Raw genomic sequence first — 57671 nt, 5'->3', positions numbered from 1 at the left:
CCAGGCGCCCGTCACCAGCGCGGCGATCTCGCCGCTGCCCAGGCCCTGGAACCACTCGTCGGACCAGGCCGGGACGTTGGCGACGAGGTCGTCGTCGAGCAGCCCCTGCCACATCTCGGCGAACCTGGCCGAGCCCTCGTCGCCGAGGTCCACGGTCACGTCCGTGCCGTCCACCGCGAAGGGGTGGCCGCCGGCCTGCCAGATCATCGACGTCGCGAAACCGGCGTCGCCGTTGTCGGCGGTGATGTACGCGTTCGGGTCGGACTCGTTGATCTTCTTGGCGGCGTCGGCGAACTCGTCCCACGTGGCCGGCACCTCGACGCCGGCTTCCTCGAACGTCTTCGCGTTGTAGAACAGCGCCATCGGGCCGGAGTCCATGGGCAGGCCGTACACGGCCTCACCGCTGGTCACCGCGCCCCACGGGCCGGGGGAGTAGGTGCTGTCGAGCTCGCTCGCGCCGAAGGGCGCGAGGTCGGCCAGCGACTCGCCGATGGAGAACTGCGGCAGGGCGTAGTACTCCATCTGGGAGACGTCGGGCACGCCCGAGCCCGCGCTGATCGCGTTCTGCAGGGCCACGTAGTGGTCGTTGCCGGTACCGACGTTCGCCAGCTCGACGTTCACGTTCGGGTACTCGGCCTCGAAGTCCTTCACGACCTGGTCCAGCGTGGGCTCCCACGCCCAGACCAGCAGGTCGCCGCCCTCCTCGAGAGCCGCGGACACGTCCTCGGGGGAGACGGTCTCCGCGGCGTCGCCGCCGTCGGACCCCGAACCGCAAGCGGTCAGGGTGAGCGCCAGGGCGCTCGCCGCGGCGAGCGCGCCCACGGCGCGGTGGTGGCGGATGGTCATGGTGGTTCCTCTCACTTCATCGTCAGTCGGATCAGGTCTCTGGCAGTGCCGTCGTGCTGGGGGTGCTCACTCCTTGACGCTGCCGGCGGCGAGACCCGACTGCCAGTAGCGCTGCAGGAGCAGGAAAGCCACGATGAGCGGCAGGATGGTCAGGAGGGAGCCGGCGATGACGAGGTTGAAGATCGCCTCGCCGCCGGCCGTGGTCGCCTGCGCGTTCCACGCGTTCAGGCCCAGGGTCAGCGGGTACCAGTCCGGGTCGCGCAGCATGATCAGCGGCAGGAAGTAGTTGTTCCACGTCGCCACCACGGTGAACAGCAGCACCGTGACGATGCCGGGCGCCATCATCGGCAGGCACACCTGGAAGAAGGTGCGCGCCTCGCTGGCGCCGTCGATCCGGGCGGCTTCCATGATCTCGTCGGGCACGGCGTCGGCCGCGAAGGTCCACATGAGGTAGAGCCCGAACGGCGAGATGAGCGACGGGATGATCACGGACCAGGGCGTGTTGGTCAGGCCCAGGTTGGCGAACATGAGGAACGTGGGCACCGCCAGGGCGGTGCCGGGCACGGCCACGGCACCGATGACGACGGCGAACACGGCGCGCTTGCCGGGGAAGTTGAACTTCGCCAGGCCGTAGCCGCCGAGCAGGGCCAGCAGCGTGGCACCGCCCGCGCCGACCACCACGTAGAGCAGCGTGTTGAGGAACCAGCGCCCGAAGACGCCGCCGTCGTAGGTCAGGACGCCGACGATGTTGTCCCACAGGGCGAAGTCGCCGCTGAACCACAGGCCGAACGAGCTGAACAGGTCGGGCTGCGTCTTGGTCGCGTTGATCAGCAGCCACACCAGCGGGATCAGCGCGTACAGGCCGATCAGGGCCGTGAGCACCGTCAGCAGGATGCTGCGCGTGGGCCGGGCGTGCGAGGTGCGGCGGTTGCGCAGGCGCGGAGGGGACTTGCGGGGGCGCACGGTGGGCGCGGTCATCAGGACGTTCGTCATGGCTCAGGCCTCCTTGCGCATGCCGCGCAGCTGCACCACGTAGGCCACGAGCATCGTGAGCACGCCCATGATGATCGCCACCGTGGCCGAGTAGTTGTACTGCTGGCCGGAGAAGGACAGCGAGTAGGCGTACAGGTTCGGGGTGTAGTGCGTCGAGATGTAGTTGGGCGACAGCGGCTGCAGGATGCTCGGCTCGTTGAAGAGCTGGAACGAGCCGATGATCGAGAAGATGGTCGCGACCACGAGGGCGCCGCGGATGGCGGGCAGCTTGATCGCGGAGATCACCCGCCACGGGCCGGCGCCGTCGATCTCGGCGGCCTCGTACAGCGAGGTGGGCACCACGCGCAGCGCCGAGTAGAAGATCAGCATGTTGTAGCCCACGAACTCCCAGGTCACGATGTTGCCGATCGCGGGGAGTACCAGCGCGGACGCCAGCGGGTCGGGGATGCTCGTGCCGAACAGGTCGTTGACGTTGCCGACCAGGCCGAAGCGCTCGCCGTACATGAAGCCCCACATGAGCGCCGCGACCACACCGGGCACGGCGTACGGCAGGAAGATCGTCAGGCGGAAGAAGTCACGCCCGTACAGCCGGCCGCTGTCGATCGCGAGGGCGACGAGCAGCGAGATGCCGAGCATCACCGGCACCTGGACCAGCAGGAACAGCGTCACGCGGCCCGCGCCGTCCCAGAACTGGGGGTCGGTGAGCACCCGGGCGTAGTTGTCGAACCCTACGAACGAGGTGCCGCCCACGAGCTGCGTCTGGAACATGCTCAGCCAGAGCGAGTAGACGATCGGTGCGAGGAAGACCAGGGCGAACACGGCCATGAAGGGGCCGACGAAGCCCCAGCCTGTCCAGCGGGAGCGGCGTCGGGCACGCCCCAGGGTCTTGGGCACGGCCGGCGGCGATGCGAGCGTGGTCAAGGGAAGTCGCTCCTTCACGAGTGGGGTCAGCATGGCGTCGTGTTGACGTCAACATGGTGACGCGGACTAGGGTGCTCGTGAGTTGCCGGAGGTGTCAAGCGCGCACCGGTGCGAGGCACATCACGAGGAGGTGGATGCCGTGGAGGGCAGAGGTCCGTCCCTGGGGGACGTCGCGGTGCTGGCCGGTGTGTCGACCCAGACCGTTTCCCGTGTGTCGATGGGACTCGACAACGTGCGTCCCGCGACGCGGGACAAGGTGCTCGCCGCGATGGCGCAGCTCGGCTACGCGCCCAACACGGCGGCGCGCGCCCTGCGGTACGGGAGCTTCAGGACCATCGGGATGATCGCCCACGGGCTCGCCCGGACCGGCGAGTCCCGCACCATCGAGGCGGTCGTCGAGGCGGCGCGCAACGAGGGCTACACGGTCACGCTGATCGACGTCGAGAACCCGTCGTCCGACGTCGTGGCCGCCGCGGCGACCCGGCTCTCCCACCAGGCCATCGACGGGCTGGTGATCGTGCGCGCCGAGACCGTCACGCCCGACTCGCTCGCGCTGCCGCCCCACCTGCCCGTCGTGGTCTCCGACTCGCGGTTCGTGGGCCACCACCCCGCCGTCGGCGCAGACCAGGTCGACGGCGCCCGCCGCGCCACCCAGCACCTCCTGGACCTGGGGCACCGCACCGTGCACCACGTCCGGGGCCCGGCCGGCTCGGCGCCCGCGCAGCTGCGGGCCGAGTCGTGGCGGGACACGCTGGTGGCGGCCGGGCGTCCCGTCCCCGAGATCGTTCCGGGGGACTGGACGGCCGGGTCCGGGTACGACGCCGGACGGCGGCTCGCCGCGGACCCCGAGGTCACCGCCGTGTTCTGCGCCAACGACGAGATGGCCGCCGGGGTGCTGCGGGCCCTGCACGAGGCCGGGCGCGAGGTGCCCGGCGACGTGTCCGTGGTGGGGTTCGACGACATCCTGCTCGCCGAGTACCTCTGGCCGCCGCTGACCACCGTGGTGCAGGACTTCGGAGAGATCGGCCGCCGCCTCGTGGCCCGGCTGCTGCAGGAGGTCCGGGCGGGCGGGGGCCCGGCCAAGGCGGGTGCCGGGGACCTGCACGAGGTGGTCCCCGTGGAGCTCGAGGTCCGGGAGAGCACGGCGCCGCCGCGGGGCTGACCCCCCGGGCCGGCGGGTGAACATCGGGGTGATCTCGCGCACCTTCCGGGGCACCGTCGCCGGGCCTCGCGGGCCCGGCCCGGGGCCTTGTCCCAGGCGGACGGTATACGGTCGGCCCTGAGCCGGTGAGAGCGTGCCGAGATCGTTACCCGCAGCGCCTGCCGGACACATTTACGGTACCGAACATTCACCCCGGGACCCGTAGGATCGGCTCGATGGCGCAATCAGACGGCAGGGGTGGTACCCGCGTGGAGTCACAATCGACAGGGGCTCTGCTCGACCCGTCGACCCGTCCCACCTGGCGCAGCTCCGCGGTCGCCGCCGTCATCGGCGTGCTGGTCTTCGCCTTCCTCATCTGGCAGGTGATCGTCCGCGGACCGTTCATCGCGTGGGACTGGCAGTTCCACTACTACGTGGACTCGCACCACCCCGTCGGGTGGGAGAAGGCCTTCCTCGACATCGTCGCCAGCGTCACGGGCGAGCGCATGTTCACCATCCCGATGGTGGGTGGCACCGCCCTCTACGTGGCCCGCAAGCAGGGCGGCCCCGGCTCGCTCTGGGACATCTGCACGCGCCGCCCGGTGCTCGCCGTCCTGGCGGGCCTCGCGACCATCGCGCTGATCGGCTATGGCACCAAGTTCGGCCTGGGCCGTACGGGCCCGCACCACAACATGGACGTGCTGCACGCCGGTGGCCAGGCGTTCCCGTCGGGTCATGCGGCGAACACGTTCTTTACCGGCTTCTTCATCCTGTGTCTGCTGTTCACCCAGCACGGGCTGTACCCGAGCGTGTCCCGGCTGCGCACGATGATCCCCGTGGTCGCTGTCATCGTGATGATCGCGGGCGCCCTCATGTCCTGGCTGGACTACCACTGGCTGAGCGACATCCCGGGCGGCTGGCTGCTCGGGTTCATCGCCTGCATGGTGGCGCTGTCGGTGCTGCGCGCGCCGGGCCGGGAACGAGAACCCGCCCCGACGCCGCCCGCGTCGCCCGCGCCCTCTCCCGAAGCCTCCTAGAGCCGCCTCCTAGAGGCGCGCCAGGGCGGCCCCGACCAGCTCCTCGACGACGTCGCGTACCGCGGCCCGGTCCGCCGGGACCAGGCCGATGCGGGTGCGGCGGTCCAGGACGTCGTCGGCGTCGAGCGCGCCCTCGTGCGTGACCGCCCACTCGACCTCGGCCCGCGTGACGTCCAGATGTTCGGTGCCCGCGATGCCCTGCCCGACGGCGGACTCCGCACCCGGCAGGGTCGCCGCGGCCAGCACCTGTTCCGCCTCCGCGCCGTAGCGGGCGACGAGGGCGGGGGTGAGGGCCTCGGCCCGGGTCTCGACGGGCTCGACCAGCGGGTTCGCACCGACGAGCGGCAGGTTCGTCGTCCAGCACGGGCCCGCGGTGAGGCCGGCGTACTTGACGGCCAGGTCGACGGCGTCCTCCGCCATGCTCCGGTAGGTCGTCAGCTTGCCGCCCAGCACGTTGACCGCGCCCGTCGACGGCGACACCTCCACCAGGTGCCTGCGGGAGAGGTCGGCGGAACCCGGCCCCGCGCCGTCGTCCGGCCCGGCTCGGTCCACGAGGGGCCGCAGCCCCGCGAAGGCGCCCACGACGTCGTCGGGCAGCAGGGGGCGGTCCAGCACGCGCGAGACCGTGGTCAGCAGGAAGTCGATCTCGGACGGCGTGGGCACGGGCACGTCGGGGACGGGGCCGGGCGCCTCCTCGTCGGTGAGGCCGATGATGACGCGGCCGAGCTGGGCCGGCAGCGCGAACACGAACCGCGAGCCGGAGCCGGGTACCGGCACCATGAGTGCGCCCGCCGGCGAGCCCAGCCGGGCGGCGGGCACGACGACGTGGGTGCCGCGGCTCGGCCGCAGCCGCACGGACGGGTCCACCGTCCCGGCCCAGACGCCGGTCGCGTTCACGACCACGCGGGCGCGCGCCGTCAGGGTGGCGCCGGTCAGCGTGTCCTGGAGCGTGGCGCCGTCGGCGCGCAGGTCCGTCGCCCGGACGCGGGTGAGGATCTTCGCCCCGCGCCCCGCGGCGGTGCGGGCCAGGGCGACGACGAGCCGCGCGTCGTCGACGAGCTGGCCGTCGTGCGCCACCCACGCCCCGTGCAGGTGCTCGCGGGCGACCGCCGGCACGAGCCGGGCGGCCTCGCCCGGCCGGGCCAGGCGCGGTGCGGGCAGCACGTCCGACGACGTCCCGGCGTCGCGCCGCAGGAGGTCGCCGAGCCCGAACCCGATGCCCGCGGTGATGCCCTGCCGCGGCCCGACGCCCGAGGTGAGCGGCAGCACCTGCGGCAGCGCCCGGACCAGGTGCGGGGCGGTGCGCGTCATCAGCACGTGCCGCTCGCGGGCGCTCTCGCGGGCCACACCGACGTCGCCCGTGGCGAGGTACCGCAGGCCGCCGTGCGCCAGCTTGGAGCTCCACCGCGAGGTGCCCCAGGCGAGGTCGTGCGCCTCGACCAGGGCGACGGACAGGCCGCGCGCCGCGGCGTCCAGGGCCACGCCGACGCCGGTCACGCCGCCGCCGACCACCAGCAGGTCCACCGGCTCGGCGGCGAGCTCGTCGAGCTCGCGCGCGCGGCGCCGGGCGGTGAGGGCGGTGCGCTGCATCGGTCCTGCTTCCGGGTCGGGGTCCTGGTGGCGGGGGTGGCGGACGCCGGGGTGCGGCGTCCTGGTCAGGGGCGGAGGTAACCGTCCAGGGCGTGCGCGAGCTCGGCCCGCAGGGCGTCGTCGTCGATCACGGTGGTGACGGTGCGCTGGGAGAGCACCGCGGACTGGGAGATGAGCAGCACCATGACCGCGAGGTCCGTGGCGGAACCGGCGCGGACCGTGCCGCCCTGCTGGGCGGCGCCGATCGCGGCGGCGAGCCACTCCAGGATCACGCGCTGCGACCGGCCGATCCGCTCGAACGCGTACCGCGTGAAGACCTCGGGCTCGTCGGTCAGCAGGCGCCCGAACACCGGGTCGGCGCGCAGCAGGTCGCCGAACCGGACCACCTTGGCGACGATCGTCGCGCGGTCGGCGGCCCGCGGGCCCACGGCGGTGATCACGAGCTGGGCGCGGTGCGCGAGCAGGGCGCGCAGCACGTCGTCGGCGGACTCCCAGCGGCGGTAGACCGTGGGCCGCGAGACGCCGGCCGCGCGGGCCAGCTCCGTGACGGACAGGCCGCGGGTGCCGCGCGTGGCGACGAGCCGGGACGCGGCCTCCAGGAGGCGCGCCTCGGTGCGGTCGGCAGACTCGGAGGAGCCGCCGGGGGCAGTGTCGAAGGCGTCGGGGGCCGGTGTGATTCCGTCCGGGCCTGCATTACGAATTGTCATCTTGTGTAACACTGTAACGCGGCGCCGCGAAGAGGCCAACGCCGGCCTGGTCCGACGCCGACCGGACGGCCGGGCGCCCGCGACGCGACCCGCCGGACCGACGACCGCACCCGACAACCGCACCCGACGACCCGACCCGGAGGACGTGTGAGCACCCAGCCCGAGAACGAGCGCACCGACATGCGGTGGGACGGCTGGGGCGACCCGGCCCGCGCCCACGGGCTGCCGGGCGGCGTGAAGCTCCTGCTCACGGCGGTACTGGGCCGCACACCGGCGCCCCCGCCCGGGCCGGACCTCGCCGACGTCACGATCAGCACCCCGGCCCTGCCCGCCGACGACGTCGCGGCGCTCGCCGCCGTCGTCGGCCCGGAGCACGTGGCGACCGGTCACGACGCGCGGCTGCTGCACGCCGGCGGCAAGTCGACGCCGGACCTGCTGCGGCGTCGGCAGGCGGAGCAGGCGGCGCCGGGCGCCGTCGTGCTGCCCGGGTCGGAGGACGACGTCGCGGCGGTGCTGGCCGTCGCGACCGAGCGCGGGCTGGCGGTCGTGCCGTTCGGCGGCGGCACCGCCGTGACCGGCGGCCTCGCCCCCGACGCCGGGGCGCACCGGGGCGTGGTCAGCCTCGACCTGCGCCGGCTGACAGGGCTGGTCGCGCTCGACGAGGAGTCCCAGGAGGCGACGTTCCACGCCGGCACGACGGCGCCCGCCGCCGAGGCCGCGCTCGGCGCGCGCGGCTTCGAGCTGGGGCACTTCCCGCAGAGCTTCGAGTTCGCGACGCTCGGCGGGTTCGCCGCGATGCGGTCGTCGGGCCAGAACTCCGCCGGGTACGGGCGGTTCGACACGATGGTCACGGGCCTGCGGGTCGTCACCCCGACGGGCACGCTCGACCTGGGCCGCGCGCCCGGCTCGGCGGCCGGGCCCGACCTGGTGCGCTGGTTCCTCGGCTCGGAGGGCACGTTCGGCGTGATCACCGAGGTGCGCCTGCGCGTGCACCCCACGCCCGAGGCGCGCCTGTTCGACGCCTGGACCTTCCGCGACTTCACCTCCGGTGCCGACGCCCTGCGCCGCGTGGCCCAGGTCGGCACGGGGCCCACGGTGCTCCGCCTGTCCGACGAGGAGGAGACCGCCGTCTCCCTGGCCCAGGTCGGCAACATCGGCAAGGCGCTGACCCGCGGCTGCTCCGCCGTCGTGCTGCACGAGGGGCCCGCAGACCTGGCCGCCGCGCGCCGCGAGGCGACCACGCGCGTGCTGCGCGAGGCGGGCGGCAAGCCGGCCGCCGAGAAGCTCGCCGCGTCCTGGGACCACGGGCGGTTCAAGGCGCCGTACCTGCGCGACGCGCTGCTCGCCGCCGGCGTCTTCTGCGAGACGCTGGAGACCGCCACGACCTGGTCGAACCTGGCAGCGCTCAAGGCGGCCGTCACCGCGGCGCTCGCCGACGGGTTCGACCGGGAGGGCGCGAAGCACCGCATCCTGTGCCACGTCTCGCACGTGTACCCGACGGGCGCGTCCCTCTACTTCACCGTGATCGCGGGGCTCGGCGTCGAGCCCCTGGAGCCGTGGGAGCGGGTCAAGTCCCAGGTCAACGACGCGATCATGGCGGCGGGCGGCACGATCAGCCACCACCACGGCGTCGGCGTCGACCACGCGCCGTGGCTGGAGCAGGAGATCGGCGCGACGGGCCTGCGCATGCTCCGGGCCGTCCGGGCCGAGCTCGACCCGGCCGGGATCATGAACCCGGGCGCCCTCCTCGGATGACGGCTCGCGAGCTTCGCCCGGACGTGTCAGACCTACAGGTCACCCGAGGGACCTGTACGTCTGACACCTCGGGTAGGTTGCGGCCATGAGTGAGCAGGTCGGGCACATCGCGGTGCTCGTGAACCCCGCCTCGGGCCACGGCGCGGGGGCGGACGGCGCCCGCGTCGCCGTCGAACGGCTGCGGTCCCGGGGCGCGCACGTGAAGGTCTACGAGGGCGCCGACGCGGACGAGACCGTCGCGCTCGGGCGGCAGGCCGTCGACGCCCGGCCCGACGTCGTCGTCGTGGCCGGCGGGGACGGCACGGTCTCCTCGGTGCTCGGGCCGCTGCTGTCCTCGGGCATCCCGCTCGCGCTGATCCCCGGCGGCACCGGCAACGACCTGGCCCGCCAGCACGGCATCCCCCTCGACGACGCCGCGGCCGCCGCCGACCTCGCGCTCGACGGCGCCCACCGCCGCGTCGACACGGGCACCGTCACCGCCGCCGACGGCACGGTGCGGCACTTCGTCACCGTGCTCTGCGCCGGCCTCGACTCGCTGACCAATGAGCGCACCAACCGCATGACCTGGCCCCGGGGGCCGGCGCGGTACCTGGCCGCGGTCTACCTGGAGTGGCTGCGGCTGCGCCGGTTCGGGTACCGGCTGGAGCCGGTCGGTGCGGACGAGGCTGGCGTGGGTGGGCCGGGCGGTTCCGGGCCGAGAGCTGTGGAGCCGGGCGGGCCGGGTGGGGCGGCCGCCGTCGGGCCGGATGCCGCTGGGCCGACGGCGGACGGGCTGGACGCCGTCGGCCCGGGTGCTGCCGGACTGGACGCTGCCGGACTGGACACGGGTGGGCTGGACGTGGGCGGGCTGGAGCAGGACGGGTACATGCTCGCGATCGGCCTGACCCGGACCTACGGCGGCGGCGTGCCGATCTGCCCCGACGCGGACCCGACGGACGGGCTGCTCGACGTCACGCTCGTGCAGGCGATGGGCCGGTTCCGGCTGCTCGCGTTCGACTCGCTCATCAAGGCCGGCACGCACGTCGAGCGGCCGGAGGTCACGACGCTGCGCACCCCCGCCGTCCGACTCGTGGCCCCGGCGGGCCTGGTCACGTACGCCGACGGCGAGCCCATGGGCCCGGTCCCGGTGACGATCAGGGCGCACCACGAGTCGCTGACCCTCTTGTGTCCCGGCCTGACGCCGCAACGGCCGGTCCGCACCTCTCCTTCGAGACCTAAGTTTCTTCGCTTTGGGGCGCCCCAAAGCGAAGAAACTTAGGTCTCAAAGGAGATGGTCGACGTCGTCCAAGCCGCCGGCCCGGCTTCCGACGTCGTCCGAACCGCGGGCCGCCGATGTCGTCCAAGCCGACGGCCCGGCTCCCGACGTCGTCCGGACTGCGGGCCGCCGACGTCGTCCAGGCCGCCGGCCCGTCGCCCGACGTCGTCCGGACTGCGGGCTCGTCTCCCGATGTTGCAACGGCCGGTCCGCAGCTTCCCTTTGAGACCTAAGTTTCTTCGCTTTGCGAGGCGGCAAAGCGAAGAAACTTAGGTCTCAAAGAAGAGGTGCCGACGCCGACCGCAGCGCAGCGCCCCGGGCCGACCACGTCGGCCCGGGGGCGGCGACGGCGGTCAGATCCCGGTCAGGTCTCCCGCGACCAGGCTCAGCTCGCGGCGGGCGTGCGGCGGCACGACCTCGCCGGGGATGCTGAGCCCGACGGCCCACGCCGTGTCGCCGCCGCCACGCTTGGGCACGAGGTGGGCGGCGCACGCGATGTCGTTGCGGAACTCGCCGTGCTCCTCGACCACGCCGTCGAGCCGCAGGCGGGCGAGCTGCGCGTCGAGCGACGACATGTCGGCGGCGGTGCGCGGGGTGAACTTGCGCATCCCGGCCTCCACCACCAGCTCGTGCCGCTCGCGGCGGGACATGCCCAGCAGCAGCGCCTTGCCGAGCGCGGTGGCGTGCGCCGAGACGTCGAGCCCGCGCTCCAGGTCCTCGATGTACGGGGAGCCGGGCGCCTCGGCGTAGTCGACGACCACGACGCGGCCCGCGCTGATACGTCCCAGGTACGCGCTGTAGCCGCTGCTCTGCGCGAGGTGGCGCAGCACCTCGCGGGTGTTGGGTCCCCGGCCGAGCGAGCCGAGCTGCTCGTAGAACCGGTGGCTCACCTGCTCGCCGACGTCGTACGTACCGTCCTTGAGCCGGGTCACGTAACCCTCGTACGCGAGCGTGCGCACGAGGTGGTACGTGGTGGAGAGGTTGAGGCCGCTGCGACGTGCGATCGCCTTCACGGGCAGGCCCGGAAAGCGGGTCACGACCTCTAGTACGCGGAAGGCGCGGGCGACGCTCTGCACGAGGTCGTCGGGGCGCTCCCGCTCGGAGTCCAGTGTCACGTGCCCCCCTTGCTCGACGGTGCTTTAAAACGGTGTCAGATCGACGGTGATCGTGACCCGATAGGTCTCGACAGGGTGGTTCGAGGGTGCGACTCTTTGTCTGCCCTCGCAGACATGTTAGCCACGGCTGTGGCCAAGGTCACGGTACAAGGTAGCAACGCGGCTGGGTTCACCCTGCGCGATCACGGACGACTGCACAGATACGGTGAATCAATGAAAATACACGAACTAGGTCATATCCGACAAGTCTCCCACCGGTATCCGGCCTGTCGGCGCGCGCCGGTGCGGTCCCGCGGGAGGTCCTGCCACGGTGCTCGATGACAAGCGCAACACCGACCAGCGCACCACCGACGAGCGCACCACCGAGGAGCGGCCCTGGCGGGCCACCCGGCCGCTGCGGCTGGGCACCATCCCGCGGCTGAGGCCGCTGGTCCGCGCGTCGGAGCTGGCCGACCCCCGCGAGCTCTACGACGAGCTCGAGAAGGAGTGGGGCGAGGTGGCCCCGGTCGAGCTGGAGCCCGGGGTGCCGGCGTGGCTGGTCATGGGCCAGCGGCTCGTCTACGACATCATGCGCAACGAGCACGTGTTCGCCACCAACCCGCAGCTCTGGAGCGGGCACACCCGCGGCGGGCTGCCGCGCACGTCGGGCCTGCGCCCCGCGTTCACGTCGCACCAGCGGATGTCCGCCAACCACGCCGACGGCGCGCTGCGGCAGCGCCTGCGCGAACCCCTTGACGACGCGTTCGAGCAGCTCTCGGAGCCGCTGGTCGCCGCCAAGGTGCGGTCGTTCTGCAACCTGCTCATCGACCGGTTCGAGGACCGGGGCCGCGCGGACCTGATGCTGGAGTACGCGTCCGTGGTCCCGTTCCTCGTGGTCGCCGACATCATCGGCTTCGACCCGGAGGACGGGCAGCGCCTGTTCGACCTCACGCGCCGCGTCGCGGGAGGCGGCACCGACGCCGCCGACGCCGTGCACGAGGTGGACCGGATGCTCGGCGACCTGGTCGTGCTCCGCCGGGAGCACCCGCGGCGGGACCTGGCGAGCTCCCTGGTCGCGCACCCGGGCATGCGGGAGGACGTCGAGGTCACCCACACGCTGCTCACCGTGGCCTACTCGGGCAACCTGACGCTCACGGCCTGGGTGGCGCAGACCCTGCTGCTCACCCTGACCGACGCACGGTTCTCGGGGCGGCTGCACGGCGGCCGCATCGACCTGGACAGCGCCATGGACGAGGTGCTGTCGCGCTCCACGCCGACGCTCCACAGCCTGCCCCGGTTCGCCCGCCAGGACGTGGTGCTCGACGACAAGCTCGTCGCGGCGGGCGACCCCGTGATCCTCGCGATCCACGCCGCGAACACGGACCCGCGCACCACCACGGGCGACCCGTGGGACCACGTGGGCAGCCGCGCGCACGTCTCCTTCGGCACCGGCCCGCACGCGTGCCCGGCGCCCCGGACGGCCCGCGTCATCGCGCGGATCGCCGTCGAGACCCTCCTGCGCCGGCTGGAGGCGGTGCTGCGCATCCCCGCCGCCGACGTCGCCTGGGAGCGGACCCTGTGGATCCGCCAGCCGACGAGCATCCCCGTCACCTTCCCGGTGCCGGTCGAGCGCGCTCCGGCCGAGCAGGACGCGCCGGGCGACACGGCATAACACCCGCCCCCATCGCAGGTGGTAGTGCCCGCGGCGGGGGTCGCGGAGGTAGGTTGCGCGTGTGAGCAAGGAGGGTCACATGCGCATCGGCGTACCGGACGACGGCGGGCCGCTCGTGCCCGCCACCCCCGCGACCACGGGCCGCCTGGTCGGCCTGGGCTACGAGGTCCTCGTGGCGGCGGGAGCAGGGGCGGGGGCAGGCTTTCCCGACGCCGCCTACGCGGCCGCGGGAGCCGCCGTCGTGCCCGACGCCGAGGCGTGGGCCGCCGACGTCGTCGTGCTCACGCGGGCGCCGGACGACCTCGGCGCTCCCGGCCCCGCTGCGCTGCGGCCCGGGGCGGTGCTGGTCGCGCAGGTCGCGCCCGCCGCCCGGCCCGACCTGGTGCGCGCGCTCGCGGACCGCGGCGTCACCGCCCTCGCGCTCGACGCCGTGCCGCGCATCTCCCGGGCCCAGTCGCTCGACGTGCTCAGCGCGCTCTCGAACGTCGCGGGGTACCGGGCCGTGGTCGAGGCCGCCGCCGAGTTCGGCGGCATGTTCGCCGGCCAGGTCACCGCTGCGGGCACCACCCCGCCCGCGAACGTCTTCGTCATCGGCGCGGGCGTGGCCGGGCTCGCGGCCATCGGCGCCGCGGGCAGCCTCGGCGCGCAGGTGCGCGCCTTCGACGTGCGCCCCGAGGTGGCCGAGCAGATCGAGTCCATGGGCGCCACGGTCGTCCGGGCCGACGACGCCGCGCAGCAGGTCAGCGCCGACGGATACGCCGCCGCGCTCACCGCCGACCAGGAGGCCGCGGCGCTGCGCGCCTACGCCGTCGAGACCGCGGCCGCCGACATCGTGATCACGACGGCGCTCGTGCGCGGGACGGCGCCCACCACGATCACCGCCGAGATGGTCGCGCGCATGCGGCCCGGCAGCGTGATCGTGGACCTCGCCTCGCCCGGCGGCGGCAACTGCGAGCTGACCGTGCCGGGGGAGCGCGTCGTCAGCGACAACGGCGTCGTGGTGCTCGGGTACACCGACCTGCCCGACCGCATGCCCCGGCACACCTCCGAGCTGCTCGGCACCGCCGTCGCGAACCTGGTCCGGCTCGGCACGCCCGACGGCGACGGGCGGCTCGCGCTCGACCCGGACGACGTCGTCGTGCGCGGGATGACCGTGGCCGCCGGCGGCGAGGTGCTGTGGCCGCCGCCCCCGGTGGCGGTCTCGGCGCCTGCGCCTTCGCCGGTCGAGCCTGTCGAGACCACGCCGGGCGGGCCTTCGCGGGTCGAGCCTGTCGAGACCTCACCAGGGTCTCGACAAGCTCGACCAGCGGTAGGCGGGGCTCGACCAGCGGGTGGCGGCGGCCGGCCGACGGCGGGCGGCCGGGCCTCGTTCGCGCGCGTCGTCCTCGTCGCCCTCGGCGCCGTGCTCGCGGCGCTCGCGGTGGCGGTCTCCCCGCCGGACCAGGCGGCGCACTTCACCGTGCTGGCCCTGGCCGTCGTGGTCGGGTTCTACGTGATCTCGCACGTCAGCCACGCCCTGCACACCCCGCTGATGTCCCAGACCAACGCCATCTCCGGGATCATCCTGGTGGGCGGGATGCTGCAGATCGGGTCGGCGGACCCGGTCGTCACCACGCTGGCCGTGCTGGCCTCGGCGGTGGCGAGCATCAACATCTTCGGCGGGTTCCTGGTGACGCACCGCATGCTCGCGATGTTCCACCACACCCCCATCGACGTGTCAGACCCACAGGTCCCCCGAGGGACCCGTGGGTCTGACACGAAGGGCGGGGGCGGGCGATGAGCGTCGAGTCGGTGGTGCAGGCGGTCTACCTGGTCGCGGCGGTACTGTTCGTGCTGTCGCTCGCCGGGCTCTCGAAGCAGGAGACGGCGCGGCGCGGCGTGCTGCTCGGCATGACGGGCATGGCGCTCGCGCTGGTGGCGACGATCGCGCTGGCCCTGGACCGGTCCGAGCGGCCCGTCGGCGTGACGGCGGCCCTGATCCTGTTCGTCCTGCTGGTGGGGGCGGCGGTCGGCACGTGGCGCGCGCGGACCGTCGAGATGACGCAGATGCCCGAGCTCATCGCGCTGCTGCACTCGTTCGTCGGCGCGGCAGCCGTGCTGGTGGGCTTCGGTTCCTACCTGACCGATCCCGGTTCGGGCGGGTCCACCGGCGGGGCCGACGGCGCCGGCGGGACCGTCCACCTGGTCGAGGTGTTCCTCGGCGTGCTGATCGGCGCCGTCACGTTCACCGGGTCGGTGGTCGCGTTCGGCAAGCTGTCGGCCCGGCTCCGCTCGTCGCCGCTGCTGCTGCCCGGCCGCAACTGGCTCAACCTGGCCGCGCTCGTCGCGTGCGGGGCCCTGCTGTGGTGGTTCCTGACGGCGGGGGAGTCCGGCCTGGTGCCGCTGCTGCTCATGACGCTCGTCGCGCTGGCCCTCGGCTGGCACCTGGTGGCGGCGATCGGCGGCGGCGACATGCCCGTCGTCGTCTCGATGCTGAACTCCTACTCGGGGTGGGCGGCCGCCGCGGCCGGCTTCATGCTCGGCAACGACCTGCTGATCATCACGGGCGCGCTGGTCGGGTCGTCCGGTGCGATCCTCAGCTACCTCATGTGCCGCGCGATGAACCGGTCGTTCGTCAGCGTGATCCTGGGCGGGTACGGCACGGGGACCGGCGTCGTCGCGCAAGGAGCCCCCGCCGAGCAGGGCACCTATCGCGAGACGACGGCGCTGGAGGTCGCCGACCGGCTGACCGCCGCCCGGTCGGTGATCGTGGTGCCGGGCTACGGCATGGCCGTGGCGAAGGCCCAGTACCCGGTCGCGGACCTCGTCGCCCGGCTCACGGCGCGCGGCACCACCGTGCGGTTCGGCATCCACCCCGTGGCCGGCCGTCTGCCGGGCCACATGAACGTGCTGCTCGCCGAGGCGAAGGTCCCGTACGACCAGGTGCTCGGCATGGACGAGATCAACGACGACTTCGGCGACACCGACGTCGTGCTCGTGATCGGCGCCAACGACACGGTGAACCCGGCCGCCCAGGACGACCCGGCGTCGCCCATCGCGGGCATGCCGGTGCTGGAGGTGTGGCAGGCCCGGGAAGTGGTCGTCTTCAAGCGGTCGATGGCGACGGGCTACGCCGGTGTGCAGAACCCGTTGTTCTTCCGCGAGAACACCGCCATGCTGTTCGGGGACGCGAAGGACCAGGTCGAGCTGATCGTGCAGGCGCTGTGAGGGCAGCCGACGACGGCGGGCGCGGTGGCACCGGGCGCCCCCACGGCCAGCGACTTTTGCATTACGGTGGTCGTCTGTGGGTGAATTGAGGATGGCGCGCTGACACCGCGCGAAGACAAGTTGGTATAAAGGGGCGCGCCAGGAGAGTCCGGCGCAGTCCCTCAGTGCGGAGGCCGAGTGTTGACACGCTCTCTCGTGACCGGAACGGCCGCGATCGTGGGGTTCCTGGTGCTTGTGGCGACCACCGAGCTCTTCTACTTCGGGCCGCCCTCGAACGCCCAGAACGGCGGCGAGGTCTTCGCGTCCGTCGGCGGTGCGACGCTGACGCTGCTGACGTGGGCCGTCGTCGGCTGGTCCGTGGCCCGGACCGCGCGGGCCCTGCGCCTGGCGCGCTGGTCCGTGCCGGTCGGGATGCTGGCGCCGGTCGGGGCGATCGTCGCGTTCACGCTGACGGTCGACCTGGACGCGTGGTCCACCGGCTACGGCGTGCTGGCCTTCGCGGCGGCGTCGGCCGGGGTGCTGGTGACCATCCGGCGGCGCCGGTCGGCGCGGCCCACCGCGCTGCCCGAGACCAAGGGGCACCCGCCCGTGCGGATGGCCGCGTGAGCGACCGGCCCGTCGCCGTCGTCGGCCCCGGTGCGATCGGCGGACTGCTGGCCGCGCTGCTGCAGCGCGCGGGGCACGACGTGACCGTGGTCGCCCGGGAGGCGACCGCGGCGCACATCGCCGAGCACGGCCTCGACGTCGTCTCCGACATGTTCGGCTCGTGGCACGCGCCGCTGGCTGCGTCCACGACCGTGCCGCGCGGCGCCCAGGTGGTCGTCGCGGTCAAGGCGGACGGCGTCCCCGCGGCCGCCGACCTGCTGCGCGACGCCGATCCGGCCGAGGTGCTCGCCTTCCTCAACGGGGTCGAGCACATGGTGCCGCTGCGCGCGGCGGCGCCCGGCGCGACCGTGCTGGGCGCGACGATCGCCGGCCAGACGCGCCGCACCCCGGTGGGCGGCCCCGGCCCGGCGACGGTCACGCACTCGTTCGACCTGCTCAGTATCGTCGTGCCTGACGCCGCCGCCGACCTCGGCCTGACCGCCGCCCTGCGCGACACGGGCGCCGCGCTCCAGACCGGCGGCACCGAGGCCGAGGTGCTCTGGAAGAAGCTGCGGTTCCTCGCGGCCCTGTCGCTGCTGACCTCGACGTGGAAGACCGGGATCGCCGACGCGCTGGAGCGCGACCCGGCGCTCACCGCCGGCCTGCTGGACGAGATCGCCGCCGTCGCCACGGCCGAGGGCGTGCCCTCCACGGGCGCCGACCTGCGCGGACAGCTCGCCGGGATGCCGCCGCTGACGGTCGGCTCCCTGGAGGCCGACCTGTCCGCCGGACGGCCCGGCGAGCTGGACGCCATCGGCGGCGCGATCCTGCGCGCGGGCGGGCGGCACGGGTACGACCTGCCGGTGCTCCGGGCGACGGTGGACCGTCTGGCGGCGTCGGTCGCCTGACGACCGTCTTCCGAGGTCCGGCTGCTGTCGTCTTCTCCTTCGAGACCTAAGTTTCTTCGCTTTGGGGCCACCGAAAGCGAAGAAACTTAGGTCTCAAAGGGGAACGCCCGTCGGGGTACCGACAGTCAGGGGTTGCCGCTCACCAGAAGCGGACCGGCAGCCGGTGCCGCGCGTAGACCGCCTCGACCGCCGCGCGCACCTGGGCCGCGGTGCCGAGCCGATCCTCGTCCAGCCCGAGCACCGCCAGGGTCGCGATGCCGTTGTGCTCCGACCACCAGGAGTCCAGGCCGCCGCGCATCTGCCGCATCCGGCCGCGGGTGAGCCCCTGCGTCACGCCGCGCATGAGCACGCTGGACGCGGGCGTCCCGAGCGGCGCCGCGAACGCCGTTGGTAGCCGGCCCAGGTTGGAGGCCAGGCACAGCGGCGCGGTGCCGTCGCGCGCCGCCTTCTTCGCGACGGCGTCGGGCACCATCTGCATGAGCGGCTTCAGCGGGCCCAGGGTGTCCACCCGGGTGCCCGACGTCAGGGCCGCGAACTCGGCCTTGGCCCGCGCCCGGATCTGGCCCATGTCGGCGATCACGCCGGCCCGCTCGGGCGCGGGGGTCACGGTCGTGTCCACGGCGATGGACACCCCTGACGTCGCGTTGGACCGCAGGTCGCCGGGCTGCCGCAGGCTCACGGGCAGCGACACGCGCACCGGCATGCCCGCGGTCGCGGCGCCCGCGGCGAGCAGGATCTCCGTGCACACCGCGATGAGCAGGCTGTTCGCCGTCCCGCCCGCGGCGTGGGCCGCGCGGTGCCAGGTCGAGGCGTCCGTGTCGACGACGACGATCGGCGGGTGCGCGGGCTCGGCGTCGTCCGGGCGCGGGGCAGGGCGCGGCCGGTCCGCGGACTGCTGCGCCATGATCGGCGGCACCGGCCCCTGCCGCGCCATCCGGCGCAGGCCCCCGACGGCGGCGCGCGCCTGCTCGGTCGCGTCGCGCAGGTCGGCCACGAGGCCCGTGCGGATGCGTTCGCCCTCCTTGGGCAGGCGGCGGCTGTCCGACGACGGCGCCCCCTCGGCGTACCCGCCCACGAAGGCCCCGCGTGCGGCGGCGCTGGCGACGGCCGCCTCCAGGGCGCCCACGTGCATCCCGCCGTCGGCGACGACGTGCGAGGTCACGAGGCTGAGCACCGTCCCGCCGCTCGTCGTGCGCGCCGCGGCCAGGGCCCAGGTGGGACCGCGCTCCGGGTCCAGGCTGACCTGGGACTGCTCGTCCGCCCAGGCGAGCACGTAGTTCTCGGGCACCGGCGCGGACCCGATGAGCAGGTCGGGCAGCGTGGTCGACGCCGACCAGCGCGCGCGGGCCCCCGGCAGGCGCCCGGGCCGCACCACGCGCTGGAGCGGACCCTCGGCCAGACCGCGGTGCAGGGCGCGCAGCGCGTCGAGGTCCAGCGGCGCCGGCAGCCGCCAGACCGTCTGGTTGACCACGGCCACGCCGAGCACCCGGCGCGTGCGCAGGAACAGGTCGTCGTCGTAGGTGAGGCGGTTGCTCGCCGCGGGACCGGGCGGCGGAGCGGTCGTCGTGCTCGGGGCGGCGCGTGGCGCTGAACTGGTCACGGTGCTGGTCACAGGACTGGTCGCTGGGCTGGTCAAGACGTCTCCGATGCCGGGCGGGCGGGTGGTCGGCGGGCGGATAGGGTGCGCGCGTGCGTCATGTCATGGCCCTGGTGGGCAGTCGAGGAGATGTCCAGCCGGCCCTGGCGGTCGCGCTGGAGCTGCGCCGACGCGGCCACGAGGTGGTCACCGGCGTGGCGCCGAACCTCGTGCCGCTGGCCGGCCGGCTGGGCCTGGACCCGGTGCCGCTCGGCATCGACTCGGCGGCCCTCCTGGGCTCCGACCTGGTGCGGCGCGACATGCGGTCCGCGCACCCGGTGCGCCGGGTGCGGGCGCTGCGCGCCGTGGCATCGGCGGGCTGGGACGAGCTGCGTACCGGGCTGCTCGCGCTGCTCGACGACGTCGGCGGGGCCGACACCGTGGTCACCGGCCTGCTCGGCCAGGAGGTGGCCGCCGCGGTCGCCGAGCGGCGCGGCCTCGCCATGGCGGCGCTGCACTACTGCCCGGTCCGGGCCAACGGCGTGGTCTCGCCCGTCAGCGGTGTGCGCGGCCCGCGCGCGACCCGCACCGTCTGGGCGCTGGGGGAGCGGGTGCGCTGGGGCCTGACCCGCCGCGCCGAGAACGACCAGCGCGCCGCGCTCGGCCTCGGCGGCACGCGCGTGCACCTGCCCACCCGCCTGCGCGACGCCGGGGCGGTCGAGGTCCAGGCCTACGACCCGGCGCTCGCGCCCGGCCTGGTCGGCGAGTGGGGCCCGCGCCGTCCGCTCACGGGATTCCTCGCGCTGGACGACGACGCCCGGGCGCGCCTCGGGGAGACCGGCTCCGGTTCCGGGGTCGACGGCGGCGGTGACGGCGGCGCGGCAAGCCTCGACGCGTGGCTCGACGACGGCGAGCCGCCCGTCTACGTCGGCTTCGGCTCCATGCCCGTGGCCGATCCGGCCGCCCTGCTCGCCGCCGTCGACGCCGCGTGCGCCGACCTGGGGGTGCGCGCGCTGGTCAGCGCGGGCTGGAACGACTTCTCGGGGGCCGACGGCGCTCGTCGTGCCGATGGCGCGACCGGTGCTCCCGGCCCGGACGGGAAACGGGTGCGCGTGGTCGGCGCCGTCGACCACGCGGCGGTGCTGCCCCGCTGCCGCGCGGCCGTGCACCACGGCGGTGCCGGGACGACGGCGGCGGCGCTGCGCGCGGGCCTGCCCGCCGTCGTCGGCTGGTACTCCGCGGACCAGCCCATGTGGGGCGACCTGCTGCGCGGTGCGGGCGTGGGCGTGGCCCGCCGGGCGAGCACGCTCACCGAGCCCGGCGTGCTCGCCGGGGCGCTGGCCGAGGTGCTCGACGACGCCACCGCGGCCCGCGCCGCCGCGCTCGGCGGCCGCCTGGTGCCGCCGGACCATGCGGTCGCGGCGGCGGCGGACGCCGTGGTCAGCGCCTCCGCCGGAGCCTGAGCCGAAGGCGCAGCGCAGGGTGGGGGCCGAGGGACGAGGCACGCGCCCGGAGCGGAGCCGCAGGCTCGGGCGCCCGAGAACACAGCCTGAGCCTGAGCCTCGCCCTCTCACCACGGGGCCGCCGGGAGCTTCCAGGCCTCGGCCTCGGCGAGCACGAGGCGGCGCAGGGCCGCGGCGTCGGGCACGCGGTCGGGGTCGAGGGCGGCGACGCTGAGCGTCGTCGTGCGGCCGGCGGTGGTGCAGAAGGCGACCAGCCCGCCGCCCGCGGCGCGCAGCTCGGCCGACGACGCGCCCTGGTAGTGCGACAGCGTCGCGACCGCGCGCACGGGTCCGCCGGCGGCCTGGGTGTAGCCCTCGGGCGGGCGGCCCAGGTTGGAGGCCAGCGCTGCGGCGACGGGCGGTTGCGGCAGGCGGCTGACCAGGTTGTCGGGCAGCATCTGCACCAGCTCGAGCGGCACCGGGGCCACGCCGGGCTCCGTCTGCCCGACGGCGGTGTACGCCTCCTTGGCCGCCGCCCGGACCCAGCTCAGGTCGCGGTGGGCGAGCACGTCGGCCGGGATGGTGACGCGGGCGATCTTGGTCGAGTTGGCCCGGGGGTCGTCGGCGCCGCGGGTCGAGACCGGCAGCGCGACGGGCACGGGCTCGCCAGGGAACCGGCCGGTCGCGTGCACCAGGCGGGCGAGGAACGCGACGAACCAGGTGTTGGGCGTGCCGCCGTGCGCGGCGGCGGCCTGCGTCACCTGGTCGGCCGGGAGCTCGACGTGCAGCACGGGGACACGCCATGCGGGGTCGTCCGCGGGACCGGGCGCGGCCGGGGCGACGACGGCGCCCGGCTCTGCGGGGGCGCCAGACGCGACGGGCGCGCCACCAGGCGCGGTGCCGGGCCGGCCCGGCACCGCGGGCATGAGCCGCGTGGCGGGCGGTGCCCCCGCGCCCGGTCCGGCAGGACCGCCGGGACCACCGGGACCGCCCGGCCCAGCAGGCAGACCCATCTCGGGCGGCGGTGGCGGCACCGGTTCGTGCACCGTGCCTCCCGAGACCTGTGCCCGCGCCCCCTGCGGCGCGACCTCGCGCGCCGCGGCCTGCGCCGTCGCCCGCGCCTTGTCCCGGGCCCAGCGCGCGACGGCGGCGGCCTGCGCGGCGGCGTCGGCGGCGTCGGCGAGCAGCGCCCGGCTGCCGCGCTCGGGGACCGGCACGGCGAGCGGCTCGGCGTGGGTCGCGGCGCGGACGACGGCGTCGATCAGCGCGGCGCCGTCGGCCACGGCGTGCGCGCAGGTGAGCGAGACGATCGAGCCGGCCACGGGCCCGCCCGCCCCGGGACGTCCGCCCGGACGCCCCGCGACGTCCGCCGCGGAGATCCGCCAGGACAGGCCCCGCGCGGGGTCGAGCGGCACGTCGGCCTGGGCCTGCGCCCAGGCGCCGACGCCGCCCTCGGGCACGGCAGCCGTCTGCAGGTCCAGCACCGGCAGCGTGCCGGCGGGCGCCCAGCGGTGCCGCGCACCGGGCACGCGGGACCGCACCACGCGCCGGTGCAGCGCCCCGGCGGCGAGGTGTTCGGCCAGGTCACGCAGCCGGGCGGCGTCGAACGGACCGTCGAGGCGCCACAGCACCTGGTTCACGGCCGGGCTCGTGGCTCCCTCGTGGCGGCGCAGGAACATGTCGTCGGCGAACTGCAGGCGCAGTGCGGGTGGCGGTTCCGTCACGCTCGTCTCTCCGGTCGGTTCCGGTCCCCGGCGGGGACCGCGGGGTTCACGATGTCGACCATACCGGGCATTACGGAGGGACTAACTTTCACCCGGCGAATCCGGTATAAAGGTCGCCGCAAGGGGACCGCGGAACTCGTCCGACGTCGTGCTGGCCGTGCCCACAGACCGATCGAGGGGCGCGCACGCATGGAATACACCGAGCTTTCGGACTACGACCTGCCCGCCGGGGTCGTCACGTCCTGGACGCCGCGCGCCGACGCCGGACGCTGGCACCAGGACCCCCGCGACCTGTCCCCGGGGCACGAGGCGCACCTGCGCGACTCCGAGCCGGGCTCCTGGATCGGGTCGGTGCTCCGCGTGCCCGGGCCCTACGAGCCGGAGCCGCTGCGCCGGGCCATCCACGCCTGGGTGAGCCGCCACGAGGTGCTGCGCACCACCGTCACCCGCGACGCCGGCGCGGGCTGGCGCCGCGTCACCGCCCCGGCCGAGGCTGTCGCCATCCGTGACCTCGTCGTCGGCGACCTGACCGGCGACCAGGTCACGGCGCTGCTGCCCAGCCTGCTCGCCGACGTCTCGCCGACCGCCTGGCCGCACTGCGTCCTCGCCACGGTCGTGCCGGAGCCGGCCGTAGGTTCCGGCGGCGGCGAGAGCTTCGTGCTCGCGTTCGGCGCCGACCACTCCGTGATGGACGCCTACTCCCAGCTCCTCTGGTTCGAGGAGATCGTCTCCCTGTACGACGCCGCCCGTCGCGGCGTGCCCGACGCCGAGCTGCGCGCGCTGGAGGTCGGCTCCCACGTCGACTTCTCCGCCGACGACCGCAAGCTCGCCATGACGCTCGCCTCCGACGGCGAGCCTGTGCACCGCTGGCTCGACTTCCTCGGGGCGGGCGCCACGTTCCCCCGCTACGGCAGCGACGGCATCACGCACCCCGCCGCCGACGACGCCGAGGCCGCCCTGCGGCAGGCCTCGCGCTCGGAGTGGCTCGCCACGACGGACCAGACCGACGACCTCAGCGCCCGCAGCCGGGCCCGCGGCGCCTCCGCCCAGTCCGGGGTGCTGGCCCTGTTCGCGCACGCCGCGCGGCGGGTGCACGGCATCGACCGGCTCCGGTTCGTCCTGCCGATGCACACCCGGTACGCGCCGCAGCACGCGGCCGCCGTCGGCTGGTACGTGGGCCTGTGCCCCGTGGACCTGGACCTGGACGGCGTGGACCCGGTGCTGCGCGCCCTCGACGGGGGCCGCGACTCCGGCCACGTGGTCGACGGCACCGCGCTGACCGCCGCCGTCGAACGCGTGCACGCCGCGATCGCCGCCGGGAAACCCCTGGTGCGCTACTCGTTCGCCCGCATCGCGGAGCTCGGCGGCATCACCGACGGCCCGCACCTCGCCGTCTCGTACGTGGACACGCGGTTCGTGCCCGGCGCCGAGCGCTGGAGCACCTGGGACGCCCGCACCCTGCGCAGCCCCGCGTACGGCACCGACGAGCTCTACCTCTGGTTCCTGCGCACCCACGACGGCCTCAACGTCTCCGCCCGCCACCCCGACACCCCCGAGGCGCACGCCGCGATGGACGCCCTGGTCGAGGAGCTGCGCGCCTCCTTCCGCGCGTTCGGCACCGCGGGCCTGAGCGAGGCGGTCGCATGATCCTCGGCGCCCTGGGCACCTGGACCTCCGCTCCCGGGCGGGTGGTCCACCTCCGGCCGACGGCGGAGGCGCTCGCCGCCGCGCAGGACGCCCCCGTGGACCCGGGCCCGCCGTCGTTCCTGCAGGGCGACCACCTGCGGGCCTTCGCGGCGCGCCGCGCCTCCGGCGGTACGCACCGCGCCTGGACCGGCACCGCGACCTACCTCGACGGCCCGTTCGACGGCGACGCCCTGGCCCGCGCCCTGACCCGGTTCGTCCGCCGGCACGAGGGCCTGCGCACCTGGTTCGACGTCGACGCCTGCGCCGACGGCGGCGACCCGGTGCGGCACCTGGTCCCCGCGGACGCCGTCGGCTTCACGCCCGTGCCGGTCCCCGCCCTCTCGCCGGGGCCCGGACGGTCCTGGGACGAGTGGGTCACCGAGCACCTCACCGCGACCTTCGACGCCGCCTGCCGCCCCGGCTCCTGGGCCCCGTTCGCGCTCGGCGCCGTGGTCACCGAGGACGGGTTCGGCCTGTTCTGGGGCTGCGACCACGCCTTCACCGACGGCGGCTCCCAGCTCATGGTGCTCAGCGAGATCGAGGAGCTGTACGCCGCGGAGCTGGCCGAGCCGGACACCTCCGGCGATCCCCGCGGGTCGAGCCTGTCGAGACCGCCCACCACCGGCTCGTTCCTGGACCACGCCCGCGCCGAGCACGCGCTCGCTGCCGAGACCCCGCCCGACGCGCCCCAGATCCGCGCCTGGGCCGACGCCGTGACCGCCCACGGCGGCCGGCTGCCGCAGTTCGTCCTGGACCTCGGCCTGCCGCCCGGCGAGACGGCGCCCGTGAAGATCCGGTCCGCGACCCTGCTCGACGGAGCCGGCCTCGCGCGGCTCGACGCGCTGGCCGCCGCCCGCGGCGCCCGGTTCACCGGCGCGGTGTTCGCCGGGATCGCGCTCACCGACACCCGGCTGACCGGGGCTGCCGACTGGTTCGGCGTCACCGTCGTCGGCACGCGCGGGCCGGGCTTCGAGACCACGCAGGGCTGGCTGTGCAACTTCGCGCCGGTCACCTTCCCGGTGTCCGACGACGCCGGCCCGGTCTCAGGCGGCGGCCCGGCGTCGTTCGCCGCCGTGCTGCCCGCCGCCGATGCCGCGTTCCGTCAGGCCAGGAAGGCCGCCGAGGTGCCGGTGCACGCCGCGCTCGGCGTCATGCTGGCGGGCGGCGTGCTCGACCCCGCCTCGCTCGGCAGCCCGCAGCTCATCAGCTACCTCGACCTGCGGCGCTTCCCCGGCGCGGGGCGCCCGGCCTACGACAACGGCCTGCACTTCACGGGGGAGGGGTGCACCGCGAACGCCTCCCTCTGGGTCAACCGCGACCACGAGCGGCTGTACGTCGTCACGCAGACGCCGGACACGCCCGCGGCGCAGGCCGCCGTCGACCGGTACCTCGCCGAGCTGACGGCCACGTTCGCGTCGGCGGTCGCCGAGACGGCCGCAGCGGACGACGTCGCGGCCGAGCCAGGGGCCGTCGCAGTGGCAGCCGTAGCGGAACCTGCAGAGTCCGGGCCAGGGGCCGAGGCGCCTGGCGACGCGGAGGCCGACCCAGGGGCCGATGCAGTGCCCGCCGCGGGGGACGCCGCGCCGCACCTTGAGCCGGCCGGAGCGTCCGTCGGTGCGCCCGCCGGTGCACCCGCCCGCGAGACCGCCGCCCCGGACGAGCGCCGGGAGGCGACCGGTGCGGGTCCTCTCGGCTGACCTCTGGGAGCCGGCGCCCGGCCAGATCCTGACCTGGGACGTCACCCCGTCCGCGGGGTCCGCCCCGGTCCCGGCGGTGCCGACGTACAACCAGCGCAACCACCTCCTCGGCGCCGCCGCCGGTGAGCCGAGCGTGTGGATCACCGCCGCGTTCGACGTCGACGGGCCGGTCGCCCCCGGCGCGCTGGAGGCGGCCTTCCGCGACCTCGTGGCCGCCCACCCCGGCCTGCGGGTCGAGGCCGTCCGCCGTCCGGCGCCCGAGGACGTTGCGCTGGTGCGGCACGACGCCGACGGCCTGCGCTGGCGGCGCCACGACGGCCCGGTCACGCGCACGGTCGGCGACACCCGCGAGCACCTGGTGGAGCGGCTCGTCCGGCGGTGCGCGCCGTTCGGCTACCCGGCGTTCCTGCCCGCGGCGATCAGCCGGCCGGACCGGTCGACGGTCGTGCTGGGGATGGACCACCTGCACACGGACGCCTGGTCGACCACCGTCGTCGTCGACGAGCTCGCCGCCCGGTACGCGGAGCGGGCCGGGGCGCGTCTCGGGGGCGCGGCGCGACGCGGTTCCGCCGGAACAGCTGCGGGGCAGGACGGCGCCGAGGCGACCGCGATCGTGCCGGACCCGTCCGCCCTCGGCCAACCCGAGGTCGGTCCCGTCCTGCTCGACGCGTCCGACCCCGGGCCCCACGGTCCGGTGCCCGACCCCGGCCCCCACGGTCCCGCACCCGGCGACGCGCCGGGGCCCGCGTTCGTCGCCCCGGACGACCCGCGCCTCGCGGCCTGGCACGGCTTCCTGCGCGAACGCGGTTGGGCGCTGCCCACGTTCCCGCTGCCGCTCGGCGTGCCCGAGGGCGAGCGCGCGCCGCAGCGCACGGTCGTGCGCCCCCTGGCCGACGCCGCGACCGCGGACGCCGTCGCGGCGCGCGCCCGTGCGGCCGGCGCGTCGACGTCGGCGGCCGTGCTGGTCACGCTCGCCGGGGCGGTCGCGGACCTGGGCGGGCCCGGCGTGCTGCACACCCTGCTGCCGGTGCACACCCGCGCGGACGACGCCGCCCGCCGGTCCGTGGGCTGGCACACCACGACGGTGCCGCTGCGCGTCGACCCCGGCGTCGGCCCCGCGGGCGCGCCGGCCCGGGCCTGGGCCAGGCCGGCGCACACCGCCCGCCACGACGCGGACACCGCGCTGGCCGCGACCGCCAAGGCGCTCCGGGCCGCGCGGGAGCTGGCCGCGGTGCCGCTGGAGCAGGTCGTCGGCACGCTGCCGAGCCCGCTGCGGTTCCCCCGCACCGACATCTTCCAGGTGTCGTACCTGGACTACCGGCGGCTGCCCGGGCACGCGGCGTCCGCCGGGCGGGGCGCGCACCACGTGTCGGCCGCGACCCGCGCCGACGACCTGCAGGTCTGGGTGTCCCGCACGGACGACGGCATCGCCGTCCGCGCCCGCATGCCCCGCACCCCGGAGGCCGTCACGACGGTCGACGCCGTGCTGGACCGCTGGTCGGAGCGCCTGACGGGTCTGGCGGGCTGAGCCCACCCCGCGTCCGGGGCGCCGGGACGGGCGTCGGGGGCGACGACGCCGGTGGCGCCGTCCTACTCTGCCTGCATGGCTACCGACGACGTCCGCACGCTCACCGAGGCCAAGGCGGTCACGGCCCTGGCCAACCCGGCCCGCTCCCGCCTGCTCGACTCGCTGACGGCCGACGGCCCCGCGACGGCGTCGGTGCTGGCGGAGCGCACGGGGCTGGCCGTCGGGAGCATCAGCCACCACATGCGGGTGCTGGCCTCCGCCGGGCTGGTCGAGGAGGCGCCGGAACTGGCCCGTGACCGGCGCGAACGCTGGTGGCGCCGGGCGGCGCGCTCCATCACCTGGGGCCGCTCCACCTTGCCGCCCGACGCCGAGAGCCAGCGGCAGGCCGTGGCCGCCGAGGAGTTCATGCTGGCGCGTCAGGTCGAGCGCGCCCGCACCTGGCTGGAGCGCCCCGAGCAGGACGACGACTGGAGCCGGGCCGAGCTCTCCACCGACAGCTGGCTGCGCCTGACGCCCGGCGAGCTGCAGGAGCTGACCGACGAGGTCAACGAGCTGGTGGGGCGCTGGAAGGAGCGGGGGCGAGCGGCGGCGGACGACCCGAGGGCTGAGCACGTCTTCCTGTTCGCGCGGGCGTTCCCGTCCCGGCCGTAGTCCTGCTCGCTCCGTAGGCCGCGCCCGCGGAGTTTCTGCAAAGACTGTTGTACAAGAACTGTTGTAGATATAGCCTGCTCGGCATGACGACGTCGACCGCGCCCTCCGAAGTCGTAGTGCCGCTCGCACGCAACCGGGCCTTCGGCCTCCTGTGGCTGGGGGAGGGCGTGAGCGTCGTGGGCAACGCGACGACGTCGGCCCTGCTGCCGCTGCTCGCGGTGACGCAGCTCGACGCCGGGCCCGCCTGGATGGGCCTGATCACCGCGGCGGCCTGGCTGCCCTGGCTGCTCATCGGGCTGCCGGTGGGGGCCTGGGTCGACCGGCTCCCGGCCCGGCCGGTGATGATCGTCGCGAACCTGGCCGCCGCGGTCTCGCTCGCGAGCGTGCCCGTGGCGTTCGCGCTCGGCGTCCTCACCCTGGTGCAGATCGCGGTGGTCGCGATGGTGGGCGGCGTCTGCACGGTGTTCTTCCGCACCGCGTACCAGGTGTTCCTGCCCGAGGTGGTGCCCGCCGGCCAGCTCGAGGCGGCGAACGCGCGCCTCTTTGGCACCGAGTCCGCGGCGAACGTCGCCGGCCCCGGGCTCGGCGGCCTGCTGGCGCAGTGGCTGACGGCGGCGCTCGGGCTCGCGCTCGACGCGCTGACCTTCCTCTGGTCGGCGGTGTGCCTGTGGCGCATCCGGCCGGCCCGCGCCGCCGCGCCCGAGGACGGCCCGGTCGGCCCGGTCGGCCCGGCGGACGGACTCACGGCGCGCATCCGGGAGGGCGTGGAGCTGGTCCGCCGCGACCGCTACCTCCCGTGGTTCGTGGGGATGGGCGGCGCGTCGAACTTCGGGCTCACCGGGTACGGGGCGCTCCTGGTCCTGTTCCTGGTGCGCGACCTCGGGCTCACGGAGGCCGGGGTCGGCGCGGTGCTCGCGCTGGCGGGTGCCGGCGGCGTCGTCGGCGCGGTCGTGGCGCCGTTCCTGAGCGCGCGGCTCGGCAGCGGGCGGGCCTCCACCGTGCTGCTCGTGCTCTCCGGGCCGACGGCGCTGCTCGTGGGCGCGGGACTGCCGGGGTGGGGCGCGGCGATCAGCGGGGCCGGCGGGTTCCTGGTCGGCCTGTGCGTCGTCTCGGGCAACGTGATCCGCAACGCGTGGCGCCTGCGCTACGTGCCGGCCGGGCTGCGGGGGCGCGTGATGACGGTGATGCAGGTGGTCAACTTCGGCACGATGCCGGTGGCCGGGGTCGCCGCGGGCTGGCTGGGCGGGGTGCTCGGGGTCCGCGAGACCATCCTGCTCATGGCCGCGGTCCACTGCCTCGCCACGTGGAGCATCCTGGTCTCGCCGCTGGCGCGGCTCCGCGAGCTGCCGCAGGGCACGCTGGGTGGCTGACGGCGCCGTCGTGCACACAAATGAGCGCGGGGGTAGTTGCACTCTCAGAAGTGAGAGTGCAACTACCCCCGCGCTCAACTACGTCCGGGCCAGCCGGGCCGCCGGCGTCAGGCGCCCGCCGGGACCTTTTCCGCCTGGGCGAGCTGCGCGGCGTCGTCGGCCACGCCGCCACCGAGGCTCGGCATCATGGTGGTGAGCTGCGGCTCCCACTCGGCGTACTTGGCGGGGAAGCAGCGCTCCAGCAGGCCGGTCATGGCGGCGACGGCGGTCGAGGCGCCCGGGGAGGCGCCGAGCAGGCCGGCGATGGTGCCGTCCTGGGACGCGACGACCTCGGTGCCGAACTCCAGCACGCCGCCCTTGCCCTTGACCCACTTCATCACCTGGACGCGCTGGCCCGCGGTGATCTGTTCCCAGTCGCCCGGCTGCGCGGTCGGCATGAACCGCTGCAGCTCGTGGAACTTGGTCTCCGGAGCGGCGACGACCTGGCCGACCAGGTAGCCGGTGAGGTCCATGTTCTTCGCGGCGACGCCGAGCATCGTGCCGATGTTGTGCAGGCGCAGCGACGTGATCAGGCCGAGGTACTTGCCCTTCTTCAGGTAGTTCGGGCTGAACCCGGCGTAGGGGCCGAACATCAGGTAGCTCTTGCCGTCCACGATGCGCGTGTCCAGGTGCGGCACGGACATCGGCGGTGCGCCGACGTCGGCCTTGCCGTAGACCTTGGCGTTGTGCTGCGCGACGATCTCGGGGTTCGCGGTGCGCAGGAACTCGCCCGAGATCGGGAAGCCGCCGTAACCGCGGGCCTCCTTGATACCCGAGGCCTGGAGCAGGGGCAGCGCGCCGCCGCCCGCGCCCACGAAGACGAACTTCGCCCGGACGGTGCGACGGCGGGTGCCCGCGTTCCAGGAGCGGTCGTTCAGGGTCAGGCGCCAGCGCCCGTCCCGCAGCTTCTTCAGGCCCCGGACCTCGTGGTTCAGGTGCAGCTCGGTGTTGTGCGCCGTGGCGAACTCGACGAGCTTCTTGGTCAGCGACCCGAAGTCGACGTCGGTCCCCGCGGCGGCGCGCGTGGCCGCGATGGGCTCGTCGGCGTCGCGGTCCAGGGTCATCAGCGGCGTCCACTGCCCGATGACCTCGGGGTCGGAGCTGAACTCCATGTCGCCGAACAGCGGGTGCGCGCTCAGTGCGTCGAAGCGACGGCGCAGGAAGTCGACGTTCTCGGCGCCGCGCACGAACGTCATGTGCGGGGTGACGTTGATGAAGTCGGTGCCCTCCATCAGACCGGCGGTGAGCAGGTGGTTCCAGAACTCGCGGGAGGTGTGGAACTGCTCGTTGATCTTCACCGCCTTGGAGATGTCGACGGAGCCGTCCTTGCGCTCCGGGGTGTAGTTCAGCTCGCAGAGGGCGGCGTGGCCGGTGCCCGCGTTGTTCCACGGGTTCGACGACTCGAGGGCCACCTCGTCGAGGCGCTCGTAGATCCCGACACGCCAGGTCGGCTCGAGGATCGTGAGCAGCGCGCCCAGCGTGGCGCTCATGATCCCCCCGCCGATCAGCGCGACGTCGACCTCTTCGGAGGGACGCGGGGCTGTCTGGAGGTAAGAAGTCACGCCTAGAAAGATAGCGCGCTTGTGAAAAGCGGAACGAGCGCTGTGGCATGAATCACGTGATGTGTTCCGTGACGTCCCTCACGCGGCCTTTCTCACGCGTGCCTGTACGCAGCCTGTGATCGTCAGGTCCTGGATAGGTCCGCGCCGGCCGCCCAGGATCGGTGTCAACGACGACACGAAGGAGCGGGGCCCATGTCACGCACACCGATGGACATCACCGTGCCGAGCCTGGCCGGGAAGCGCGCGCTGGTCACCGGCGCGAGCGACGGGATGGGGCTGGGCATGGCGACCCGGCTGGCCGCGGCGGGCGCCGAGGTGGTCATGCCCGTCCGCAACCCCCGCAAGGGCGAGGCCGCGGTCACCACCATCCGGCGCACGGTGCCCGACGCTCGGCTCTCGCTGCGCAACCTCGACCTCTCCTCGCTGGACTCGGTGGCCGCCCTGGGCGACACCCTGCGCGAGGAGGGCCGGCCGATCCACGTGCTGATCAACAACGCGGGCGTGATGCGGCCGCCGAGCCGGCAGAGCACCGCCGACGGCTTCGAGCTGCAGCTCGGCACCAACCACCTGGGCCACTTCGCCCTGGTCGGCCACCTCCTGCCCCTGCTGCGCGACGGCGGGGCCCGGGTCACCTCCCAGGTCAGCGTCGCGGCCCGGAGCGGCGCCATCAACTGGGACGACCTGAACTGGGAGCGCTCGTACGACGTGATGCGGGCCTACGGCCAGTCGAAGATCGCGTTCGGGCTCTTCGGCCTGGAGCTGGAGCGCCGCAGCCGGGCCCAGGGCTGGGGCATCACCAGCAACCTGTCCCACCCCGGCGTCGCGCCCACCAACCTGCTGGCCGCCCGTCCCGAGATCGGGCGCAGCGAGGACACGCCGCAGATCCGGATGATCCGCTGGCTCTCCGAGCACGGTATCCTGCTCGGCACCCCGCGGACGGCGGGGCTGCCCGCGCTGATGGCCGCGACCGACCCCGCCGCCCGGCCCGGCGTGCTCTACGGGCCCAGCGGCCCCGGCAACCTGGGCGGGCGGCCCGCCGAGCAGCAGCTGTACGCGCCGCTGCGCAGCGTCGAGGAGGCCGCCCGCGTCTGGGAGATGTCCGAGCGGCTCACGGGGGTCAGCTTCGCGGCGGCCGTCGGCGACACCGCGTGAGCACCCACAACGTGTCAGACGCTCAGGTCCCTCGGGGGACCTGAGCGTCTGACACGCGGTGGGCTCAGGCGGCCGGCAGCGCCGACGGCCACGGGCCGAGCTCCGGCAGGTCGCCGGGCAGCGGGTTCGCCGGCGTCCGTCCCGCCAGCCAGGCGGTGACGTCCCGCGGGTCGCCGGCGACGTCGTCCACGGACACGCCGTCGGGCAGCCGCACCGCGAGGAAGTCGCGCAGGTGCGCGCACAGCGCGTCGTCCCACGTCTCGTACCCGACCGCCTGCGCGGTGCCGGCGAGCGCGTCGACCGAGTGGATGCGCACCTCACGCCACCAGGCGAGCACGCAGCCCGACAGCGGCCCGCCGCGGTACCCGCTCGGGGCGTCCCACTGCGGCGAGCCGGGCTCGGGCCACGCGCTGCCCAGGTCGTCCCGGAGGGCACCGAGGGCGGCGAGGTGCTCCGTCGTCGTGCGCCCGGCGCCCGCCTCGATGCCCGCGGCCCGGGCCTCCGGGCTCGCGTACACGGGCACCACCTCGCCGCGCCCGACGGCGCGCACCTGCCCGAGCATGGCCGTACCCAGGGCCGTGACGTGCGCCAGCACGTGTCCGCGGGTCCAGCCCTCCAGGGTCGACGGCCCGGCGAGGTCGTCGGCGGTCAGCCGCCCGACGGCGGACAGCAGCGCGTCCAGCCCCGCCGCGGCGTCGGTACGGGCATGCGCGATCAGGTCGGTGCTCGGGGAGGTGCTGGGTGTGCTGCTCGGTGCGGTCGTCACAGGGGGTATCCCTTCGTAGGGGCGGGGCTGGATCGAGGTGTCAGACACACAGGTCACCCGAGGGACCTGTGGGTCTGACACGGGGGTGCGTCTGGCGCGTGGCTCGGTCAGGGGCAGGCTCAGGGCCAGAGCAGGCTCGTGGACCAGCCGTCGGCCTCGGCCCGGTACAGCAGGCGGGTGTGCGGGCCGTCGTCGGGCGCCTGCCAGAACTCCACCTCCGTGGGGGCCAGCACGTAGGCGGTCCAGTCCGGGGCCGCCAGCCCGGGGTCGGCGGTCACGGTGCGCAGCGCCTCGGCGAACGCGTCCGCGTACTCCTCGTGCGAGCCCAGCGGCTCGCTCTGGTGGTTCACCAGGCCCGCGGCGCGCGACAGGTCCGACCGCGCGACGAAGTCCGCCCGGCCCGCCTCCGCCCCCGCCGACGCCGCCGTACCCGTCACCTTGACCTGCCGCCCCAGCTCGGGCCAGAAGAACGTCAGCGCCGCGTTCGGGTTCGTCGCCAGGTCACGGCCCTTCGGGCCGCTCGACTGCGAGGCGAACCACCAGCCGTCCACCGTCACGTCCTTGAGCACCAGGGTGCGGGCGTGCACCCGGCCCGCCGCGTCCGCCGTCGACAGCGTCGCGGCCTGCGGGGCCAGGAGGCCGCCGTCGATCGCCTGCTCGATCCACGTCACGAACAGCTCGTGCGGCGTGGGCGGCACGGCCGCGGTGTCGAAGACCGGCAGGCCGGGGCGGGCAAAGCTGGGCAGCGCGCGCAGGCGCTCGCGGAACGTCACGGGTTCTCCTTCGGGGTCGGCGTCGAGTGCTGGCTCGGCCGGTCCGGCTCGTTCCGGGCCTGCGGGCCCTGGTCCAGCAGCCCGACGAAGCCGCGCACCGCCGCGGCGAGCGCGCCGGGGTCCCGCGTGGCGCGGGCCAGGACGTAGCCGCCCTGGATGATCGCGAGGGCGGCGTGCGCGCGGTCGCGGGCGACGTCGTCGGGCAGGTCGGTCTCGCGGAAGATCTGGGTGAGGGCGCGCAGCAGCCGCACGAAGTAGGCGGTCACGACGTCGTGCAGGCCGTCGTCGTCCATCACGGCCTGGTCGGCGGTGAGGCGGCCGATCTTGCAGCCGGCCAGCGCCTCGCGCGGCCGTTCGAGGTAGGCGACGAGGCGTTCGACCGCGGGGGAGTCGCTGTCGAGCGTGCGCATCGCGCGGGCGAGCGCGTCGTCGACGGTGGCGCCGACGGCGGCGACGGCGAGGTCGTGCTTGGTGGGGAAGTGGTGGTAGAGGCTGCCCTGCCCGACGCCGGACGCCGCCAGCACGGCGCGCGGGCTCGTCGGCCCGACGCCCTGGGCGGCGAAGAGGTCCTGTGCGGCGTCGACCAGGCGGTCGCGGGCGGAGGTGGCGCTGCTCATGCCCGCACCATACCTACCTCCAGGTATGGCGGCAACCGTCGTCGGTCCGAGATGCCGGGGACGGCGGTTCCGGCGCTAGCCGGTCAGATGAGGGTGAGGACGCCCAGGACGCCGACCGCGAGGCCGAGGCCCAGCGAGACCGCGATCAGGACGCTGTGCACGGTGAGGAACTTCGTGGCCCGGCCGTCGGCGTCGCGCGAGCGCGGGTCCGCGACGATGCGCTGCCAGAACCGCGGCCAGATGACCAGGTTCCAGACCGCGGTGACGATGAGCACGACAGACCAGCCGACAGGAATATCCACCCGCCGATTATCCGCCGCCCCCGGGCGTCTCCGGCGCAGGGACTAGACGCAGGGGACTAGAAGTAGTCGCGGACGTGGACCTGGCGGCCCGCGAAGAGCGCGGTCAGGGCCGCGTCGTGGGCCTCGGGCCCGGTCAGGTGCCCCCCGAACCGCAGGTTCGCCGCCGACTGCGCTCCCGCGTACAGCAGGGCCAGCCCGTTCGCGTCCAGCACGGGCCGGTCGTGGTGCGCGTCCTCGACGGCGACGGCGTCCCGCGCGACGTGCGTCACGCCGTCGGCCACCGTGAGCGTCCACGCGCCCGCGATATCCTCCGCGCCGCGGACCGCGAACGGCACGCGCACCCCCTCCAGCGGCGACGCCAGGCCGCCCAGCGCGCCGGCCACGTCCAGCACCCGCAGCATGTACGGGTGCGCGGCGTGCACGCTCGTGGTCAGGTCGGGCAGCACCAGCCAGGCCGGGTCCAGGCCCGACGTCGCCACGCGCGCCGTGCCCACCACCGTCGAGAAGCTGCCGAGGGTGCGCCACAGGGCCCGGGCGGCGTCCGGCGTCAGGGCGATCAGGTCGTCGATCTCCATCACGGTGGTCGACGGCGTGTACCCCTCGCCGCGCGACCAGCTCGCGAAGCCGACCGCCTCGCCCGAGCCGGCGATCGCCAGCGTGACACCCGTGTAGTCGGCGAAGAACTTCTCCGGCGGGGTCCAGAACGGCTTCTCCGCCCGCGAGACCGGCCCGTTCTGCGCGGCGGCCCACCGGCGGTGCACCGCGACGACGGCGTCGAAGTCCGCCGTCGTCGCGCGCCTCGTCACGACCCCCGCGGGCGCCGCGACCCGGTTCAGGTTCTGCAGCGGCACGTCGACGTCGTCGAACGAGCCGACCACCTCGTAGCCCAGGCGGCGGTAGATGCCCGGCGCCGACGGGAAGAGCGCGGAGAGCACGTCGCCCTGCTCGCGGGCCTCGTCCAGCGCCGCGCGGAACAGCCGCCCGATGTGGCCGGAGCCGCGCCGCTCCGGCTCCACGGCGACCCCCGCGACGCCCGCCGTCGGGACCCGGGCGCCGTGGAACCACGACGTGAACCCGTACACCCGCAGGCGGGCGGCCAGGCCCTCGCCGTCGAACGCACCCCACTCGCGGAAGCCCGACGCCGCCCACTCCTCGCTCGTCGGCACCGAGGGACCGGTCGCGGGCACGCCGAACGCCTCGCCGCCCAGGCGGGTGTAGTCGGGCTGGTCGGCGTACTCGATCCGGCGCACGGTGAGGCTCATGCAGGCGACCCTAGGCAACGGGTGCGGGCGGGGGCGAGCCCAAAACAGAGGCGATCTAGTCGCCGAAATAAGCGACCTGGTCCTCCGCCGGGTGCGGGCGCAGCAGCGGCGTACGCGTGACCTCCAGCGGCTCCGGCGTGAGCAGGCCCTGGAGCTCGGCGTCGGCGGTGCGGTTGCCGGGTGCCAGGCCGTCGTCGGCCACGAGGTCGCGCTGGAACATGACGGCGTCACGCCACGCCCCGAGCTTCCAGCCGATCTTCTCGAACGAGCCCGCCCGCTGGAACCCGACCGCCTCGTGCAGCGCGATCGCCGGGTCGTTGGGCAGCACGATGCTCGCGACGACGCGGTGGTAGCCGCGGCGCGCCAGCCGGGTCAGGAGCGCCTCGTACAGGGCGCGGCCGCCGCCCACGCGCTGGTGCTCGGTCGCGACGTACACGTTGGTCTCGAGCGTCCAGCGGAACGTCGGGCGGTCCGCGAACGGCTTGGCGTAGGCGAAGCCCACGACCGTGCCGTGCGACTCCAGCACCAGCCAGGTCTCCCGGCCGAAGAACCGCTCGATGCGTCTGGTCATCTCCCGGGCGTCCGGCGGACGGGTCTCGAAGGTCGCCGCCGAGTCGGCGACGAAGGGGGCGTAGATGGCGGCGCAGGCTGCGGCGTCGTCGGGTGTCGCGACGCGGACGATGCTGTCCATCCCCGAATCCTTTCGTGTTCCGGACGGCCCGCCTGATCGCAACACTGAATTGACGGCGACCCGCGCAACGGGTAGGTCAGCCAGGCTCGCCGGCGGGCGGCGCGTCCCCGAGCCCGGGCGCGAGGTCCTTCTGCAGGCGCGCGACGTCGTGCCAGCGGCCGTGCTTCCAGCCGATCTGATGGAACGTGCCCACCACCTCGAAGCCGAGGGCGGCGTGCAGGCCGAGGCTGGCCTCGTTCGGCAGGGCCAGGCCGGCCACCAGCCGGCGGTAGCCGCGCTCGGTGAGCCGCTCGAAGAGGGCCTCGTACAGGGCCCGGCCCGCGCCCGTCCGGCGTCGGCCCTGCTCCAGGTACACGCTCGTCTCGGCCGACCAGCGGTACGCCTCGCGCGGCGAGTAGGGCGCGGCGTAGGCGAAGCCGACGACGGCGCCGGTGCTGGCCTCCACCGCTACGAGCCACGCGTGGCGCTCCGAGCAGCTCGCGATGCGCCGTGCCATCTCGGCGGCGTCCGGCGGGTCCGCCTCGAAGCTGACGTGGGTGTCGAGCACGTAGTGGGCGTAGATGGCGGCGCAGGCCGCGGCGTCGTCGGCGGTCGCGGGGCGGATCGTCAGGTGCGTGGGGTGATCGGGCGTGGGGTGATCGTGCATGGGGAGATGGTGCCGGATGCGGGGGCGGACGGGGGTGGGCGAAATTCTCGCGGCACCCGGGGTGATTGTCGGTGAGCGGGCATAGCGTGAGGCCCGTGACCACGCTCCAGAGACGAGTCCTCGTCGTCGCCGTCCTCGGTTCCTTCGTGTCGTTCCTCGACGGCACGGTGGTGAGCGTCGCCCTGCCCTCGATCGCCGACGAGCTGTCGGGGCCCGGCATGGAGGCGCTGTCCCTGCAGCAGTGGGTCGTGGACGCGTACCTCATCACCCTCGGTGCGCTGATGCTGGTGGCCGGCTCGGTCTCCGACGTCTACGGCCGACGGCGCGTGCTGGCGATCGGGCTGGTCGGCTTCGGGGTGGCCTCCGTGCTGTGCGCGCTCGCGCCGACCGGGCCGTTCCTCGTCCTCGCGCGCGCCCTGCAGGGGGTGGGCGGCGCCCTGCTGGTGCCGAGCTCCCTCGCGCTGATCATCGCGACGTTCAGCGGCGAGGCGCAGTCCCGCGCGATCGGCCGGTGGACCGCGCTGACCACGGGCGCCATGATCTTCGGCCCGTTCGTGGGCGGCATGCTGGTCGACTTCGCGTCGTGGCGCTGGGTGTTCTGGATCAACGTGCCCGTCATCGCCGTGACGCTCTGGCTGCTGCGCGGCGTCCCCGCCGCGGAGGGCGAGCCCGGGCGGCGCATCGACATCCCCGGGGCGGTGCTGGCGGCGTTCGGCCTCGCGGGGGTCGTGTTCGGGCTCATCGAGGGGGAGCGGCTCGGCTGGACGTCGGCGCTCATCCTGACGTCGGTCATCGGGGGTGCGGTGATGCTCGTGGCGTTCGTGCTCTACCAGCGGCGGGCGGCCGACCCGATGCTGCCGCTCGGCCTGTTCAAGGCCCGCAACTTCGCCTGGGGCAACCTGGCGACGACGGCGATCTACGGCGCGCTGTCCCTCGGCGGCTTCGTGCTCACCCTGTTCCTGCAGCAGGTCGCCGGGTACTCCGCCACCTGGTCGGGTGTGGCCCAGCTGCCGACGACGCTGGCGATGATCGGGCTGTCGGCCTGGTTCGGCACGCTCGCCGGCCGGTACGGGCCGCGGCTGTTCATGACCGTGGGCCCGATCGTGGCGGGCGTCGGCTTCCTCCTGATGCTCTCGATCGACGAGACCGCCAACTACCTCACGCAGGTCTTCCCGGGGCAGCTCGTGTTCGGGCTCGGACTCTCGATCACGGTGGCGCCGCTCACCGCCGCCATCCTCGGCGCCGTCCCCACGCACGACGCCGGCATCGGCTCCGCGGTGAACAACGCCGTCGCGCGGGTGGCGGGCCTCGTGACCGTCGCGTTCGCGGGGATCATCACGGGCGGCGTGCTCGACGTCGCCTCGCTGCACCGGGCGTTCCTCGTCACGGCGGGCCTGCTGATCCTCGGCGGGCTGGTGTCCCTGGTCGGCATCCGGAACGTGCGTGGAGTAGATCCCGACGCAAACCTGGTCAAATCCAGTTAGGTATGCCTAACCTCAGTACATGGCATTCAAGGGGCGCAAGGCCGTCGACCCGCACGTCGTCATGGCCGAGGTCATCCGCACCCAGCAGGTCACGCCGAACATGATGCGCGTGACGCTCGGCGGCGACGAGCTCGACCGGTTCACGCCCGCCGGCTACGACCAGTGGTTCCGCCTGTTCCTGCCGCGCCCCGGCCAGGACATGCTGCGCCTCCCGACGCGCACCTCCGGGCTCTGGTACGCCGAGTACCTCACCACGCCCAAGGCCCGCCGGCCGTGGGTGCGCAACTACACGGTCCGCGCCGCGCGCCCGGACCTGAACGAGATCGACGTCGACTTCGTGCTGCACGCGGGGGAGGACGACTCCGACTCCGCAGAGGCGCACGCCGCAGGCCCGGGGGCGGGCTTCGCCCAGGCCGCCGAGCAGGGGGTGCGCGTCGGGGTGCTCGACCAGGGCATCACCTACAACCCGCGGCACGACCACGACTGGACGCTCCTGGTCGCCGACGAGTCCGGCCTGCCCGCGGTCGCGGGCATCTGCGAGTCCCTGCCCGACGACGCCCGCGGCGTCGCCCTCGTCGAGGTGCCGACGGCCGCCGACACGCAGGAGTTCCGCGTCCCGGCCGGCGTCGAGGTGCGCTGGGTGGTGCGGGGCGACGGTGCTGGGGCCGGTGCGGCGGGCGGTGCCGTGCGTGCTGCTGCAAACGGTGCTGCGCGTGCCGCTGCGGGCGGTGCTGCCGCGGGCGGCGGGGGTGGTGCGGACGGTGCCGCCGCGGTTGGCGGTGCGGCAGGCGGCGCTGTGGTTGGCGTGGCGCCGGCCGCCGCGCACGTCGTCCCGGGGCAGGCGGCGCTCGCGGAGCTGTGCGCGCTGGACCTGGGGCACACCGGCGACGTCTACGCCTTCACGATCGGCGAGTCGGCGCTGGCCACGGGCGCGCGCCGGCACCTGGTGGGGGAGCGCGGCGTGCCCAAGGCGCACGTCGACTTCGTGGGCTACTGGCGCCACGGCCGCTCGTCCCCGAGCTGACCGCTGCTGGCGCGGCGGCTGGTTCCGAGTGGTCGGCAGAATGTCAGATCATCGGCATTCCGAGCTGCCGACCACCTGACATTCTGCCGACCGCCCGACGTCTTGCCGACCACAGCTCTGCTGTCGCGGTTCGCAGTGCGGCATCGGGCAGATTGTTGGCGGTGTGGAGAGACCCTCGGTGAGGGGGTGGGCTGCCGGGAGCGCGACCACAGCGGCTCGTTCCGGAGGTTGGTGCACAGGCAGGGGCAGTGCGGCCGCCGCGTTACGGGACCGTGCTGCACCGTCGAGGCATGAACCAGACCGGGATCGTCCTCGCTCGCCACCATGACCGGGAGGCGCTGCGCCGCGCGCTCCGGACCAACCGGGCGGAGCGGATCCGCCGAGGCGCATATCGCAGTCCGCAGCCGTCGACCGGCGACCGGTTCCGTGACGCCGACGAGCAGGCCCTGGCCCGCATCCAGGCGGTCGCCGCGCAGCTCCGCAAGGCGTGGGTGAGTCACGAGTCCGCCGCGCTGCTGCACGGGCTGCGGCTGTGGCAGCTGCCCGACCGTGTCCATGTCGTGCAGAAGTACCGGGCCTCGTCGGCCTCCGCCGGCGACATCGCGCGCCACCGGCTCGACCTCGCCGAGAACGAGCGGACCGTGATCGACGGCGTGGCGACGACCAGCCTGGAGCGCACCGTCGTCGACTGCTGTGTCGCGTTGCACCCGCTGCTCGCGCTCGTCATCGCGGACCACGCGCTGGCGCTCGGGATGGACCGGGCTGCCGCCCTCGCCGTGCTGGACGTCCGGCGCGACCCACGGGGGCGCCGTCGGGCACGGCAGGTGCTGGAGCTGGCGGACCCGGGCGCGGAATCCGTGTGGGAGACCTGGTTGCGGTACATCGTCGCGCGGGCCGGCCTGCCCCGCCCGACCACACAGCTCCAGGTGCGCACGCCGCACGGCGAATTCCGCGCCGACCTGGGCTGGAAGGAGTTCCGGCTGCTGGCCGAGTTCGACGGACGAGTCAAGTACACCCGCGGTGCCCTGGGCCCCGGACACGACGCCGACCGCGCGCTGTTCGACGAGAAGCGCCGCGAGGACCACCTGCGCGAAGAGGGCTGGGGCGTCGTCCGCGTGACGTCGTCCGACACGCCCGACCAGGCGGAGAACCGCATCCTCCGCCGCTTCCCGTCCGACTTCCGCGAGGCCCTGACCCCGCTCCACCACCTCCCACCGGCCCCCTCTGCCCCGCCCACTCCTCCCAACCGACCCACCCAACCCACCGGCCCCGCCCGCTCACGCGGGCGGGCGAGTGGTCGGTAGAACGTCAGGTGATCGGCAGTCCGAGGTGCCGACCACCTGACCTTCTGCCGACCACCCGCCATCGGCTTATTGCGTTGGGTGCGCGGGAGCTCCTGTGTCAGGGTCCCCGCATGGCTTCCTTCATCTCGCACGTGACCGTGGACTCGTCCGACCCCTACTCGCTCTCCGAGTGGTGGAAGCCGGTGCTCGGCTACCAGGACGTGCCCGGCGACCCCAACCTGCCCGGTCACGAGGAGTGCGTGATCGTCGACCCGGACGGCAAGGGGGTCGACGTCCTGTTCATCGAGGTGCCGGAGGCCAAGTCGGTCAAGAACCGGGTGCACCTCGACCTGCGCCCGCGCGCGGATCTGCGCGACGCCGAGATCGAGCGGGTCAAGGCGCACGGCGCCATCGTCGTCGCCGACCACCGCGGGATCTACGGGCCCGGCTCGGGCTGGGTGACCTTCGCTGACCCGGAGGGCAACGAGTTCTGCGTCCTGCGCTCGCGGGAAGAGGTCGCGGCGGGCGAGAAAGCGGCGGAGCAGGCGGTCGCACAGGCCGCCGCGGCCGAGCCCGCCGACGCATGACCGACTGGGTGATCCGGCCCGAGACCCCGGAGGACTTCCCCGCGATCCGCACGGTACAGGTCGCGGCTTTCAACGAGGACCGGGTCGCCGACGGCGTCGACCGAATCCGTGAGTCCTGGATCTACCGCCCGGCGACGTCGCTGGTGGCGGTGTCCGACGGCGACGTGGTGGGCCACGTCATGATCACCGGCTGCACCGTCACGAGCGAGACCGGCGAGCGCGAGGTCGCGATGCTGACGCCGCTCGGCGTCCTGCCGGGGCACCAGCGCCGCGGCATCGGCTCGGCGCTGGTCCGGGCCGCGCTCGCGGGTGCCGCGCAGGCCGGCGAGCCGTTCGTCGTGCTGGAGGGCAGCCCGGTCTACTACGGCCCGCTCGGGTTCGTCGCGTCCCGCGACCACGGCATCGAGATGCAGCTGCCCGACTGGGCACCGCCCGAGGCGGGCCAGGTCCACCTGCTTCCGGCGTACGACCCGGCCGACGCGACGCTGCGCGGCAAGATCGCCTACCCGCCGGTCTACGGCTGAGCCCCGCTCCCGCCCGGTCGCGCTGCTGCGTCCGGCCGGGAGCGATCTGCGCCCGCCTCGCTGCGAGCTACACCCGCCCGGATGATCGGCAGTACGTCAGGTGATCGGCAGTTCGAACTACCGATCACCTGACGTACTGCCGATCACCTGACGTCTTGCCGATCACGCGGACGAGCCGCCGCGGCCGACACCAGCCCCGTCACCGGCGTCGGCCCGGCGCGGTGCCGCGCTCAGCTCGACGTGGCCCGATCGCGCTGCTACGTCCGGCGTGGCGCGGTCTGCGCCCGTCCGGGTGATCGGCAGGACGTCAGGTGATCGGTAGCTCGAACCGCCGATCACCTGACGTCCTGCCGATCGCGCGGAGGAGCCCCTGCGGCTGACGCCAGCGCCAGCCGCCCCAGCGTCAGACGCGGACCACGACCTTGCCGCGGGTGTGGCCGGACTCGTTGGCCCGGTGCGCGTCCGCGGCGTCGGCGAGGTCGAAGACCTGCGCGACCTCGACGGACAGCTTGCCGGCGTCGAACAGCGCTGTGAGCGCGTCGAGGTCGGCGGTCGACGGCCGCACCCACACGTAGTGGCCGCCGTGCTCGCTGCGGGCGGTGGAGTCGGTGATCGACGCGATGGTGCCGCCGTCGGCCAGGAGACCGGCGCTGTCCGCAACGACCCCGCCCACGAAGTCGAGGACGACGTCGACGCCCTCGGGCGCGAGGGCGCGGACACGGTCGGCCAAGCCGTCGCCGTAGGTCACGGGCTCGGCGCCGAGACCGCGCAGGAACTCGTGGTTCCGCTCGCTGGCCGTCCCGATGACGCGGGCGCCCAGCGCCTTGGCGATCTGCACGGCGAACGCGCCGACGCCGCCGGCCGCGGCGTGCACCAGCACGGTCTGGCCGTCCTTGACGCCGGCCCGCTGGATCGCCTGGTAGGCGGTGAGGCCCGCGAGCGGCACCGCCGCGGCCTCCTCGAAGCTCAGCGACGCGGGCTTGCGGGCCAGGGTGCGCACGGGCGCGGCGACCAGCTCGGCGAAGGTGCCGCCGTGCACGGTGTCCTTGCGCACGTAGCCGTAGACCTCGTCGCCCACCTGGTACTCCGGGGTGTCGAGGCCGACCTGCTCGACGACGCCGGCGACGTCCCAGCCCGGGATCGCGGGCAGCTCGGTGTCGATGAGGCCTTGCAGATAACCCTCGCGGATCTTCCAGTCGACCGGGTTGACCGACGATGCCTTCACGCGGACGACGACGGTGTCGGGGCCGATGTGGGGGTCGGGCTGCTCGGTGAGCTCGAGGACGTCGGCGCTGCCGAACTTGGCGTAGGTGATGGCTCGCATGCAGGCGACAACGGGCCCGGCGGACGCGGGTATTCCGCGTCCGCCAGGTGCGGCGGGGCACACCCCGCACGCCCACCGGGGTAATAGTGTGCCAAGCGCCGCGCGCAACACCCGCGACACCCAGGTGCGCTTCTACCCAGCGATTACGCCCGGGATCGGCCCGGATCCGGGCGCAATCACTGGGTAGAAGCGCACATCCGCCGGTCATCGACAGTCCTCAGGTTGCCGCGGGTGGGGGAGCCTCGACGACGACGTCCTCCGCCGACTTCTCCGGACGCCAGCCCCGCCACACCGAGTGCCGCATCCGCCGCTCGCCCGAGGCGCCGTCGGACCCCTCGGCCCAGTCCGCGTACGTCACCTCGCCCACCAGGCTGGGCGTGACCCAGCGGGCGTCCGACGCGTCCTCGGCGGGCACGCCCGACACCCCCGGCGTCTTGCGCTCCATGCCGCGCAGCCGCGCCGTGATCTCGCGGCGCTCGCGCTCGGAGAAGCCCGTCCCGACGCGCCCCACGTAGCGCAGGCCCCCGCCCTCGCCGTCGGGCACCGCCATGAGCAGCGAGCCCATGACCGACGCGTCGGCGCGGCCGGGCCGCCAGCCCACGACGACCACCTCCTGCATCGCCTGGTGCTTGATCTTGAGCCACTCGCGCGACCGCCGTCCCGCGTAGGTGGAGCCGTGCCGCTTCGCGACCACGCCCTCCAGCCGCAGGGTGCGGGAGGTGCGCAGGGCGGCGTCGAGGTCGCCGTCGAACGCGGGCGGGAGGTGGATCGGCGCGCTGGGCGTGACCAGGGACTCCAGGAGCTCGCGCCGCTCGGTGTACGGGCGGCCGGTGACGTCGTCGCCGTCGGCGACCAGCACGTCGAACAGCATGAGGTCCACCTGGACCTGGGCCTTGGCACGGTTGACGTCGCGTTCCTTGCGGAGGTTGGCGCGGTGCTGGAGGCGGCGGAAGTCGGGCCGGCCGGCGCGGTCGAGGGCGACGATCTCGCCGTCGAGCACGACGGGCAGCCGCGTGGCGTCGACCTGGGCGGCGAGCGCCGCGAGCTCGGGGAACGTGACGGTGAGGTCCTGCCCGGAGCGGCTGACGAGGCGCACGGTCTCGGTGTCCTGGACGTGGGCGAGGGCGCGGAAGCCGTCCCACTTCATCTCGAAGGCCCAGTCGTCGGTCCGGGTCAGGTCGCCGGGCGCGGCGGCGGTCGCGAGCATGGGCCGACGTCGTCCACCCGCCCCCGCCTCTCGTTGAGTGCTGGGTATCTGCCCGGTCTCGGGTGCGGAAGGGGGCGAATGTCCAGCACTCACCGGGGCGGGGGCGCCGGGCTGGGCCTTGGTGAGGTGGATCAGCCAGTTGTTCTCGGCGTCGCCGTCGCGCCCGCCGGTGCGGATCAGGGCGAGGCGGCGGGCACCGCGCTCCGCCGAGTGCAGGGTCACGATCACCTCGTCGTCGCGCCACTTCTCCAGGTCGTAGGTTCCGGAGTCCCAGATCGTGACCTCGCCGGCCCCGTACTCGCCGCCGGGGATGCTGCCCTCGAAGGACCCGTACTCCAGGGGGTGGTCCTCGGTCTGCACGGCCAGGTGGTTCTTCGCCGGGTCGGTGGGCTCGCCACGGGGGAGGGCCCAGCTCACCAGCACGCCTTCGTGCTCCAGGCGGAAGTCCCAGTGCAGGCGGCGGGCGTGGTGCTCCTGGATGACGAAGGTGGGGTCGGTCTCGACAGGCTCGACCCGCGAGGCGGGGCCGGCCTGCGAGGTGGGATCGGCCTGCGAGTCCCCGCCCGGCCCGAACGGCTCCGGGGTCTTCGCGGGATCCCGCTTGGCGCGGTAGGTCTCCAGCTTCTGGAACGTCGCCAGGCGCTCCGGCGTCGGCTCCAGGGCGGAGAGGTGCCCCTCCAGCAGGGGCGCGAGGAGGTCGCCGTCGGACGCGATGCGGGCGAGCACGTCCTCGGGGGTGAGCTGGGCCAGGTCCGGGTCGTCCAGCTCGGCCCAGGTGCGGGGCGCGGCGACCCAGGGCCGGTCGAGCCCGCGCAGCGAGTAGGGCGCGATCGTGGTCTTGTTCCCGTTGTTCTGCGACCAGTCGACCAGCACCTTGCCCGACCGCAGCGCCTTGCTCATGTCGCTGACCACCAGGTCGGGGTGCTCGGCCTCCAGGTACCGCGCGAGCTCGTGCGCGACGGCGGACACGGCGTCGGAGTCGAGCCGGGTGTCGGCGGCCTTGCCCAGCGCCGCGTACAGGTGCAGGCCCTTGGACCCGGAGGTGACGGGGTACGGCTCCAGGCCCATGCCGCGCAGGATCTCGCGGGCCCAGCGGGCCACCTGGGCGCACTCGGCGAGCCCGGCGCCGGGCCCCGGGTCGAGGTCCAGCACGAGCCGGTCGGGGTCGAGGCGCGCTCCCGTACGACCGAACTGCCACTGCGGCGTGTGCAGCTCCAGCGTCGCCGTCTGGCCCAGCCAGGTCAGGGTCGCGAGGTCGTTGACCAGTACGTAGTCGTTGGCGGACTTCTTGTGCTGGATCGACCTCCGCTTGACCCAGTCGGGGGTCGAGGCATCCAGGTTCTTCTGGAAGAACATCTGCCCACCCGTGCCGTCGGGCCACCGCTTGCGCGTGGCGGGCCGGTTGGCGGCGTGCGGCAGCAGCACGGGCGCCACCTCCGCCAGGTAGTGCAGCACCTCGCCCTTGGTGGTGCCCGACGCCGGGTACAGCACCTTGTCGAGGTTGCTCAGGCGCAGGCGGTGCCCGTCGACCGTCACCGTCTGCGTCGTCGCCATCCCACCATCGTGCCGCCGGGAGCCTGCGCGCGCTCGGCCGCCTCCGCCCGGATTCGCGTCGCCAACGCTCGCTCCGGAGCCCTGTTGTACCTCCTGCTCCCGAGTCGCGGAGATCACTCGAACGGTGTAGTGGCGGGGTGAAGATCTCCGCTAGGCTCCCGCGAGTGATTTCTGACATCTCGATCGACGCGGTTGCGGCGCCCCGGACGGCGGCTGCCGCCCCGTCGATCGACCGGCCCGAGCGGCTCACCGTCTACGGCGCCGAGTGGTGCCGCGACTGCCGCCGCAGCAAGGCGGTGCTCGACGTCCGGCGTGTGGACTACGTCTACGTGGACCTCGCCGCGCACCCCACCCGGGCCGACGAGGCCGAGGCGCTGACCGGCCGCAAGTCCATCCCCGTGCTGGTGTTCCCCGACGGCGAGCACCTGGTGGAGCCCACCAACGCGGAGCTCGCGGCGAAGCTGGACCGCTGCGGCCTCTGACCTCGGTCAAGGACTAAACCTGGGCATGTAGTGCGCTTGGGGCGCACCATAGAAGGATGAGGGCGATCTGGAAGGGTGCCGTGACCTTCGGTCTCGTCAACGTCCCGGTGAAGCTGTACAGCGCGACCGAGGACCACGACGTGCCGTTGCACCAGGTGCATGACGCCGACGGCGGACGTATCAGGTACAAGCGCGTGTGCGAGATCGACGGCGAGGTGGTGCCGTACGAGCACATCGACAAGGCGTACGACGACGGCGACCGCACCGTCGTGCTCACCAAGCAGGACCTCGCCGACCTGCCCGCCGAGCGGGACCGCGAGATCTCGGTGGTCGAGTTCGTGCCCAGCGAGCAGATCGACCCGATCATGTTCGACCGGACGTACTACCTGGAGCCCGACTCCAAGTCCACGAAGGCGTACGTGCTGCTGCGCCGCACGCTGGAGGAGACCGACCGCACCGCGGTCGTGAAGTTCGCGCTGCGGCAGCGCACCCGGCTCGCGGCGCTGCGGGTCCGCGAGGAGGTCCTGGTGCTCCAGACCCTCCTCTGGGCCGACGAGATCCGCGAGGCCGCGTTCCCGTCCCTCGACGAGCCCGCGAAGGTCACCGCCAAGGAACTCACGATGTCGGCGCAGCTCGTCGGCTCCTTCGAGGCGGACTTCACGCCCGAGGACTACGAGGACGAGTACCAGGTGCAGCTCCGCAAGCTCGTCGACGCCAAGCTGGAGGCCGGCGAGTCCGTCGACACGGCCGCGACGTTCGGTGAGAAGGCCGAGGAGGAGGGCGAGGGCGCCGAGGTCGTCGACCTCATGGAGGCCCTCAAGCGCAGCGTCGCCGACGCGAAGAAGTCCCGCCGCAAGACGGGCTGACCTCGCCCCGGGCACGCGTCCCGGCGCCCGTCCCGGACGATCAGGCGGGCGGCGCGGGGCTCAGGTGCGCCGTCAGGCCGCGCTCGCCCGCGCGCATCACGTGCGAGTGCGCCCAGGCCAGGGGCGCGGGGGCGAGGGTCGCCGCCGCACGGAACCAGGGCGGCCTGGGCGTCACCTGCCAGAGCAGGCGCACCTCCGCCGACGACGGCGCCCCGTCCGACACCGTCACGTCCGCCCGTCCCTCCAGGTCCCCGGTGACGTCCATCCGCGCGCGGCCGGGCACGCCGTCGGACGGCGCCGTCGTCTCCGTCAGGTCGAGCCGGAACCGCAGCGCGTACCCGAGCGGGCTGCGCACCCGCAGCTGCGTCCACGTCCCGGGTGCCGCCAGCCCGTCCGGCCCGACGACGCCGTGGATCGCCCCCGCCGTCAGGCCGGGCCACCAGTCGGGCCAGGTGAACCGGGGGTCGGCGAGGACCGACCAGACCTGAGCGGTGGGTGCGGCCGGGCGCCAGACGGACTCGAGGACGAACATGCCCACATCGTGCCGTCCCGGGCGCCCTGGCGCCCAGGTACCGGGGCCGGGGACGCATCAACAACCGGACGCATGAAAAGGTAGAGGGGATGAGTCGCCCCAACCCGCCCCGCTGGCTGCGCTGGACCCTCGCGGGAGTGGCAGCAGCCCTCCTGTGCCTGATGTTCGGGATCACGACGGCGAGAGCCGATCTCAGTCTCGGACCGCACGAGGCCACCTACGCGATCACCGCGGACGACGAGATCGTGGCCGACCTCGGCCCGCTCGGCACGGTCGTGACCGACTCCCCGCTGCCCCTGACGCTCGGCGTGCGGATCACGGTGCACGAGATCCCCGCCGACCTCGCCGCCGTCGACGCCGCGAGCTTCGACGCGCTCGCCGGCGACCTCGACGGGTACCTGCAGTTCTTCGACACCCCGCAGCAGACGATCGCCACCGTGGCCTCGGCTCTGGTCTGGGACGCCCTGCGCGGCGCGGCGGTCGCGGCGGTCGTCCTGGTCGGGTCCGCGTACGGGCTGCGGCTCCTGCTCGGCGCCGCCCGACGGCGGGAGCTCGCCCGGGCCGTCGCGTCGCGGACCTGGGAGATCACCGCCGCCGGCGTCGTCGTCGTGCTGGTGGCCGCGACCGCCACCGCGAGCGCGGGGCCCGAGGAGCGAGCCGCCCTGCCCGCGTCGCCGGTGTTCGCGGGGACGGCGCTGGAGGGCGCGCGCATCACGGGCCGTCTCGCGGGCGTGATCGACACCTACAGCGGTCAGCTCGTGGAGACCTACCAGGCGAACGAGGTGTTCTACGCGGGCGCCCGGGAGAAGCTGATGGCGGCGTGGGACGCGCGGGTCGCCGAGCAGGACGCGGCGGCCGGCGAGCCGGACGACACGGCGTCGACGGACCCGGAGGCCACCGACTACGTGACGTTCCTGCTGGTCTCGGACCTGCACTGCAACACCGGTATGACACCCCTGATCCGGGACCTCGCGGACCGGGTGGCCCCCGACGTCATGCTGAACGCCGGGGACACCACCATCAACGGGACGAGCGTGGAGTCGGTCTGCGTGGACTCGTTCGCCTCCGCGGTCCCGGACGGCGTCCCGTTCGTCGTCTCCGACGGCAACCACGACTCGCGCCTGACGACGGCCACGGAGCTCGCCAACCGGCAGGTCGTGCTCGACGGCGAGGTGGTCGAGGTCGACGGCGTGCGCATCCTGGGCGACCGGGACCCGCTGGAGACGCGGATCGGCGGCGGCACCGTGGTCGCCCGCGAGGAGACGCCCGCCGAGGCCGGCGAGCGGCTGCGGGACACGGCGTGCGAGGCGGCCGGCGAGGCTGGGCTGGGCGGGTACACGGGCGAGGACCGCGTGGACCTGCTGCTGATCCACCAGCCCGCGGTCGGCGACGCGGCCCTGGAGTCGGGGTGCGTGCCGTTCCAGATCTCGGGGCACATGCACACCCGGATCGGGCCGGACGTCGTGGGCTACGGCGTGCGGTACGTCAACGCGAGCACGGGCGGTGCCACCAAGGGCAACACGTCGGTCGGCCCGCTGCGCGACACCTCCGAGATGACGGTGCTGCGGTTCGACCCCGAGCGGCGCCGGTTCGTGGACTGGCAGCTCGTCGAGGTCACGCCCGAGGGGGAGGCCGCCGTCAGCGAGCGGCAGGCCATCCCGCCCACGGTCCCGCTGCCCGACGAGGTGCCCGACCTGGCGCCCGACGGCGGGCCGGATGCCGGACCGACGCCCTCGTCGTCGCCGTCGGGCAACTAGGCTCGGGGCGTGGAGACCACAACCGACCCGGCCGAGCTGACGCCCGTCGCCCAGGACTACCTGAAGGCGGTCTGGTCCGCGCAGGAGTGGTCGGACGAGAAGGTGACCACCAAGCACCTGGCCGACCGGCTCGGCGTGGGCGCCTCCACGGTCTCGGAGACGGTGCGCCGGCTGAGCGGGCAGGGCCTGCTGGAGCACGAGCGGTACGGCGCGATCCGGCTGACCGACGAGGGCCGCCGCCTCGCGCTCGTCATGGTGCGTCGGCACCGGCTCCTGGAGACGTTCCTCGTGGAACAGCTCGGGTACGGCTGGGACGAGGTGCACGACGAGGCCGAGGTGCTGGAGCACGCCGTCTCCGACGTCTTCGTCGAGAGGATGGCGGCGCGGCTCGGCAACCCGTCGCGCGACCCGCACGGCGACCCGATCCCGGCGGCCGACGGCACGGTCGTGCGGCCCGACGCCGTGCCGCTGTCGACGATGCACGCGGGCGACGCCGGCATCGTGGTGCGCATCTCGGACGCCGACCCGGACGCGCTGCGCTACCTCGCCGAGCTGGGCCTCGACCTGGACATGCGCGTGGAGGTCACCACGCGGCGCGAGTTCGCGGGGACGGTTGCCGTCGCGTGGACGTGCGCGCCCGCGGGGGAGCCCGACGAGCGCGTGGCCGATCTCGGACTGCTGGCGGCCTCCCGCGTCTGGGTGTCGCAGGAGTAGTCTGCTCCCCGTTCCCTTCTTGTTCGTCGCCGGTGTCGCCGACGGTCAGCCGAATCGATACGACACCACGGAGACCTCATGGCGACGAGTGCGCCCCAGAACGCCCCGGACCAGGCTCCGGACCAGGCCGGCTCGATGCGCCGGGCCGCGCCCGCGCTGGTCGCGCTGGCCGTGGGTGGGTTCACCATCGGCACCACCGAGTTCGCCGCGATGGGCCTCCTGCCCGACGTCGGAGCCGACCTCGGCGCGACCGACCCGCAGGTGGGGCACACCATCACGGCGTACGCGCTCGGCGTGGTCGTCGGGGCGCCGCTGCTGACCGTGGCCGCCGCCCGGATGTCGCGCAAGCGCCTGCTGCTCGCGCTGATGGCCTTCTACACGGTGGCGAACGTGCTGTCCGCGGCGGCGCCGGACATCGGCTGGCTCGTGGTCGGCCGCTTCCTCGCGGGGCTGCCGCACGGCGCGTTCTTCGGCGTCGGCGCCGCGGTGGGCGCCGCCGTGGCCGGGCCGGCCCAGCGCGGGCGGGCCGTGGCGACCATGATGACCGGCCTGACCATCGCGAACGTCGTCGGCGTGCCGCTGTCGACGTGGGTGGGCCAGGCGTTCGGCTGGCGCACCTCCTACGTGCTGATCGGCGTGCTCGGGATCGCGACGCTCGCCGGGCTCTGGCGGCTCATCCCGGCCGGCGCGGGCGGGGAGGGCCGCTCGGTGCGGACCGAGCTGGCGACCCTGCGCAACGCCCCGCTGTGGTTCGCGTTCGTGGCGGGCGCGGTCGGGTTCGGCGGCATGTTCGCCGTCTACACCTACGTGGCCCCGACGATGACGGGCGTGACCGGCCTGCCGGGCGGGGCCGTGCCCTGGGTGCTGGCCTTGTTCGGCGTCGGCATGACGGTGGGCACGCAGATCGGCGGGCGGCTCGCCGACCGGGGTGTGCTGCGCGCCGTGCTGATCGGCTTCGTGGCGACCGCCGCCTCGCTCGTCCTGTTCGCGCTGACCGGCGCCTCGGTGGTGCCCGCGCTGATCTCCCTGTTCCTGCTGGGCGTCACCTCGCAGATGCTGGGCCTCGCGTTCCAGACCCGGCTCATGGACCTGTCGCCCGGTGCGCCGTCGCTGGGCGCCGCGCTGTGCCACGCCGGGCTCAACGTCGCCAACGGCGCCGGCGCGTTCCTGGGCGGCGTGGTCATCGACGCGGGCTGGGGCTACCTCGCGCCGGCCTGGGCCGGGGCCGTCGTCACCGTGCTGGGCCTGGGCATGATCCTGGCGTTCGGGCGGCAGCGAGTGGTGCACCAGCAGACGGAGACGACTCTGTGACCAGGATCCCAGCAATGTCCCAGACTGCGCCGGTAGCGTAGGCCGGGTGACTGATACCGGGGCGACCACGACGTCGTCGGACAGCTCGTTGGACAGCTCGCCGGACGGCGAGAACGACGTCGCGGTGACGGGCCCCACGCCGCTCGGCGGCCGGGCCATGGCGCTGCTCCTGGTGGTGCTGGGCGCGGTCGGCTTCGCCGCCTCGTTCGCCCTGGCCTGGGAGAAGTACCTCAAGCTGCTCGACCCGGACCGGACGGCGTCCTGCAGCATCAACCTGTTCGTCGACTGCGGCGCCGCGATGTCCTCGTGGCAGGGCGCGCTGCTCGGCTTCCCGAACCCCTACCTGGGCGTGGCGGCCTTCCCTGTCGTGATCACGACGGGCGTGGTGCTGCTGGTCGGCGCCCGCCTGCCGCGCTGGTACTGGATGTCGCTGCTGGTCGGCACCGTGCTGGGCCAGGCGCTCGTGTTCTTCCTGATGTACACGAGCTTCCACGTCATCGTCGCGCTGTGCCCCTACTGCATGGTCGTGTGGACCATCATGTGGCCGCTGCTCTGGTACCAGCTGGTGCGCGGCGTGCAGTCGGGCGACCTGCCCGTCGGCGCCGGCCTGCGGAACGTGATGGTCGGCAACCGGCACATCATCCTGATCATTGGTTACGTCGCGGCCGTGGCGTGGCTGATGCTCTCGGTGGGTGGGGACCTGGTCGCGTCGTTCTGACCTGCCCCGCCCCGGAGCCGGTCGCGGCTCCGGGTCCCGGGGGAGAGTCCACGTCCTGGAGGTGTGTTGCCCTGCGTAGACAGTGTCTACGCAGGGCAACACACCTCTCTTCCGTTCTCCCGTTCCGCGGTGGGGCGCGGGCTCAGCGGCGCAGCGCCTCGCGCAGCACCCGGCCCTCGCTGCCCGACGGCGGCGCGTAGCCCAGCAGCGCCGAGATCGTCGGCGCGACGTCGACGTGCCGCGGGCCGCGCGGGTGCGCTCCCGGCCGTACGCCCGCACCGGCGAGGACGAGCGGCACGCGCAGCTCGGTGGTCGCGCCGTGCCGCCCGGCGGCGTCGGCAGGGGTGGCGCCGAACGACCAGCCCGGCTCCGGCTCGACGAGCAGGTCGCCGTGGTTCGGGCTCATCCGCAGGCGCCGCTGGTCGGCCTTGTCGAAGACGTTCCGCACCTGCGGCAGCGCCGTCAGCGCCCGCTCCAGGCGGCGGACGGCGGCGCGGTCGCCGGCACGCTCGCCGATCAGTCGCACGTCGGCGACGCCGCCGACCACGATCGCGACGTCGGTGCCCGGGGCCGGCGACTGCCCGCTGGTCAGGACCTGGGGCGTGAAGCCGGCCGCCTCGATCGCGGCCAGCCCCTCGGCGGCGAAGCCCTTGTCGAAGGTGGTCATGCCGTGGTCGCCGGTGATGACGAACGCGGTGCTGTCGTAGACGCCCGCCTCCTTCGCAGCGGCGACGATGCGGCCGATCTGCCGGTCGATGTCCTCCAGGGCGCCGGGGATACGCGGGTCGGCGTCACCGCCGTCGTGCCCGATCGCGTCGAGCGTGTCGCAGTAGACCGCCATCAGGTCGGGGACGCTGCTGGTGGTGACCAGCTCGCCGTTCGAGCTGACCGGCTCCCCGCCCAGCACGGCGACCAGGTCGTCGGTGCGGCGCGCGCAGGGGCCGCCGGGCTGCGTGTACAGGGCGTCGGGGTCGCCGAAGGTGACGCCGTAGTTCTGCAGGATGAACCACTGCGCGGAGAACACGGTGCCGCCCTGCTCGCGGATCGACTGGGCGACGGTCGGCACAGCGAGGTCGCGCTGCTGGCCCCGCGCCGTGTTCGTCGCGGGATCGAACCAGTAGGCGGTGTTGCGGTGGGTCGCGGGCCAGGAGCCCGTGGCGACGGACGACCACGACGGGTTGGTGATCGACGTCATCACACCGGTCGAGGTGGTCACGCTGCCCCGGCGCAGCAGGGCGCGCAGGTTCGGCATCTCGACGGTGCCGGGGGAGCCGGCGTCGTCGCGCACCAGGTCGAGGTACTCGACGTCGAACCCGTCCAGGGCCAGGAGGACGACGTGGTCGGCGCGGTGGGCACGGTCGGTGCGGTCGGTCCGGTCGGCGTGGGAGGTGGTGCTCTGCTGTTCGTCGTCGGGCAGCGGTGCCGCGACGGCGGTCGAGGCCGTCCACACGGTGGCGGCGGCGATGCTGGTGGCGAGGATCTTTCGCAACGAGGGCATCATGCGGGCAATTCGAGCACCCGGGGGGCGAACTTCGAGGGAGGTGAGGGCGAATGTCGGATGAACCCTGGAGCCTGTGGACGAGCGAGGGCCGGGCTCTCGCCCGGTCGGTAGACTCGGGCGGGTGACCATGCCCGACGCACCCGAGCGCACCACGACTCCCGACGAGCCCCGTTTCCGCTACACCCCGACCCTCGCGCAGCAGATCGAGCTGCGCTGGCAGGACATCTGGGAGGAGCGCGGCACGTTCCACGCGGCGAACCCGCAGGGGCGACTTACGGGGCCGGGCGGGAGCCCGGCGGCGGGCGACCCGTACTTCATCATGGACATGTTCCCGTACCCCTCGGGTGCGGGCCTGCACGTGGGCCACCCGCTGGGCTACATCGCCACGGACGTGACCGGTCGCTTCCGCCGCATGCGCGGCGACAACGTGCTGCACGCGCTGGGCTACGACGCCTTCGGCCTGCCCGCCGAGCAGTACGCCGTCCAGACGGGCCAGCACCCGCGCACCACCACCGAGGCCAACATCGGCAACATGCGGCGCCAGCTGCGCCGCCTCGGTCTGGGCCACGACCCGCGCCGCACCTTCGCGACCATCGACCCCGAGTACGTCCGCTGGACCCAGTGGATCTTCCTGCAGATCTTCGAGTCCTGGTACGACGCCGACGCCGAGCGTCCCGGCCCTGTGACGGGTGCGGGCGACGGCCGCGGCCGGGCGCGTCCGATCGCGGAGCTGCGGGCCGAGCTCGCCGCGGGCACCCGCCCCGTCCCCGGGCACGACGGTGACAACGCCGGCGGCGCGGTCTGGTCCGCGCTGAGCGAGCTCGAGCGGCGCGACGTCATCGACGCGCAGCGCCTCGCCTACATCGACTCCTCGCCGGTGAACTGGTGCCCGGGCCTGGGCACCGTGCTCGCGAACGAGGAGGTCACGTCCGACGGCCGCTCCGAGCGCGGCAACTTCCCCGTCTTCCAGCGCAACCTGCGCCAGTGGAAGATGCGGATCACCGCCTACGCCGACCGCCTCACGGACGACCTGGAGCTCATCGACTGGCCGGACAAGGTCAAGTCGATGCAGCGCAACTGGATCGGCCGCTCCACGGGCGCCAACGTCCGGTTCGACGTCGTCGGCACCGCCGAGGGCGACCCGGCCGGCGCGGCGGGCTCGCTGGAGGTCTTCACCACCCGCCCCGACACGCTGTTCGGCGCCACGTTCATGGTGGTCGCGCCGGAGCACGCGCTGCTCGACGAGGTCCCCGCGGCCTGGCCGGACGGCACGCGCTCCGCGTGGACCGGCGGGTACGACACCCCGGTCGAGGCCGTCGCCGCCTACCGGCGCGAGGCGTCCGCCAAGACCGCCGTCGAGCGCCAGGCCGACGCGGGCAAGAAGACCGGCGTGTTCACCGGGCACCTGGCCGTGAACCCGGTCAGCGGCCTGCAGGTCCCGGTCTTCACCGCGGACTACGTGCTCATGGGCTACGGCACCGGCGCCATCATGGCCGTGCCGGGCGGCGACGAGCGCGACTTCGCGTTCGCCGAGGCCTACGACCTGCCCGTGATCCACACGGTCGAGCCCGCGGGTGGCCTGCCCGAGGACCACACCGGGGCGTTCGCGGGCGACGGCGTCGCCGTGCGGTCCGCCAACGACGAGATCTCGCTCGACGGCCTGGGCGTCGTCGAGGCCAAGGCGAAGATCATCGCCTGGCTGGAGAGCAAGAACATCGGCGAGGGCACCACGACCTACCGCCTCAACGACTGGCTGTTCAGCCGCCAGCGGTACTGGGGCGAGCCGTTCCCCGTGGTGTGGGACGAGGACGACCGCCCGGTGGCGATCCCCGACGCGATGCTGCCGGTCGACCTCCCGGACGTGCCGGACTACGCGCCGCGCACCTTCGACCCGGAGGACGCGAACTCCGAGCCCGAGGCGCCGCTGGGCCGCAACGACGACTGGGTGCACGTCACGCTCGACCTGGGCGACGGGCCCAAGAAGTACCGCCGCGACACCAACACGATGCCCAACTGGGCCGGGTCGTGCTGGTACTACCTGCGCTACCTCGACCCCGCCGAGACCTCGGCGGCGGCGCTGCCCGAGCTCGAGAACTACTGGCTGGGGCCGCAGCACAACCCGACGTCCGGCCCGGCCGGCGGCGTCGACCTCTACGTGGGCGGCGTGGAGCACGCGGTGCTGCACCTGCTGTACGCGCGGTTCTGGCACAAGGTGCTCTTCGACCTGGGCCACGTCAGCGGCGTCGAGCCGTTCGGCAAGCTCTTCAACCAGGGCTACGTCCAGGCGTACGCGTACACCGACGCGCGCGGCCAGTACGTGCCCGCCGAGGAGGTCGAGGGCGACGAGCAGGCCGGCTTCACCTGGCAGGGCGAGCCCGTCAACCGTGAGTACGGGAAGATGGGCAAGTCGCTGAAGAACGTGGTGACGCCCGACGAGATGTACGAGCAGTACGGCGCCGACACGTTCCGGGTCTACGAGATGTCGATGGGTCCGCTGGACCTGTCGCGCCCGTGGGAGACGCGGGCCGTCGTCGGGTCGCAGCGATTCCTGCAGCGGCTGTGGCGCAACGTCGTCTCCGAGGAGACGGGTGAGCTCACCGTCACGGACGACGACGCCGACACCGCGACGCTGCGCGCCGTGCACCGCGCCATCGCCGACGTCCGCGTCGAGATGGAGAACATGCGGCCCAACACCGCGATCGCCAAGCTCATCACGCTGAACAACCACCTCACGGGGCTGTCGGCCGTGCCGCGCTCGGCCGTGGAGCCGCTGATCCTGATGACGGCGCCGATCGCGCCGCACATCGCGGAGGAGCTGTGGTCGCGGCTCGGGCACGAGGACTCGCTGGCGCACGCGCCGTTCCCGGCCGCCGACGACCAGTACCTCGTCCAGGACACCGTGACCTGCGTGGTCCAGGTGCAGGGCAAGGTGCGGGCCAAGTTCGAGGTCGCCCCGAGCATCTCCGCGGAGGACCTGGAGGCGGCGGCGCTGGCCGAGCCGAACGTGGTCAAGTTCCTGGACGGTCGCGGGGTGCGCAAGGTGATCGTCCGCGCCCCGAAGCTGGTCAACATAGTCCCGGCCTAACCCTCTCGTTGAGTGCTGGGTATTTGTTGGATTCCGAGTCCGGATCCAACAAATACCCAGCACTCAACGTTCGAGACGGGCGCGTCTCGCTCGGATCGCGGTGCGGATTCGGGTTACCAGACGGTCGGGGTGACGGATGACGTCGTCCGCAGTCGCCGTGATGATCAGCCAGCCCGCGTCCTCGAGGCTTTGCCGGCGCTCGACGTCGCGGCGCCAGGTCGCCGGATCGGCCCGGTGGTGGTCGCCGTCGTACTCGATCGCGATCTTGAGCCCCGGATAGGACAGATCGGGAAGCGCGAGGAACTGGTCTGCGGCATCGCGGGCAGGGACGTTGACCACGGGCTCGGGCAGTCCGGCGTCGGCGATGATCAACCGCAACCTCGTCTCCATCGGTGAGTCGGTTCCGGGCCGCACCAGATCGACAGCTTCCCGGCAGAGCGTCAGCCCCTTCATCTTGAAGGTCTCGTGCAGGAGATGGCTCAGCGCCGGCACCGAGGTCGCCGGATTCTTACGACGCGTCATC

Annotated in this window: 49 protein-coding genes (2 of these 49 running past the window's edge); 28 read left to right on the top strand and 21 right to left on the bottom strand. The window is 74.0% G+C overall.

Annotated features, from left to right (window positions below; translation table 11 throughout):
• From FHX71_RS17740 to FHX71_RS17730, 3 genes are all read right to left on the bottom strand, one after another.
• Positions 1 to 846 carry the 5' portion of an ABC transporter substrate-binding protein gene (locus tag FHX71_RS17740; RefSeq protein ID WP_182618868.1) on the bottom strand. Its footprint begins 495 nt before the window's first position, so the window shows 846 of its 1341 coding nt (coding positions 1-846); its start codon is at positions 844 to 846; the stop codon falls past the left edge of the window.
• Positions 847 to 912: 66 nt separating this feature from the next.
• Complete coding sequence (locus FHX71_RS17735; protein WP_182618867.1) at positions 913 to 1839, bottom strand: carbohydrate ABC transporter permease; 927 nt, start codon at positions 1837 to 1839, stop codon at positions 913 to 915.
• 3 nt (positions 1840 to 1842) lie between these two features.
• The gene (locus FHX71_RS17730; RefSeq protein WP_376770142.1) at positions 1843 to 2793 is read right to left on the bottom strand and encodes a carbohydrate ABC transporter permease; all 951 of its coding nucleotides are present in this window, start codon (positions 2791 to 2793) and stop codon (positions 1843 to 1845) included.
• A gap of 97 nt (positions 2794 to 2890) precedes the next feature.
• Between FHX71_RS17730 and FHX71_RS17725 the strand changes: the two genes are divergently transcribed.
• Entirely contained in the window at positions 2891 to 3922 is a 1032-nt protein-coding gene (locus FHX71_RS17725; RefSeq protein ID WP_182618865.1) for a LacI family DNA-binding transcriptional regulator, read from the top strand.
• 215 nt (positions 3923 to 4137) lie between these two features.
• The gene (locus FHX71_RS17720; RefSeq protein ID WP_182618864.1) at positions 4138 to 4938 is read left to right on the top strand and encodes a phosphatase PAP2 family protein; all 801 of its coding nucleotides are present in this window, start codon (positions 4138 to 4140) and stop codon (positions 4936 to 4938) included.
• 9 nt (positions 4939 to 4947) lie between these two features.
• Here the strand turns inward: FHX71_RS17720 and FHX71_RS17715 are convergent, their stop codons facing one another.
• Entirely contained in the window at positions 4948 to 6528 is a 1581-nt protein-coding gene (locus FHX71_RS17715) for a glycerol-3-phosphate dehydrogenase/oxidase (protein WP_182618863.1), read from the bottom strand.
• 65 nt (positions 6529 to 6593) lie between these two features.
• Positions 6594 to 7235 (bottom strand): TetR/AcrR family transcriptional regulator, encoded by a 642-nt coding sequence (locus FHX71_RS17710; protein ID WP_182618862.1) that lies wholly within the window; start codon positions 7233 to 7235, stop codon positions 6594 to 6596.
• Between the two features lie 147 nt (positions 7236 to 7382).
• Between FHX71_RS17710 and FHX71_RS17705 the strand changes: the two genes are divergently transcribed.
• On the top strand, positions 7383 to 8990 hold the full coding sequence (locus tag FHX71_RS17705; protein ID WP_312877101.1) for an FAD-binding oxidoreductase: 1608 nt from the start codon (positions 7383 to 7385) through the stop codon (positions 8988 to 8990).
• Between the two features lie 85 nt (positions 8991 to 9075).
• Positions 9076 to 10248: a diacylglycerol kinase family protein gene (locus tag FHX71_RS17700; protein WP_182618861.1), complete on the top strand. Its 1173-nt coding sequence runs from the start codon at positions 9076 to 9078 to the stop codon at positions 10246 to 10248.
• Positions 10249 to 10598: 350 nt separating this feature from the next.
• On the opposite strand, the gene FHX71_RS17695 is transcribed toward FHX71_RS17700, so the two are convergent.
• Positions 10599 to 11360 (bottom strand): IclR family transcriptional regulator, encoded by a 762-nt coding sequence (locus tag FHX71_RS17695; RefSeq protein ID WP_182618860.1) that lies wholly within the window; start codon positions 11358 to 11360, stop codon positions 10599 to 10601.
• A gap of 310 nt (positions 11361 to 11670) precedes the next feature.
• On the opposite strand from FHX71_RS17695, the gene FHX71_RS17690 reads away from it, so the two are divergent.
• From FHX71_RS17690 to FHX71_RS17670, 5 genes are all read left to right on the top strand, one after another.
• Positions 11671 to 13011, top strand: coding sequence for a cytochrome P450 (locus FHX71_RS17690; protein WP_182618859.1), 1341 nt, complete (start codon positions 11671 to 11673; stop codon positions 13009 to 13011).
• Between the two features lie 79 nt (positions 13012 to 13090).
• Complete coding sequence (locus FHX71_RS17685) at positions 13091 to 14791, top strand: Re/Si-specific NAD(P)(+) transhydrogenase subunit alpha (protein ID WP_246403313.1); 1701 nt, start codon at positions 13091 to 13093, stop codon at positions 14789 to 14791.
• Positions 14788 to 16218, top strand: a complete 1431-nt coding sequence (gene pntB, locus FHX71_RS17680; protein WP_182618858.1) for a Re/Si-specific NAD(P)(+) transhydrogenase subunit beta — start codon at positions 14788 to 14790, stop codon at positions 16216 to 16218. Before FHX71_RS17685 ends, pntB begins: the two co-directional genes overlap by 4 nt.
• 195 nt (positions 16219 to 16413) lie before the next feature.
• Complete coding sequence (locus FHX71_RS30135; protein WP_182618857.1) at positions 16414 to 16824, top strand: hypothetical protein; 411 nt, start codon at positions 16414 to 16416, stop codon at positions 16822 to 16824.
• Positions 16821 to 17711: a ketopantoate reductase family protein gene (locus FHX71_RS17670; protein WP_182618856.1), complete on the top strand. Its 891-nt coding sequence runs from the start codon at positions 16821 to 16823 to the stop codon at positions 17709 to 17711. Before FHX71_RS30135 ends, FHX71_RS17670 begins: the two co-directional genes overlap by 4 nt.
• 139 nt (positions 17712 to 17850) lie before the next feature.
• Here the strand turns inward: FHX71_RS17670 and FHX71_RS17665 are convergent, their stop codons facing one another.
• Positions 17851 to 19323 (bottom strand): hypothetical protein, encoded by a 1473-nt coding sequence (locus FHX71_RS17665; protein ID WP_182618855.1) that lies wholly within the window; start codon positions 19321 to 19323, stop codon positions 17851 to 17853.
• 77 nt (positions 19324 to 19400) lie between these two features.
• Between FHX71_RS17665 and FHX71_RS17660 the strand changes: the two genes are divergently transcribed.
• Positions 19401 to 20750 (top strand): glycosyltransferase, encoded by a 1350-nt coding sequence (locus FHX71_RS17660; protein ID WP_182618854.1) that lies wholly within the window; start codon positions 19401 to 19403, stop codon positions 20748 to 20750.
• A gap of 107 nt (positions 20751 to 20857) precedes the next feature.
• Here FHX71_RS17660 and FHX71_RS17655 read toward each other — a convergent pair whose 3' ends face one another.
• Positions 20858 to 22453 carry a hypothetical protein gene (locus FHX71_RS17655; protein WP_182618853.1) on the bottom strand — a complete coding sequence of 532 codons (1596 nt, stop codon included), beginning with the start codon at positions 22451 to 22453 and terminating at the stop codon, positions 20858 to 20860.
• Positions 22454 to 22642: 189 nt separating this feature from the next.
• Between FHX71_RS17655 and FHX71_RS17650 the strand changes: the two genes are divergently transcribed.
• The 5 genes from FHX71_RS17650 (at position 22643) to FHX71_RS17630 (ending at position 29385) form a co-directional block, all read left to right on the top strand.
• A complete protein-coding gene (locus FHX71_RS17650) occupies positions 22643 to 24100 on the top strand; it encodes a condensation domain-containing protein (protein ID WP_182618852.1) in 1458 nt (485 codons plus the stop codon).
• The gene (locus FHX71_RS17645) at positions 24097 to 25836 is read left to right on the top strand and encodes a condensation domain-containing protein (protein ID WP_182618851.1); all 1740 of its coding nucleotides are present in this window, start codon (positions 24097 to 24099) and stop codon (positions 25834 to 25836) included. Before FHX71_RS17650 ends, FHX71_RS17645 begins: the two co-directional genes overlap by 4 nt.
• Positions 25817 to 27364 carry a condensation domain-containing protein gene (locus tag FHX71_RS17640; protein ID WP_182618850.1) on the top strand — a complete coding sequence of 516 codons (1548 nt, stop codon included), beginning with the start codon at positions 25817 to 25819 and terminating at the stop codon, positions 27362 to 27364. Before FHX71_RS17645 ends, FHX71_RS17640 begins: the two co-directional genes overlap by 20 nt.
• A 75-nt stretch (positions 27365 to 27439) precedes the next feature.
• Positions 27440 to 28015: an ArsR/SmtB family transcription factor gene (locus FHX71_RS17635; RefSeq protein WP_182618849.1), complete on the top strand. Its 576-nt coding sequence runs from the start codon at positions 27440 to 27442 to the stop codon at positions 28013 to 28015.
• A gap of 83 nt (positions 28016 to 28098) precedes the next feature.
• Complete coding sequence (locus FHX71_RS17630; RefSeq protein WP_182618848.1) at positions 28099 to 29385, top strand: MFS transporter; 1287 nt, start codon at positions 28099 to 28101, stop codon at positions 29383 to 29385.
• Positions 29386 to 29492: 107 nt separating this feature from the next.
• Here the strand turns inward: FHX71_RS17630 and mqo are convergent, their stop codons facing one another.
• A complete protein-coding gene (gene mqo / locus FHX71_RS17625; RefSeq protein WP_312877100.1) occupies positions 29493 to 30986 on the bottom strand; it encodes a malate dehydrogenase (quinone) in 1494 nt (497 codons plus the stop codon).
• A gap of 192 nt (positions 30987 to 31178) precedes the next feature.
• Here mqo and FHX71_RS17620 point away from each other — a divergent pair, with 192 nt between their 5' ends.
• Complete coding sequence (locus FHX71_RS17620; RefSeq protein ID WP_182618847.1) at positions 31179 to 32138, top strand: SDR family oxidoreductase; 960 nt, start codon at positions 31179 to 31181, stop codon at positions 32136 to 32138.
• A gap of 64 nt (positions 32139 to 32202) precedes the next feature.
• Here the strand turns inward: FHX71_RS17620 and FHX71_RS17615 are convergent, their stop codons facing one another.
• The 7 genes from FHX71_RS17615 to FHX71_RS17585 form a co-directional block, all read right to left on the bottom strand.
• Positions 32203 to 32904 (bottom strand): maleylpyruvate isomerase family mycothiol-dependent enzyme, encoded by a 702-nt coding sequence (locus tag FHX71_RS17615; RefSeq protein WP_182618846.1) that lies wholly within the window; start codon positions 32902 to 32904, stop codon positions 32203 to 32205.
• A 119-nt stretch (positions 32905 to 33023) separates the two neighbouring features.
• Positions 33024 to 33677, bottom strand: coding sequence for a pyridoxine/pyridoxamine 5'-phosphate oxidase (locus FHX71_RS17610; RefSeq protein ID WP_182618845.1), 654 nt, complete (start codon positions 33675 to 33677; stop codon positions 33024 to 33026).
• On the bottom strand, positions 33674 to 34294 hold the full coding sequence (locus FHX71_RS17605; RefSeq protein WP_182618844.1) for a TetR/AcrR family transcriptional regulator: 621 nt from the start codon (positions 34292 to 34294) through the stop codon (positions 33674 to 33676). Before FHX71_RS17605 ends, FHX71_RS17610 begins: the two co-directional genes overlap by 4 nt.
• A gap of 83 nt (positions 34295 to 34377) precedes the next feature.
• Positions 34378 to 34596: an SCO4848 family membrane protein gene (locus FHX71_RS17600; protein ID WP_182618843.1), complete on the bottom strand. Its 219-nt coding sequence runs from the start codon at positions 34594 to 34596 to the stop codon at positions 34378 to 34380.
• 56 nt (positions 34597 to 34652) lie between these two features.
• The gene (locus FHX71_RS17595; protein WP_182618842.1) at positions 34653 to 35858 is read right to left on the bottom strand and encodes a GNAT family N-acetyltransferase; all 1206 of its coding nucleotides are present in this window, start codon (positions 35856 to 35858) and stop codon (positions 34653 to 34655) included.
• Between the two features lie 55 nt (positions 35859 to 35913).
• A complete protein-coding gene (locus FHX71_RS17590; RefSeq protein WP_182618841.1) occupies positions 35914 to 36549 on the bottom strand; it encodes a GNAT family N-acetyltransferase in 636 nt (211 codons plus the stop codon).
• 76 nt (positions 36550 to 36625) lie between these two features.
• Positions 36626 to 37195, bottom strand: coding sequence for a GNAT family N-acetyltransferase (locus FHX71_RS17585; protein WP_182618840.1), 570 nt, complete (start codon positions 37193 to 37195; stop codon positions 36626 to 36628).
• Between the two features lie 95 nt (positions 37196 to 37290).
• On the opposite strand from FHX71_RS17585, the gene FHX71_RS17580 reads away from it, so the two are divergent.
• The 5 genes from FHX71_RS17580 to FHX71_RS17560 all read left to right on the top strand — a co-directional run bounded on the left by FHX71_RS17580 (position 37291) and on the right by FHX71_RS17560 (position 42097).
• Positions 37291 to 38679, top strand: a complete 1389-nt coding sequence (locus FHX71_RS17580; RefSeq protein ID WP_182618839.1) for an MFS transporter — start codon at positions 37291 to 37293, stop codon at positions 38677 to 38679.
• Between the two features lie 19 nt (positions 38680 to 38698).
• Entirely contained in the window at positions 38699 to 39703 is a 1005-nt protein-coding gene (locus FHX71_RS17575; RefSeq protein WP_182618838.1) for a siderophore-interacting protein, read from the top strand.
• A 290-nt stretch (positions 39704 to 39993) separates the two neighbouring features.
• Positions 39994 to 41007: a hypothetical protein gene (locus FHX71_RS17570; RefSeq protein WP_182618837.1), complete on the top strand. Its 1014-nt coding sequence runs from the start codon at positions 39994 to 39996 to the stop codon at positions 41005 to 41007.
• A gap of 110 nt (positions 41008 to 41117) precedes the next feature.
• Positions 41118 to 41573, top strand: a complete 456-nt coding sequence (locus FHX71_RS17565; protein WP_182618836.1) for a VOC family protein — start codon at positions 41118 to 41120, stop codon at positions 41571 to 41573.
• Positions 41570 to 42097: a GNAT family N-acetyltransferase gene (locus tag FHX71_RS17560; RefSeq protein WP_182618835.1), complete on the top strand. Its 528-nt coding sequence runs from the start codon at positions 41570 to 41572 to the stop codon at positions 42095 to 42097. The genes FHX71_RS17565 and FHX71_RS17560 overlap by 4 nt, the downstream gene beginning before the upstream one ends.
• Positions 42098 to 42500: 403 nt before the next feature.
• On the opposite strand, the gene FHX71_RS17555 is transcribed toward FHX71_RS17560, so the two are convergent.
• Together FHX71_RS17555 and FHX71_RS17550 are read right to left on the bottom strand one after the other, a co-directional pair.
• Positions 42501 to 43421 (bottom strand): NADP-dependent oxidoreductase, encoded by a 921-nt coding sequence (locus FHX71_RS17555; RefSeq protein WP_182618834.1) that lies wholly within the window; start codon positions 43419 to 43421, stop codon positions 42501 to 42503.
• A 217-nt stretch (positions 43422 to 43638) separates the two neighbouring features.
• Complete coding sequence (locus FHX71_RS17550) at positions 43639 to 46182, bottom strand: ATP-dependent DNA ligase (RefSeq protein ID WP_182618833.1); 2544 nt, start codon at positions 46180 to 46182, stop codon at positions 43639 to 43641.
• A 164-nt stretch (positions 46183 to 46346) separates the two neighbouring features.
• Between FHX71_RS17550 and FHX71_RS29390 the strand changes: the two genes are divergently transcribed.
• Together FHX71_RS29390 and ku are read left to right on the top strand one after the other, a co-directional pair.
• Positions 46347 to 46664 (top strand): glutaredoxin family protein, encoded by a 318-nt coding sequence (locus FHX71_RS29390; protein WP_182618832.1) that lies wholly within the window; start codon positions 46347 to 46349, stop codon positions 46662 to 46664.
• A gap of 56 nt (positions 46665 to 46720) precedes the next feature.
• Positions 46721 to 47530: a non-homologous end joining protein Ku gene (ku, locus tag FHX71_RS17540; protein WP_182618831.1), complete on the top strand. Its 810-nt coding sequence runs from the start codon at positions 46721 to 46723 to the stop codon at positions 47528 to 47530.
• Positions 47531 to 47570: 40 nt separating this feature from the next.
• Here the strand turns inward: ku and FHX71_RS17535 are convergent, their stop codons facing one another.
• Positions 47571 to 48062, bottom strand: coding sequence for an SRPBCC family protein (locus tag FHX71_RS17535; protein ID WP_182618830.1), 492 nt, complete (start codon positions 48060 to 48062; stop codon positions 47571 to 47573).
• Between the two features lie 89 nt (positions 48063 to 48151).
• Between FHX71_RS17535 and FHX71_RS17530 the strand changes: the two genes are divergently transcribed.
• From FHX71_RS17530 to FHX71_RS17515, 4 genes are all read left to right on the top strand, one after another.
• A complete protein-coding gene (locus FHX71_RS17530; protein WP_246403312.1) occupies positions 48152 to 49819 on the top strand; it encodes a metallophosphoesterase family protein in 1668 nt (555 codons plus the stop codon).
• 9 nt (positions 49820 to 49828) lie between these two features.
• Positions 49829 to 50533, top strand: a complete 705-nt coding sequence (locus tag FHX71_RS17525; protein WP_182618829.1) for a metal-dependent transcriptional regulator — start codon at positions 49829 to 49831, stop codon at positions 50531 to 50533.
• A 78-nt stretch (positions 50534 to 50611) separates the two neighbouring features.
• Complete coding sequence (locus FHX71_RS17520) at positions 50612 to 51844, top strand: MFS transporter (protein WP_182618828.1); 1233 nt, start codon at positions 50612 to 50614, stop codon at positions 51842 to 51844.
• Positions 51845 to 51890: 46 nt separating this feature from the next.
• Positions 51891 to 52562 (top strand): vitamin K epoxide reductase family protein, encoded by a 672-nt coding sequence (locus FHX71_RS17515; RefSeq protein ID WP_182618827.1) that lies wholly within the window; start codon positions 51891 to 51893, stop codon positions 52560 to 52562.
• 142 nt (positions 52563 to 52704) lie between these two features.
• Here FHX71_RS17515 and FHX71_RS17510 read toward each other — a convergent pair whose 3' ends face one another.
• Positions 52705 to 54063, bottom strand: coding sequence for an alkaline phosphatase family protein (locus FHX71_RS17510; protein WP_182618826.1), 1359 nt, complete (start codon positions 54061 to 54063; stop codon positions 52705 to 52707).
• A gap of 127 nt (positions 54064 to 54190) precedes the next feature.
• Here FHX71_RS17510 and leuS point away from each other — a divergent pair, with 127 nt between their 5' ends.
• Positions 54191 to 57148: a leucine--tRNA ligase gene (gene leuS, locus FHX71_RS17505; RefSeq protein ID WP_182619921.1), complete on the top strand. Its 2958-nt coding sequence runs from the start codon at positions 54191 to 54193 to the stop codon at positions 57146 to 57148.
• Positions 57149 to 57211: 63 nt separating this feature from the next.
• Here leuS and FHX71_RS30130 read toward each other — a convergent pair whose 3' ends face one another.
• A protein-coding gene (locus FHX71_RS30130) for a DUF559 domain-containing protein (protein WP_182618825.1) crosses the window boundary here: on the bottom strand, positions 57212 to 57671 show its 3' portion. Its footprint extends 428 nt past the window's final position; 460 of the gene's 888 nt are visible here — the last part of the coding sequence; its start codon lies off the right edge, out of view — the gene reads right to left on this strand; its stop codon occupies positions 57212 to 57214.

Source organism: Promicromonospora sukumoe, from assembly GCF_014137995.1.
GTDB classification, from domain to species: domain Bacteria; phylum Actinomycetota; class Actinomycetes; order Actinomycetales; family Cellulomonadaceae; genus Promicromonospora; species Promicromonospora sukumoe.
The sequence above is the reverse complement of the archived record's forward strand: the minus strand, read 5'-3'. Positions and strand labels throughout refer to the sequence as shown.

Bases quoted from the DNA above. Each gene is read 5' to 3' on its own strand.
- FHX71_RS17730 (WP_376770142.1), bottom strand. From the start codon at position 2,793: ATGCTGACCCCACTCGTGAAGGAGCGACTTCCCTTGACCACGCTCGCA.
- FHX71_RS17550 (WP_182618833.1), bottom strand. From the start codon at position 46,182: ATGGCGACGACGCAGACGGTGACGGTCGACGGGCACCGCCTGCGCCTG.
- pntB (WP_182618858.1), top strand. From the start codon at position 14,788: ATGAGCGTCGAGTCGGTGGTGCAGGCGGTCTACCTGGTCGCGGCGGTA.
- FHX71_RS17650 (WP_182618852.1), top strand. From the start codon at position 22,643: ATGGAATACACCGAGCTTTCGGACTACGACCTGCCCGCCGGGGTCGTC.
- FHX71_RS17590 (WP_182618841.1), bottom strand. From the start codon at position 36,549: ATGGACAGCATCGTCCGCGTCGCGACACCCGACGACGCCGCAGCCTGC.
- FHX71_RS17630 (WP_182618848.1), top strand. From the start codon at position 28,099: ATGACGACGTCGACCGCGCCCTCCGAAGTCGTAGTGCCGCTCGCACGC.
- FHX71_RS17530 (WP_246403312.1), top strand. From the start codon at position 48,152: ATGAGTCGCCCCAACCCGCCCCGCTGGCTGCGCTGGACCCTCGCGGGA.
- leuS (WP_182619921.1), top strand. From the start codon at position 54,191: ATGCCCGACGCACCCGAGCGCACCACGACTCCCGACGAGCCCCGTTTC.
- FHX71_RS17535 (WP_182618830.1), bottom strand. From the start codon at position 48,062: ATGTTCGTCCTCGAGTCCGTCTGGCGCCCGGCCGCACCCACCGCTCAG.
- FHX71_RS17715 (WP_182618863.1), bottom strand. From the start codon at position 6,528: ATGCAGCGCACCGCCCTCACCGCCCGGCGCCGCGCGCGCGAGCTCGAC.
- FHX71_RS17510 (WP_182618826.1), bottom strand. From the start codon at position 54,063: ATGATGCCCTCGTTGCGAAAGATCCTCGCCACCAGCATCGCCGCCGCC.
- FHX71_RS17570 (WP_182618837.1), top strand. From the start codon at position 39,994: ATGAACCAGACCGGGATCGTCCTCGCTCGCCACCATGACCGGGAGGCG.
- FHX71_RS17685 (WP_246403313.1), top strand. From the start codon at position 13,091: ATGCGCATCGGCGTACCGGACGACGGCGGGCCGCTCGTGCCCGCCACC.
- FHX71_RS17560 (WP_182618835.1), top strand. From the start codon at position 41,570: ATGACCGACTGGGTGATCCGGCCCGAGACCCCGGAGGACTTCCCCGCG.
- FHX71_RS17605 (WP_182618844.1), bottom strand. From the start codon at position 34,294: ATGAGCAGCGCCACCTCCGCCCGCGACCGCCTGGTCGACGCCGCACAG.
- FHX71_RS17520 (WP_182618828.1), top strand. From the start codon at position 50,612: ATGGCGACGAGTGCGCCCCAGAACGCCCCGGACCAGGCTCCGGACCAG.
- ku (WP_182618831.1), top strand. From the start codon at position 46,721: ATGAGGGCGATCTGGAAGGGTGCCGTGACCTTCGGTCTCGTCAACGTC.
- FHX71_RS17710 (WP_182618862.1), bottom strand. From the start codon at position 7,235: ATGACAATTCGTAATGCAGGCCCGGACGGAATCACACCGGCCCCCGAC.
- FHX71_RS17635 (WP_182618849.1), top strand. From the start codon at position 27,440: ATGGCTACCGACGACGTCCGCACGCTCACCGAGGCCAAGGCGGTCACG.
- FHX71_RS17700 (WP_182618861.1), top strand. From the start codon at position 9,076: ATGAGTGAGCAGGTCGGGCACATCGCGGTGCTCGTGAACCCCGCCTCG.
- FHX71_RS17720 (WP_182618864.1), top strand. From the start codon at position 4,138: ATGGCGCAATCAGACGGCAGGGGTGGTACCCGCGTGGAGTCACAATCG.
- FHX71_RS17645 (WP_182618851.1), top strand. From the start codon at position 24,097: ATGATCCTCGGCGCCCTGGGCACCTGGACCTCCGCTCCCGGGCGGGTG.
- FHX71_RS17620 (WP_182618847.1), top strand. From the start codon at position 31,179: ATGTCACGCACACCGATGGACATCACCGTGCCGAGCCTGGCCGGGAAG.
- FHX71_RS17585 (WP_182618840.1), bottom strand. From the start codon at position 37,195: ATGCACGATCACCCCACGCCCGATCACCCCACGCACCTGACGATCCGC.
- FHX71_RS17555 (WP_182618834.1), bottom strand. From the start codon at position 43,421: ATGCGAGCCATCACCTACGCCAAGTTCGGCAGCGCCGACGTCCTCGAG.
- FHX71_RS17595 (WP_182618842.1), bottom strand. From the start codon at position 35,858: ATGAGCCTCACCGTGCGCCGGATCGAGTACGCCGACCAGCCCGACTAC.
- FHX71_RS17735 (WP_182618867.1), bottom strand. From the start codon at position 1,839: ATGACGAACGTCCTGATGACCGCGCCCACCGTGCGCCCCCGCAAGTCC.
- FHX71_RS17575 (WP_182618838.1), top strand. From the start codon at position 38,699: ATGGCATTCAAGGGGCGCAAGGCCGTCGACCCGCACGTCGTCATGGCC.
- FHX71_RS17565 (WP_182618836.1), top strand. From the start codon at position 41,118: ATGGCTTCCTTCATCTCGCACGTGACCGTGGACTCGTCCGACCCCTAC.